Source organism: Dorea sp. OM07-5, from assembly GCF_003481355.1.
GTDB classification, from domain to species: domain Bacteria; phylum Bacillota; class Clostridia; order Lachnospirales; family Lachnospiraceae; genus Dorea_D; species Dorea_D hominis.
In genome coordinates this window covers 115344-173014 of sequence record NZ_QUKZ01000004.1, presented here as the reverse complement: position 1 = coordinate 173014, position 57671 = coordinate 115344, and the positions used below count along the sequence as shown (strand labels likewise).

49 protein-coding genes (2 of these 49 cut by a window edge) are annotated in these 57671 nt (G+C 39.4%); 4 read left to right on the top strand and 45 right to left on the bottom strand.

Annotated features, from left to right (window positions below):
- The 27 genes from DXC04_RS05495 to DXC04_RS05360 all read right to left on the bottom strand — a co-directional run.
- Positions 1-2132: the 5' portion of a CDP-glycerol glycerophosphotransferase family protein gene (locus tag DXC04_RS05495; RefSeq protein WP_243112111.1), read on the bottom strand. Its footprint begins 709 nt before the window's first position; the window shows 2132 of its 2841 coding nt (coding positions 1-2132); the start codon lies at positions 2130-2132; its stop codon lies beyond the left edge, outside the window.
- A 130-nt stretch (positions 2133-2262) separates the two neighbouring features.
- On the bottom strand, positions 2263-4287 hold the full coding sequence (locus tag DXC04_RS05490) for a L,D-transpeptidase family protein (RefSeq protein ID WP_243112110.1): 2025 nt from the start codon (positions 4285-4287) through the stop codon (positions 2263-2265).
- 157 nt (positions 4288-4444) lie between these two features.
- Complete coding sequence (locus DXC04_RS05485) at positions 4445-6112, bottom strand: CDP-glycerol glycerophosphotransferase family protein (protein ID WP_118660328.1); 1668 nt, start codon at positions 6110-6112, stop codon at positions 4445-4447.
- Positions 6105-8153: a polysaccharide pyruvyl transferase family protein gene (locus DXC04_RS05480; RefSeq protein ID WP_243112112.1), complete on the bottom strand. Its 2049-nt coding sequence runs from the start codon at positions 8151-8153 to the stop codon at positions 6105-6107. Before DXC04_RS05480 ends, DXC04_RS05485 begins: the two co-directional genes overlap by 8 nt.
- A gap of 76 nt (positions 8154-8229) precedes the next feature.
- Positions 8230-9051 (bottom strand): ABC transporter ATP-binding protein, encoded by an 822-nt coding sequence (locus DXC04_RS05475; protein WP_118660324.1) that lies wholly within the window; start codon positions 9049-9051, stop codon positions 8230-8232.
- Between the two features lie 21 nt (positions 9052-9072).
- The gene (locus tag DXC04_RS05470; protein WP_021861634.1) at positions 9073-9879 is read right to left on the bottom strand and encodes an ABC transporter permease; all 807 of its coding nucleotides are present in this window, start codon (positions 9877-9879) and stop codon (positions 9073-9075) included.
- A gap of 109 nt (positions 9880-9988) precedes the next feature.
- On the bottom strand, positions 9989-10750 hold the full coding sequence (gene ispD / locus DXC04_RS05465) for a 2-C-methyl-D-erythritol 4-phosphate cytidylyltransferase (protein ID WP_021861635.1): 762 nt from the start codon (positions 10748-10750) through the stop codon (positions 9989-9991).
- Positions 10751-10799: 49 nt separating this feature from the next.
- Positions 10800-11843, bottom strand: a complete 1044-nt coding sequence (locus tag DXC04_RS05460) for an NAD-dependent epimerase/dehydratase family protein (protein ID WP_118660322.1) — start codon at positions 11841-11843, stop codon at positions 10800-10802.
- Between the two features lie 14 nt (positions 11844-11857).
- Positions 11858-12985, bottom strand: a complete 1128-nt coding sequence (locus DXC04_RS05455; RefSeq protein WP_021861637.1) for a CDP-glycerol glycerophosphotransferase family protein — start codon at positions 12983-12985, stop codon at positions 11858-11860.
- Entirely contained in the window at positions 12969-14369 is a 1401-nt protein-coding gene (locus DXC04_RS05450; protein WP_021861638.1) for a sugar transferase, read from the bottom strand. Before DXC04_RS05450 ends, DXC04_RS05455 begins: the two co-directional genes overlap by 17 nt.
- A 154-nt stretch (positions 14370-14523) precedes the next feature.
- On the bottom strand, positions 14524-16734 hold the full coding sequence (locus DXC04_RS05445) for an SH3 domain-containing protein (protein ID WP_118660320.1): 2211 nt from the start codon (positions 16732-16734) through the stop codon (positions 14524-14526).
- Complete coding sequence (locus DXC04_RS05440; RefSeq protein WP_117538128.1) at positions 16731-18158, bottom strand: LCP family protein; 1428 nt, start codon at positions 18156-18158, stop codon at positions 16731-16733. Before DXC04_RS05440 ends, DXC04_RS05445 begins: the two co-directional genes overlap by 4 nt.
- 75 nt (positions 18159-18233) lie before the next feature.
- Positions 18234-18497: an HPr family phosphocarrier protein gene (locus tag DXC04_RS05435; protein WP_021861641.1), complete on the bottom strand. Its 264-nt coding sequence runs from the start codon at positions 18495-18497 to the stop codon at positions 18234-18236.
- Between the two features lie 15 nt (positions 18498-18512).
- Positions 18513-19802, bottom strand: a complete 1290-nt coding sequence (locus DXC04_RS05430) for a CdaR family protein (RefSeq protein WP_021861642.1) — start codon at positions 19800-19802, stop codon at positions 18513-18515.
- Positions 19780-20664 (bottom strand): diadenylate cyclase CdaA, encoded by an 885-nt coding sequence (gene cdaA / locus DXC04_RS05425; protein WP_021861643.1) that lies wholly within the window; start codon positions 20662-20664, stop codon positions 19780-19782. The genes DXC04_RS05430 and cdaA overlap by 23 nt, the downstream gene beginning before the upstream one ends.
- Positions 20665-20696: 32 nt before the next feature.
- Positions 20697-21836, bottom strand: coding sequence for a hypothetical protein (locus tag DXC04_RS05420; RefSeq protein ID WP_118660318.1), 1140 nt, complete (start codon positions 21834-21836; stop codon positions 20697-20699).
- 1 nt (position 21837) lies between these two features.
- On the bottom strand, positions 21838-22233 hold the full coding sequence (locus tag DXC04_RS05415; protein ID WP_118660316.1) for a hypothetical protein: 396 nt from the start codon (positions 22231-22233) through the stop codon (positions 21838-21840).
- 57 nt (positions 22234-22290) lie between these two features.
- Entirely contained in the window at positions 22291-23043 is a 753-nt protein-coding gene (locus DXC04_RS05410; RefSeq protein WP_226976496.1) for a ComF family protein, read from the bottom strand.
- A complete protein-coding gene (gene recD2, locus DXC04_RS05405) occupies positions 23036-25240 on the bottom strand; it encodes an SF1B family DNA helicase RecD2 (RefSeq protein WP_118660314.1) in 2205 nt (734 codons plus the stop codon). Before recD2 ends, DXC04_RS05410 begins: the two co-directional genes overlap by 8 nt.
- Positions 25241-25263: 23 nt before the next feature.
- Positions 25264-26253 carry a rod shape-determining protein gene (locus DXC04_RS05400; RefSeq protein WP_021861648.1) on the bottom strand — a complete coding sequence of 330 codons (990 nt, stop codon included), beginning with the start codon at positions 26251-26253 and terminating at the stop codon, positions 25264-25266.
- A gap of 129 nt (positions 26254-26382) precedes the next feature.
- Complete coding sequence (gene uvrA, locus DXC04_RS05395) at positions 26383-29223, bottom strand: excinuclease ABC subunit UvrA (protein ID WP_118660312.1); 2841 nt, start codon at positions 29221-29223, stop codon at positions 26383-26385.
- Between the two features lie 83 nt (positions 29224-29306).
- The gene (gene uvrB / locus DXC04_RS05390) at positions 29307-31289 is read right to left on the bottom strand and encodes an excinuclease ABC subunit UvrB (RefSeq protein WP_118660310.1); all 1983 of its coding nucleotides are present in this window, start codon (positions 31287-31289) and stop codon (positions 29307-29309) included.
- A 333-nt stretch (positions 31290-31622) separates the two neighbouring features.
- Positions 31623-32915, bottom strand: a complete 1293-nt coding sequence (locus tag DXC04_RS05380) for a tyrosine-type recombinase/integrase (protein ID WP_005337952.1) — start codon at positions 32913-32915, stop codon at positions 31623-31625.
- A gap of 2 nt (positions 32916-32917) precedes the next feature.
- On the bottom strand, positions 32918-34135 hold the full coding sequence (locus DXC04_RS05375; RefSeq protein ID WP_055181881.1) for a site-specific integrase: 1218 nt from the start codon (positions 34133-34135) through the stop codon (positions 32918-32920).
- Positions 34132-34359, bottom strand: coding sequence for a helix-turn-helix domain-containing protein (locus DXC04_RS05370; protein WP_005337954.1), 228 nt, complete (start codon positions 34357-34359; stop codon positions 34132-34134). Before DXC04_RS05370 ends, DXC04_RS05375 begins: the two co-directional genes overlap by 4 nt.
- Positions 34360-34509: 150 nt before the next feature.
- Complete coding sequence (locus tag DXC04_RS05365) at positions 34510-35031, bottom strand: type II toxin-antitoxin system PemK/MazF family toxin (RefSeq protein WP_009243963.1); 522 nt, start codon at positions 35029-35031, stop codon at positions 34510-34512.
- A gap of 593 nt (positions 35032-35624) precedes the next feature.
- Positions 35625-36095 (bottom strand): RNA polymerase sigma factor, encoded by a 471-nt coding sequence (locus tag DXC04_RS05360; protein ID WP_064786979.1) that lies wholly within the window; start codon positions 36093-36095, stop codon positions 35625-35627.
- Positions 36096-36580: 485 nt separating this feature from the next.
- Here DXC04_RS05360 and DXC04_RS05355 point away from each other — a divergent pair, with 485 nt between their 5' ends.
- Positions 36581-36943, top strand: a complete 363-nt coding sequence (locus DXC04_RS05355) for a helix-turn-helix domain-containing protein (RefSeq protein WP_006428642.1) — start codon at positions 36581-36583, stop codon at positions 36941-36943.
- A gap of 181 nt (positions 36944-37124) precedes the next feature.
- On the opposite strand, the gene DXC04_RS05350 is transcribed toward DXC04_RS05355, so the two are convergent.
- Together DXC04_RS05350 and DXC04_RS05345 are read right to left on the bottom strand one after the other, a co-directional pair.
- Positions 37125-37466, bottom strand: coding sequence for a hypothetical protein (locus DXC04_RS05350; RefSeq protein ID WP_006428643.1), 342 nt, complete (start codon positions 37464-37466; stop codon positions 37125-37127).
- Between the two features lie 58 nt (positions 37467-37524).
- On the bottom strand, positions 37525-37947 hold the full coding sequence (locus tag DXC04_RS05345) for a winged helix-turn-helix domain-containing protein (RefSeq protein WP_028087872.1): 423 nt from the start codon (positions 37945-37947) through the stop codon (positions 37525-37527).
- Positions 37948-38105: 158 nt separating this feature from the next.
- Here DXC04_RS05345 and DXC04_RS05340 point away from each other — a divergent pair, with 158 nt between their 5' ends.
- A complete protein-coding gene (locus DXC04_RS05340; RefSeq protein WP_117860781.1) occupies positions 38106-38474 on the top strand; it encodes a BlaI/MecI/CopY family transcriptional regulator in 369 nt (122 codons plus the stop codon).
- Between the two features lie 18 nt (positions 38475-38492).
- Positions 38493-40292: a BlaR1 family beta-lactam sensor/signal transducer gene (locus tag DXC04_RS05335; protein ID WP_118660308.1), complete on the top strand. Its 1800-nt coding sequence runs from the start codon at positions 38493-38495 to the stop codon at positions 40290-40292.
- Positions 40293-40356: 64 nt separating this feature from the next.
- Here the strand turns inward: DXC04_RS05335 and DXC04_RS05330 are convergent, their stop codons facing one another.
- The 7 genes from DXC04_RS05330 to DXC04_RS05300 form a co-directional block, all read right to left on the bottom strand.
- Positions 40357-41589, bottom strand: a complete 1233-nt coding sequence (locus tag DXC04_RS05330; protein WP_118660306.1) for a DUF6070 family protein — start codon at positions 41587-41589, stop codon at positions 40357-40359.
- Positions 41590-41597: 8 nt separating this feature from the next.
- Positions 41598-42821, bottom strand: a complete 1224-nt coding sequence (locus DXC04_RS05325) for a DUF6070 family protein (protein ID WP_118660390.1) — start codon at positions 42819-42821, stop codon at positions 41598-41600.
- Positions 42787-44898, bottom strand: coding sequence for a penicillin-binding transpeptidase domain-containing protein (locus tag DXC04_RS05320; RefSeq protein ID WP_118660304.1), 2112 nt, complete (start codon positions 44896-44898; stop codon positions 42787-42789). Before DXC04_RS05320 ends, DXC04_RS05325 begins: the two co-directional genes overlap by 35 nt.
- A gap of 129 nt (positions 44899-45027) precedes the next feature.
- On the bottom strand, positions 45028-46749 hold the full coding sequence (locus DXC04_RS05315; RefSeq protein WP_118660302.1) for a lysozyme family protein: 1722 nt from the start codon (positions 46747-46749) through the stop codon (positions 45028-45030).
- A 25-nt stretch (positions 46750-46774) separates the two neighbouring features.
- A complete protein-coding gene (locus DXC04_RS05310; protein WP_005337968.1) occupies positions 46775-47182 on the bottom strand; it encodes a DUF6075 family protein in 408 nt (135 codons plus the stop codon).
- Between the two features lie 81 nt (positions 47183-47263).
- Positions 47264-49603 carry a VirB4-like conjugal transfer ATPase, CD1110 family gene (locus tag DXC04_RS05305; protein ID WP_118660300.1) on the bottom strand — a complete coding sequence of 780 codons (2340 nt, stop codon included), beginning with the start codon at positions 49601-49603 and terminating at the stop codon, positions 47264-47266.
- Positions 49584-49976 carry a PrgI family protein gene (locus DXC04_RS05300; protein WP_055194706.1) on the bottom strand — a complete coding sequence of 131 codons (393 nt, stop codon included), beginning with the start codon at positions 49974-49976 and terminating at the stop codon, positions 49584-49586. Before DXC04_RS05300 ends, DXC04_RS05305 begins: the two co-directional genes overlap by 20 nt.
- Positions 49977-50057: 81 nt before the next feature.
- Here DXC04_RS05300 and DXC04_RS05295 point away from each other — a divergent pair, with 81 nt between their 5' ends.
- Positions 50058-50438: a hypothetical protein gene (locus DXC04_RS05295; protein WP_118660298.1), complete on the top strand. Its 381-nt coding sequence runs from the start codon at positions 50058-50060 to the stop codon at positions 50436-50438.
- A gap of 28 nt (positions 50439-50466) precedes the next feature.
- Here the strand turns inward: DXC04_RS05295 and DXC04_RS05290 are convergent, their stop codons facing one another.
- The 9 genes from DXC04_RS05290 to DXC04_RS05250 form a co-directional block, all read right to left on the bottom strand.
- Complete coding sequence (locus DXC04_RS05290; protein WP_055194710.1) at positions 50467-51303, bottom strand: hypothetical protein; 837 nt, start codon at positions 51301-51303, stop codon at positions 50467-50469.
- Positions 51304-51386: 83 nt separating this feature from the next.
- Positions 51387-51752, bottom strand: coding sequence for a hypothetical protein (locus DXC04_RS05285; protein WP_006426171.1), 366 nt, complete (start codon positions 51750-51752; stop codon positions 51387-51389).
- Positions 51753-51786: 34 nt separating this feature from the next.
- Positions 51787-53583, bottom strand: a complete 1797-nt coding sequence (locus tag DXC04_RS05280) for a VirD4-like conjugal transfer protein, CD1115 family (protein WP_118660296.1) — start codon at positions 53581-53583, stop codon at positions 51787-51789.
- Positions 53570-53773, bottom strand: a complete 204-nt coding sequence (locus DXC04_RS05275; protein WP_118660294.1) for a hypothetical protein — start codon at positions 53771-53773, stop codon at positions 53570-53572. Before DXC04_RS05275 ends, DXC04_RS05280 begins: the two co-directional genes overlap by 14 nt.
- Positions 53774-53799: 26 nt before the next feature.
- Positions 53800-54804 (bottom strand): hypothetical protein, encoded by a 1005-nt coding sequence (locus DXC04_RS05270; RefSeq protein WP_118660292.1) that lies wholly within the window; start codon positions 54802-54804, stop codon positions 53800-53802.
- A 5-nt stretch (positions 54805-54809) separates the two neighbouring features.
- Positions 54810-55691: a DUF3801 domain-containing protein gene (locus DXC04_RS05265; RefSeq protein ID WP_118660290.1), complete on the bottom strand. Its 882-nt coding sequence runs from the start codon at positions 55689-55691 to the stop codon at positions 54810-54812.
- A complete protein-coding gene (locus DXC04_RS05260; RefSeq protein ID WP_118660288.1) occupies positions 55666-57111 on the bottom strand; it encodes a relaxase/mobilization nuclease domain-containing protein in 1446 nt (481 codons plus the stop codon). The genes DXC04_RS05265 and DXC04_RS05260 overlap by 26 nt, the downstream gene beginning before the upstream one ends.
- Positions 57102-57440, bottom strand: a complete 339-nt coding sequence (locus DXC04_RS05255; RefSeq protein WP_118660286.1) for a plasmid mobilization protein — start codon at positions 57438-57440, stop codon at positions 57102-57104. The genes DXC04_RS05260 and DXC04_RS05255 overlap by 10 nt, the downstream gene beginning before the upstream one ends.
- A protein-coding gene (locus DXC04_RS05250; protein ID WP_118660284.1) for a DUF5688 family protein crosses the window boundary here: on the bottom strand, positions 57437-57671 show its 3' portion. Its footprint extends 752 nt past the window's final position; 235 of the gene's 987 nt are visible here — the last part of the coding sequence; the start codon falls outside the window, past its right edge; the stop codon is at positions 57437-57439. Before DXC04_RS05250 ends, DXC04_RS05255 begins: the two co-directional genes overlap by 4 nt.

The following is a 57671-nucleotide window of genomic DNA, read 5'->3' as shown; positions in this document are numbered from 1 at the left end:
TGTTTGGAGAGATTTTCATATTCATATTTCGATGCCAGAAAATATCCTGTCGTATTATCAATAATCCTTCTCTGTGCCATTGCACACTTCTGCACAGATAATCCGTGCTGCAGACACATAGATGAAAAATTGCAAAGTCCTCTGAAATATTTGGACTTTTCTTTACGGAATCCATTAAACGGGAACAAATGTGAATTTGTGATCAATACAAGATCTGCATTTAAAAATGCAAGCTGATGCATCAGCGAATTTGTTGCCAATGGCTTATATCCGTCTTTTTTCAATTTTTTATAATCCGGCGTTTTCTTATCAATTACATAATATCTTGTAACACCATCTTCTAATTTTGCCGAATAGCGGTACAGATATTCGCAACTGTCTCCTCCTTTGTATAATTTGTCTAACATCAACCAGATTTTTTTCTTTTTAAAATATGGTCTTGTAATCCAATATAACCACCGGAGCGCCAATGCATGGCGGCTGTATTTAGAATTGATCTTCAGTAGATTCAACTGGAACTGTATCTCTCTTTTCAAAACATTTACAATATTTGCTTTTTTAAATACAATCGAATTTTCCGCATGATGGCATAAATATTTATTAAAATGCCAGTAGGAATATCTTGGTATTTTACTTAATTTCGCCCAGTGATCCGAAAATGTAATTCTCAACTGATATTTGTCATTTTTATCTTTTGCATAAAACCGTACTGCCTGATTTTTCTTATTTGGATTCAACGGCAATTCCAGATGATAAGTAATTCTTCTGTAAGCCGGAACTCCAAAATATTTTGTAAGGGAATAAGAATCTGTATCCTCTACCTTTATCATCTTTCCGTTAAATTCAGCATAAAAATCAATTCCCCCTTGCGCAAATATACTGATCAGAGAACCATCCAGCCAGACTTTTCCATCTACATAATTCATCATTCCGATTGAAAAATAATGACTGTTTACAGAAGAAATACGATTTCCATTAAAGTACATCACAAGATCCTTTTCCTCTGTCTCCGGATCAATCTCCTGTCGATACTCATATTTCACATTATCAATTCCATATTTGATTCGAAGGAACATACATAAAATCTGCGGGTTTTTTGATAAATATTTATGCAGATCCTGATTCGTAAGATAATAATCATCAACAAATCCGAAAATTTCTTTTACTACCTCTAAGTATTTATCAAACTTCTTTCCAAGAAGCTGTTTTTTATTACGATTGTCAAGATTACATAAGAATCGATTCAGGATATAATATACCGCATAATTTTGTATAAACAGGCTATCTTCCGAATCCCTTAATAATGGCAATAAATATTTTTCTGCGGATTCTTCATACCACTGTGAATAATGCGCAGGAATGTGATATAATACCTGATTTTCCTTCGGATCAAAATAATAATACTCTGCCCTGTCTGTTACCAGATATTTTTTTTCATTATTCAAAATGCGCAGCAACACATCCGTGTCATATTCAAACATGATTTCAGTATTAAAGGTATATGTTTTTAAACATGCTGTCCGTATTACCGCACCTGGCAAAGCAGTTTGCAGTGCCCAGTAATTCTTTGTAATATCTACTCCATAAGTTCCTTTAATTACTTTTTTACTTAAAATATGTTTTTTAGGCTTTTCAGAAACCAGCAGATTATCACAATACTGTACAGGGAGCAGAACAGATACTTCTCCCGGATTCATAATTTCGTTCTGTAATACTACACCTTTCGTCTTATGTTCTTCCTCATGTTCATCCTCTGATTCAATTTGTGACTCTGATTCCGCTTCCGGTTCTTCTATCTGCTGTTCTTTTTCATCTTCCATTACACTGGCTGCATGTTTCAGAAACCCTTCACCCAGCCAGTCTCCTTCTTTCATGAAAATTGTATACTGTGACTCACTTTCTCTCACACATTCATTATAAGCATCCGCAACGGTGGCTGTCTGTTTGAATGTAATCTGTTTTTTATATTTCTTAATCTCTTTTAATGATTTTATCTGTTCCAGATTACCGGTTCCAACAATTATAATTCTGTCATTCTCTAATATCTGATTTTCACAGCTTTGTACCGTTTTCTTTAATTTATCTGCATTTTCAAGAAATGTGATAATTATTTCATATCTTATTTCGTTCATAAAGCATCTCCTGTTATTTCTATAATTATTTCTCATTAGAAATGATTCTGCACATACTTTTGTATTATAATATAAATGGCTACAAACTTTCAATAGTCTGTAGCCATTTTCATATTCTTCTTTGATTCTTTTAGTGGCATCCACGAGCTTTACATTTGCTTCTTGCTGTCGGATCTGTCGGATCCCATGTATGCCATGATGCAAGTTTTGCTGCTTTCGGTTTTCCAAACGGACCAACCGAAGAGCTGTTATAAATAATTACCTTTGTTCTCAACCGGCAGTTATCATAAATCCATTTTGCATCTCCCGCTCTTAATCTTACACATCCATGCGAACAGGTTGTTCCCAGTTTATTATAAGCATTCACACTTAATGTAGAATTGCTTCTTGTACTGTAGAACACAGAATGGAATAATACACCGCCATGAATTCTTGTACACCACTGTCCATAGCATGGTCCCATCAATGTCTGCCAGCGATATTTTGCCGGTGTATAGAATGTACCTACCGGTGTTGCCGCACCGCCTGAACATACAAATGATTTTACCGGAATAATATAGCCGTTATCTCCGTCTTTTGCATAAACAGTAACAACATTCATCTTTTTATTAACTTTAATCACATAAGAGGACTGTTTTCCGATAATCTTGCTGACATCTTTTACAAGTTTTCCCTGCGCATCATAATATAATTTTAATCCGTTTATATATTTCCATCCTGCCGTTCCTTTACGGAAACGATTAGAATATCCGCCATATAATTTCTTGCCATTTACTGTACGATATGCACGAATCTTATAGTAATAATACTGTCCTTTTTTCAGGCCCGAATTAGTCCATTTTACAGTACGTCCACTTTTAATATTCTTTACAAGTGTATATTTCCCTGATTTTGACGTAGATCTGTAAATCTCATATCCACTCGCGCCATATACTTTTACCCACTTTAAATTAACCTTTGTCTGAAAGCACTCAGAACTTGCCTTAATCGTTGTTGTTCCCGGAAGTGCACGACCGGATTTTGCTTTTGATAAATCACCGTAACATTTTGTCTTTCCTGAAAGACGATATGCACGCACCTTATAGTAATAAGTAGTTCCACATGTTGTTGTCTTATCTGTATATGAGGTTGCATTTGCTATAACTTTTAATGCCTTGTAAGTTCCATTTACAGATGTACTTCTATATACTTTATAGCCATTTGCACCATTGACTTTACTCCACTTTACAGTAACTGCATTGTAAGATGTCGTAGATGCAGATGCAGTACGCTTTACTGAAGAAGTTCCTACTTTTACTTTCTGCTTCGAAACTGGTGAATACTCTCCAAATACTGCTTTATCTCCAACTATACGATATGCACGCACTTTATAATAATACGTCTGATTAAAAGTAACCTTCGTATCATTATAATTTACTGTTGCTCCGGATTTAACTGTTTTTATTGCTTTATATCCACTGTCTTTTGATGTACTGCGGTAGATTTTGTATCCGGAAGCTCCTGTAACCTTTCCCCACGAAAGACTAACCTTATTGTATACAGAACTTGTCTTGATATCAGAAGTTCCAACTACAATCGAAAATGTTGCTTTGGCAGTATCTGTATAATTACCGATTCCGGTTACGGTTATCTCCGCAGTTCCGACATTCTTATTATTCGCATAAGACACTTTATAATCGGTATTTTCTTTTAACACTTTACCACCAAGTTCTACTGTAACTGCAGGCTTCACGGCTGTTCCTGTGTATGTAGCTGACTTGTTTGCCACTGTAACCGCTGCATCTTTCAAAGATGCCGGAGAAATTGTAAATTCTTTTGTTAATTCTCCGGTAACGCCTTCATTTTCTTTTCCCTTTACAGTAACTTTGGCAGTTCCTGCATTCACATTATCAGAATATGCAGTCTCATATTTGTTCTCATCAAGAACTGTTTCTTCTTTTGATTCATCTGTTCTCACAACTTTAATCGCCGGTTTGACTTCTTTACCAGTATATGTGATACTGGCGGAATCAGTAATCTGAATCTCATATCCATCAGATTTGATATCCATCAGTGCGCTACTTTCGCCATCTGCGGCGTGTACCTGTGTAGACACTATGAAAGTGAACGCCATAACAAACGCTAAAATACGTTTTAATTGTTTTTTCATCTGCATCTTTTCTTCTCCTTTTTAATAATTTATGCACATTACTATGATTATACCATAATCTCATCTGTATTCCACACCAACTTTATGAATTATATATTAAGATACATTAGAAAATCAAAAATGACAAAGGATTTTTGGTTTCAGTCCTCTGTCATTTCTTTTTCTACTTTTTTAATAAGATAGCATCAATTGCCTTATCTGCCGCATGGCCGTCATATTCATCATAGTTATCTTTTACAAACTGATGTACCTTTTCAATCTCATAATCCTTATTTCGAAGTGCACGCATCATTTCTTCAAATGTATCACACACTTTTCCAGGTGCGCATTCCTTTACACTTCTGTGCACACCGCGTGACAATTCATAAACTTCTCTGTCCGGTGTGTAAAACAAAATCGGGCGCTCCATTAAAGAATATTCAAAATAGTTTGAAGAATAATCTGTGATCAGAATCTCCGTCACATAATACAGATCGTTAATATTCGGATAAGATGCAAAATCTATGATTCGGTTCTGATATTCCTGCGGAATCTGAATCGGATCATCTACAAACGGGTGCATCTTTACTAAAAATACATATTCTTCTCCACAAAAATCATAAATCTCTTTCAAATCCAGCCAGTCATAATTATAATTTGCTGTTTTCTGTCCGTCGCCACGATATGTCGGTGCAAACAGAATAATTTTCTTACTCTGCAGATTTGGATATTCTTTATAAAATTCATTTTTGAAATTCTGGATTTTATTTTCATCTAAAAATCCGTCCAGCCTCGGCATTCCAACCGGGAGAAAACGATTTTCCGGAAGTCCAAATACCTCTGCATATACCTCAACCAGTTTTGGAGCACCTACCAGTACATAATCATATTGCTTATGGCAGGAACCTGCCGGAAACGGCGTACCGCTCTTTCCAAAACGGCTGTATCCGACTGATTTGAAACCTACTCCAGCATGCCATACCTGAATCAACTTCGTTTTCTTACATAATTTCAAAAAACCGAATACCGGTACATAATCATCAACAAAAATATAATCCTGTTTTGCGATCTTGAATATCAGCCCTGCCCAGCTAAGTATGCTCATATGGGATCCAACAGCTCTTCTGAATGAATACGAAATATGAAATTGCTTATCCAGTCCTCTTGCATGCAGCCTTTCATCTATTGACTTCAGGTTGCCCCACAAATAATCTTTCGTTTCACTCATCAACAGAATATTTTTTCCACGCTTTGGAAAGATATGCGACCATACAACGTAAAAAGCCCGCATTAGAACAATCGCAGTATACATATTCAAACGCTTGAATTTTCCCTTTAAAGTCATCGCTTCCTGCACATAACGGCGGGTTTTCCAATGCTTATTCTGTATCATAAAATAAGAATTTATCAAAAACCAGAAATTCTTTTCGTCCTCCAAAGAGCTGAACGAAATATTATATGCATACTTTCCTTTTCCATAACGGAATATTCTCGAATAATCGTCTAAAAGATACCCCGTTTTATGAGACGTAACACATACATAATCACTATCTGCTGTATGCGCCACGATTCTCCATTTTCCATTATTGAGAAATGCATTGTCGTTCATCGCGGAAATATTCAAGAAAAAATAATAACATCCATTCTCTTTCTTTTCATAGGAAACCGGGATTTTTTCCAGAACCTCCGCACAGACACTCTCTGTGCCTTCCTTTTCTTCATGTATAATTTTTCCAATTCTTTCCAGACTGAATGTAGCATTATCCTTACAATTTGTCTGCACTTCAAGTGACAGGAAAATTCTTTCCCATTTTAAATTACAAATTTCAAAAAATACATCTGGCTTATTCATTTTCTTTTCCTTTCGCAGGATGAACCAGCTTCTTAACTTTATGCCAGCATTTTGCTGAAACAGACGGTTGCCAGATAGATTCAAATACAACAACACTTACATTTCCTGCCGGAATGTACGGAATCTTTGACTCTTCTTTAAATATATAACGTTCACCTGTTTCCGGCGTTCCTGGCTCAATTAATTTTAAAGAACCATCCGCCATGTACCAATACCATTTATCATTATCCTTTATACGCATCTTTCTACCTAAACATTTATAATGTGGGATAGAATAATGTTCATTAAGGAGTTCTGATGTACCATCATTAATGCCTGCTTCTGACATTCGATATTCAACAGAAAGATCATTTCTGGCAAATACTGTTCCTTTTGACTCATCGAACTGATATTGTAATTTTCGGGATTTCCTGCCTCCGTTATAAACAACATCAAAAGAATTCATTCCTTCTTCCCAGATTGCCTCTGCTACAATTCCCTTTATTCCATTAAGTGGGATAAACGGAATCCGTTCACCTTCTCTGAAAATTTTTAATGGACTATATTTTTCATTATTTTCACTATATTCCGTTCTTTCAACATACGTATGATCTTCTAAGTACCAATACCAGCGTTTTCCTATTCGGAAACGAATCCTCCATCCTGCAGGAACGTGATTATGATATCCGAATCCATTGAAAAGTAATTTAAACATTCCATCATTCTCTGCATATCTTTCAGGAGTAAATTCTGTACTTCCCGAAGAAAATCTCCTGGTTTCTCCCGGTACCGAAGCAAATGTACCAACTTTTACTTCATCTTTTACGCCGCTGTTATAATGAATTGGATATGTTTGTCTGCGCTTCCACCATCCATAATCTTTTTTTTGCTTTTCTTTATTCTCCATCGCATGAATTGCATTTAAAATAAATTCAGATGATTCTTTTCTCTTTTCAGCCATAATTTTTTTTACTTTTTCGTAATCTGTCTTAGGCAGTGGATTATTAATCAAATCACTTTCCCTTTCAAATTTACGTTCTAACATGTCAAACATTTCTAATACATGCGTAACTTTATCTCCCATACGAAAGCCAACGAAAAGTTCTTTCTCAAACAAAATACTAAAACAACAGCAATGGAATGAATTTGTAAACACGGCATCTGCATAGCGGATGTACCCCAGCCATTCTTCAATTCCCATGTCATAATTATAAATAACTTCTACATCAGTATACTGCTGAAGACGTCCGCCTTTAATTGGACGATCTGTAATTTCGACAATCTTTAAATTATGTGCTCTGGCATATTTTACAGCCTGTTCAATCGTAGCCTCTGCTTTTTCCTGTACATAATATAAGAACAAATAATGTTCTTCTTCCGGTTTTTTCATAAAATCATAATAAAATTCTTTTTCATGTAACAGTACTGGATCCAGCACTTCCGTAACATCCTGGCTTATATTCTTTCTTAAATATTCTGCCAGAAATTTTTCACGGACGGAAACAGCATCAATGTCGTCAATATAATGAAGAAATGTCTTTTCATCCTCTTCATTTTCACTATGATATACACCTCTGCTCGCCGCATAGGAGATTTTCCATTTATTTTCCAAAGAAGAACACGCCAAAAAGAAACCGCGATCAAAACCAAAACCCGGCTCTTTCTTCCAGATAACATCTGTACAGCAGATATAACAATCAAATCCCGGATCTTCCACTTCTAACAAATCTGCATCATAAATTTTATCTGTTTTAATATAATTGGTATCAATAAAATTCTGAAATTTATCATATCTTCTTTCACGTTCATTATATAGCGCCTGATATTCGTCCCTTAATTCAGTAAAACGCTGCCAATTATCCGGATCCAATTCTTTTTTTCCGTTTTTTTCCATATTATCGCATATTTTTTTATAATACTCATATGGATGTCTGAGATTAAAATCATTAAAATATACAGGTGTATAACTGATAATTGTATTATCAATTTTATTTTTTAACAAAAACTGCTGAAAAGCAAAATTATGCAAAGGGCAAGCAAAATTTAATCCCTTCGAGAACATATTAATCGAAATAATACCTATCTTCATTTCTTCCTACTCCTACACTCCATTTTCCATGTAAATAACACAGATAAAATTACCCAAAAAGTCTGTCAAATAATCCTGGCTTTCTGTCTTTTATAATACGTTCCTTAAACTTTTCATCTCGCTCTGCTTTTTTTTGTGCCTTTGTAAGTGTATTATAAGTTTCAATGTATTCAGCATAATGTTCACACACTGTGTCAATGTCACCATATTCTCTCATTTTTCCACCTTCCAACCACATTGCTGAATCACAAAATTCCTGCACTTGTGGAAGTGAATGTGAAATAAATACAATTGTCTTTCCATCTTCTTTTAATTCCTGCATACGATCCAGACATTTTTTAGCAAAAGATTTATCACCAACAGACAATGCTTCGTCTATAATCATAATCTCTGGATTCAGACAAAGGTTAATTGAAAATCCAAGTCTGGATTTCATACCACTGGAATATTTCTTGACAGGCTGGTATAAGAAATCTCCAATCTCCGCGAATTCAATTACTCCATCTACAATTTCCTGCACTCTTTTTTTTGATAAACCAAGCAAAGCACCTTTCAGTTCTATATTTTCCAGACCTGTAAGCTGCTTATTAAGTCCTGTATTAATGGCGACCAGTGCCTGTTCACCATTGACAATGATCTCTCCTTCATCCGGAGATGCAATTCCGGATAAAACAAGTGCCATTGTAGATTTTCCGGAACCGTTCGTTCCCAGTATACCGAGAACCTGTCCTTTTTTTACCTGAAAAGACAAGTCCTTCAATGCATAGAAGAACTGTGTCTTTTCATCCTTTTTTACTTCTTTATCTTTTCGTTTTAATTTATATATTTTTGATACATTTTTAAATTCAATTGCAATATCCTGCTGTCTCATCACTTATATTCTCCTCGTAAATTAGATCAGATCAATAAAACGTGTTTTAAATTTATACATCATATAGCTTCCAAAAAAGAAGAGTACTAAAGTAATTCCCCAGAACCATCCCATAGACCAACTATATGCCATAATACCTTTGTGGTAGAAAAAGCAGTCTCTGAATCCCTGTACTACATAATAAATTGGATTACACGTCATCAGTTTCATCAAACGTCCATGTCCTAATTTGTCAATATCCCATAAAATAGGGGTTAAATACAAAAGCAGACGCATGCATGCAAGAATCAGTTTTCTCGTGTCACGTGCAAGCATATTTAATACAGATGTCGTCAATGAAAGCGATACTGCAAATATAATCGCACACAGCAGATAATAAATCAACCCGATCCAGTGCCAGGTTGGATAATAACCATATAATGCAAATACTACAATCAGTATAATCATCAGGCAAAAATGATCAAACAATTTCTGTAAAACAACTGTCATCGGCAGAACACTGACCGGAAACTTCATCTTCGTAATTACATCTATCTTTTTAAAGACTGCATTACATCCGTCCGTAATACATGGGCTGATGAAAAACCATACAACCATTCCGCCAAGCATCCAGAGCAAATAAGGAATATGCCCTACGCTTTTTCTATTAAATACATAACCAAATACAAACCAATAAGTCATTACCTGAATCGCCGGATTGGCAAAATTCCAGAACCATCCAAGCTTACTGTCACGCATATCTGCCAGCAGCTCATATTTTGCGATAGAAAAAATACGATACATATTCTGCGTATTCTCTCTTATCACGTATCTAACACTTGTAAACACCGTTTTTCCTCCTAGATATTTAGACCCTATTTTCGTTTTCATGTCACTGTGCTTTTTACGCACACCTCACCTATTATAATCAAATAGGTATCGTTTGTCAAAACTTTCTTTATTTCTTTAATCCGGATGGAACTTCTCTGTTGGCAAATCCGAAAATCTGTTCGGATTCTCTGTATTGAATCATTGCGCGGAATGTATACAGATCTTCCGGCGTTGTAACTTTAATATTACCTCTTGGGCCGGCTACAAGTGAAACCTTCTTTCCAAGCATTTTCATCATACTGCATGTATCTACGACGCCTTCATATCCCGGGTTATTCATACGCATCTGTGCATGTGCTTCCAGCACATCACCCAGATAAAAACACTGTGGTGCCTGGGCTGTATAGAATTTGGAACGCGGTGGAACTTCATCTACTGTTTTTCCATCCTCGCTGATGACCGGTGTCTCAAATAACGGTGTACATGTAATCGCATTTCCGTGTTCTTTTACGCATGCCAGGTCATCATCAATGACTTCCTTTGAAATACATGGACGTACACCATCATGGATGAGTACAATTGAATCCGGTGTATTGTTCTCTCTTGCTGCCTGTAATGCATTGTAGATGGAATCCTGTCCGGTTGCGCCGCCCGGAACGATTTTTTTCACTTTGTCGATCATATGGCGCTGTACCATCTTCTGTAATTTGCGAATATACTCTTCTTTACATGCCACGTAAATCTCGTCAATGTCCGGATGCTCTTCAAAAATATCCAGTGTATGGATAATGATTGGTTTTCCGTTTACTTCGATAAACTGTTTCGGAAGTCCGGAACCCATTCTGGCTCCCACTCCACCTGCGAATACAATTGCAATATTTTTACTCATGTCTTTTCTCCTTATTTTACCTGTTGTTTTTCTTTTTGTTCTATATTAGCTATTCAACGTTTTCCAGTTCCAGATATTCCAGAGTTCTCTTGAATCCATCTTTTACAGAATACTTTGGGTTCCATCCAAGTTTTCTGAGCTTCTCACTGCTTAAGATTCCCAGTGTATATGGCGCAGTTCCCTTTGTTCCGCCCTCCGGAATATCAAATACAAGTTTCAGTCCTCTCTCCGGATAAATGCTTACAAGAATCTCTGCCAGATCACGGATGGAAACTTTTCCTGCTTCATTACCAATATTATATACAATATCTTCCGAATCTAACAGAATCCGGTACATACCTGCGATAGCATCCGCAATATAAGTATAAGTTCTGACTGCTGTTCCTTCACTCTTCAATACAATGTTTTCATTATGATATACATTTTTCAGAAAATCTGCCTGTACACGTCCATCATAAATAGACATTCCCGGTCCGTATGTGTGTGCCAGTCTGGCAATCTTTGTATTCAAGCCATACTCTTCATGGAAGCATACGCACATCGTCTCTGCTGCTTTCTTTCCTTCGGAATAGCAGGATCTTGGATTCAACTGGTCTACAAATCCGTAAGTATTCTCATAGAAGAATTCCTGTCCTTCATCCGGCTGTCCGTAGATCTCTCTGGATGAAATAAAGAGATATCCTTCTGCATTTTTCTCTTTTGCAAGTTCCAGTGTTTTAAATGTTCCGATTGTATTTGCGGCAATTGTCTCCACCGGCTGGTTCTGCATAATAAGCGGACTTGCCGGACTTGCTGCATGGATAATATAATCAATATCTCCGACATCCGGGATATCTTTTGTCACATCAGCTACTACAACATTCACATCTTCACGGTTTCTGATCTCTTCCGGAAGTTTATTTACATTTCTCATAACAGCATCCACTTTAATACCATAATGCTTCTCATCGTTGAGCATCAGGAGTACATATAACATATAAGAACCTACCATACCGCTTGCACCGGTAATCATTACGGTTTTATTTTTCAGTTTCTCCCATGAAAGATCTTCTGCAATAATTGTCTTTAAATCGTCTTCTAAAACTCTGTTCATCTTCGTTCCTCCGTTTATTTAATAAATCGAAATATAAAATCTGCAATGTCTTTTGTTGCATGTTCTGTTGGTGTTACATATTTATCTGCAAACTGCTTTAAGGCTTTCTTATCATAAGAGTCTTCTTCGATCGCACGCACGATCTCAGCTGCATCTTCGGATATCACACCCGGCAGTTCGTTTTCATAGTCAATCGCAAGTCCTCTGCCATTTTTATAAAAATCCATGTCGAAATCATAGAAATACAGCGGAATGCCGAGTACTGCTGCTTCGTATATAATACAGGAATAATCACTGACTACATAATCTGCTACGGACAGCATCTCAAAACTTGAAAATCCGTCAGCGCTCATGGTCTCATTCTGAAGCTTCATCTTCGACAGCGGATGTAATTTCACAACCAGATTATATCTGTCTGTATCGACTGCATGAATCAATTTTTCAAGTGCCGGACCAAATGCTGTCTCATCTTTCCGAAATGTCGGAATGTATAAAATCACCGGCTTTTCTTTCAGTTTCGGATATTTTGCATATATCTTCTCTTTTGTCTTTTCCTGATAAGACCTGCTGTTTAGCAGATCCAGTCTTGGAAGCGGCATAGTGACGATTTTTTCAATCTCACAGCGGAATCCTTTTGCCAGATGATCCTTGTACGCATCTGCACTCGCAAATACATAATCATAATTCTGATGCATCTTCATTGCTTCGGCTATCTCGCGTCTGCTGCCTTCTGCTGTATCCAGTGCTGTATAGCCGAACTTTTTCATTGTTCCCATGGAATGCCACATCTGGATAACCGTCAGCGAATTTTTATGTTTTAGCAGGCTGACCGGAATACAGTAAGTATCCAGCACCGCTACCTGTGCGGTTGCAAGATGGTACATCTGCGTCAGCATATGGAAACCATAACGAATCTTTCCGAAAAGGCTGGAATCCACGCCCCCATCCAGTGTTTTACACAGCAACACAACCTTAACACTTTTGTTTTGTTTTAAGAGTTCATGTTCCACCATACGGAATTCGTCCGATGGCTCATTACTCTGCCGGCTGAGCATGACAATTTTTTTCTGTGTCGGCAATAATTTCATACCATTATATAAAAGCTGCAGCCCTGCCGTACCTATTTTAATTATTTTTACCATGTTTTTTTTCTTTCCATTTTTCAAATTTATACGGACAGTGTTTGTTGTTCTTATCAAACGCCTCTGTACTGTCTGATTTCAGTAATACAATTGCCGTCTGGAAAATAAGCTGGATATCTTTCAGTATACTGAACTGTTCAATATACATCATATCCATGATCAGCTTATCTTTCGGTGTCGTATTATACTTGCCTCGGATCTGCGCATACCCGGTCAAACCGGCTTTCATGCGGAGACGGTACTCAAATTCCGGAAGTTCTTCGGTATATTCCTTTACATTTTTGATCATCTCTGGTCTCGGACCAACAAATGTCATATCACCTTTTAATACATTTAAAAGCTGTGGAAGTTCATCAATTCTTGTTCTGCGAAGAAACTTGCCCGGCTTCGTGATACGGTCATCATCCTTTGTAACGGAATGGTTATCATTATTCGGCTTCATGGTGCGAAGCTTATACACTTCAAAACGCTTGCCGTGAATGGTCGCTCTCTCCTGTTTAAAAAGAACCGGCCCTCCATCATTAAGTTTCACTGCAAGACTTCCAAGGATCCAGAACGGGGAAGATAAAATTCCTAGCACAAGCGACAGAACAATATCCATGCTCCGTTTTACAATTCTCTGCTCCATAGTAAGTGCTTTTACATTCTTATTCAGCAGATATACATCATTCAACACATATTGTTCCGCATTCAGTTCCATAATATCTTCGATCTCCGGATTGAAATAAAGATTCACATTGTACTGATAGCACCAGCGCATAATATCTGTACGCGCTTCTACCGGTACATCATATACGAATACAGTCTGCGCTTCTTTGATATACTTTCGCTTATCCGGATTGCGATAATCCACAACAGACGAAATCTGATATTGCTTTTTGAATTTTTGCATAGAAAATACAAGCTCGTCCAGCCTGCGCTGTGAAGATGTGATCACGCAACACTGTTCCGGCTTGTGGATCAGGAAAAACAACCAGTTTCCCGCATATGAAAAAAAGATAATGAGAACAAGCTGTACACAAAGAGCGAGTCCTAAAAGTCCCAGACTGTTCAGACGGAATTGCCATACGCTCGGTACATTGGTTCTCATGATCATTAACTGCAGATAAGTAACAATATCTGTGCAGATCACGGCAAGTGTCAGTGAATAGATGATCGGCTTACTCTTTCTGCGCCCCACATCATATTTCCCGTATACAGACAGGAACAGCAATCCAACAATCGCGAATGTTGATACAGTAATTCCAAGTGTACGGGACAATCTGGTCAGTCCGATACTCTCTCTTCCCATGATACGGACAAACGCCATCATTAAAGATATATAGAAAATAAATTTTATAAATAACCACAATGTTGTCTCAAATTTATGCAAATGTTTTTTCATTCAGCCACCTCAAAATACGCATATATTTAATATACCTGTAACATTATATACGAATATGTACGATATTTCAAGGTTTATCGGCACGACAAACGGCACCGCGCTCTCCCATGGGATTACACGATGCCGTTTCATTCCTTTTTTTATGTAAATATTTTTATGCTTTTTTCAAATACTTTGACGCAATGTAATAGTTTTTGCTATTCATTTTAAAGCGATACCACTTATATCCATCTGCCTTTTTGGAATAGCCGTTTTCTACGTTGAGCTTCTGTCCTTTTTTCAAAGTTCCCTTCGTCGCATACTTCGTTCCGGCTCCTGTCCGGTAATTGACACTTGTTGTTGTCACATATTTTGTATATGTTTTCTTTGCCGCTGTTACCTTTTTCAGGTATTTTGAAGCAACATAATATTTTTTACCGTTCATCTTAAAGCGATACCACGTATAACCGTCCGCCTTTTTGGAATAGCCGTTTTCTACATTGATCTTTTGTCCTTTTTTCAGTGTTCCTTTCGTCGCATACTTTGTTCCGGCTCCTGTCCGGTAGTTAACGTTTGTTGTTGCTTGGTATGTTGAATATGTTTTTGCCTGTGCAGGCTTTGGATCTGGTTTTGGCGTTGGTTTGTCATTCGAAGAACCGCTCTTTTTCGTCACTTCAATTCCAATAGCATCAACTGCTTTTCCGGAACTTGTCACTGCATAGATCATACATTTTCCGGCTTTCTTTCCTGTGACTTTACCACTGTCATTCACAGTTGCCACTGCCGGATTACTTGTCTCATAATAAATCTTTCCTGCTTTTGAAGATTTTGCGCTAAGCTGTTTTGTATTGCCTGCCACAATCTTCGTGTTCGTATTCATCTGCAGATAACGGCTGGATACATAACCTGTCTTTCCGGCATACGTTACTTTCATCCAGTACGGATTTGCCTCCTGCGTGGAAACCGCCAAACTCTTGTCCGTATATTTTCCGCCACTGACTGTCACTTTCTTTCCTTTCGGTATCGTGCCAAGTGAAGGCGTACTGGACGAAACGCCTTTGCGTAGCGTGACATTCGTTGTAACAGTTCCACTCTTCACAGATTTAGAAATCGTCACGGTCGCTCCCTGTGACGGCATATTTTTATAAACCGGAATGTAAAATACATAAGCATCATTGACAATATTCATATTGTTATATGTATTATAAGTAGAATTTGCTTCCGCTGCCGCTCCCGTCAGATTCTGCATATACTGATGGCTGTAATATGGTTTTACAATTGTATTAAAGCGTTCATAATAAATCGTATTCTGTCCGCGCTTGATGAATTTTTCTGCGATCCATTGCGCCCCTCCGGTAATGGAACTGACCGGAGACATCCACGGTCTTGTATAGGAAGTGTTCTTCCCGCTCGATCCGCCCTTTGCAAAAATAAGACCATTGGCAACCGCTGAACCGGTAGCTCCTCCCGGCACTGCACCTATATTATAGTAATTATAATATCCACGGTAAGATTTCCTGCCATAGGAATATTTGCCGGAAATACTTCCATTTGTCAGCTTAGCGCCTGTCTCCTGCCGGATCTTGGATGTCAGGAACAGTGGACTGACGCCCGCATTTGCACCGGCAGCAAGAATCGTCTCGCCATACGTCCGTTTCAAATTAAATGTTTTTCCTTTTTTGTCCAGATAACTGATCTTCTTTTTATAAAGATCTGTCCCTTTTAAAATATTTTCCACACCAGTCAATGTATGATATTTGGAATTATAATTCAACGCTTCAAACATGAAAATATATCGATCCGTCAGAAAATTCCTTGGATCTGCATAATAAGTAACTGCCGGTCTGCTTGCCGATACCCAGTTTGGTCCATCCTTTCCTATGTAGGCTCCTGTAGAAGCATTATAATCTGTACTCTTTTTACTGAGCAGAAGGCTTCCTGCTGTCTTCGGCAGAAGACTGTTATTCGTGCTGCTCTTTCCACCAGAAATACTTTCCTTAGCCACGACTTCATTCCAGTCCTGCCCTGTATTTTTCGCAATAAACATCCAGTTTGGATGTGCTTTATGAAGTGTGGCAAGCAGCTTCTGATAATCAGCAGGAAATTTCTTCAGTTCACTGCTGTAAGTTCCTGTCACCGCTCTTGCTTTGTTCTCCTTGAGCCAGCCTGTATACTCCTGTACCAGCTCTTTTGTCTCTTCATCCTGCTTCGCAGGCTCTTCCGTTTTTTCTGATGTTTCCGTCTTTGCCGAATCCGGGCTCTGCATTTCCGCAGTTTCCGCCGTTTCTGTATTTTCTGCGGGCTCTGCCGCACAGACCGGCAAAGTACACAGCATCACACCTGTTAATGTCATTGCAAACATCTGCCTTATTTTCTTATTTTTCATTGCAAAGCCCTCCTCATTTTCTTTTTAATTTTTGACACAGAACTTTCATATGGAACAGTTACATATAACGCTTTTCCTTTATAAGAATAGCAATACTGTTTTCCGCTGGAATCTCCTTCCGCCGCCACAGACTGAACATCCCAGCCTTTCATTGTGCCAAGCTGCATGCGGATCAGCGACTTGATCTGATTCTCAGACATATTCGTATCTGCGCTTCCTGCCACGCTGTTGATTATACTGTTTGCATGTAAGACGATCTCCGGAGACATCGCTTCATGAATCAGTGCAGTCAGAAGCGCCTGCTGGTTTTTCCCCCTCTGATTATCTCCCGCTGCCAGGGCATGTCGTTCTCTTACAAACGCCAGCGCCTGCTTTCCATTAAAATGATTCGTTCCTTTTTTTACATCCACTACTGTTCCGGATTCTTTTCCTGTTGTAAATGCCAGTTTGGATTCTACATCTACTCCTCCCATAATATCCACGATATTTTCTACCGAAGAAAAGTTTACACGTACAAAAAACGGAATCTCTATATCATATAGATTTTCCAAAGTTGCAATCGATGTGTCGATTCCATATACTCCTGCATGCGTAAGCTTGTCCTTTTGTGTTCCGGACACCCCCGGAATCGTCACATAATAATCCCTCGGTGTTGTCGTAAGAAGAATCTTATGTGTCTGTGGATTCACAGTTGCAATCAGATTCACATCACTACGGCTCTTTTTATTAATATTACCATAAACATCAATACCGCTGATATAAACGTTGAACGGCTTTTGTATTACATCAATTGATTTTTCTTCCGTGTATTTACCGCTTTCTTCACCAATTGCGATCGTATCCAGCGCCGAATTAACTTTTAATCCATAAAAGCAGAGAATACACATCAACGCCGCCGTCACAAGAGAAATCCATTTTCCGGTTGATTTCTTTTTCCATCTGCCATTCACTCTGCGTTTCCCGTAACGCACAGCCCGCATCTGCATAATCTTAACGATACATGCAAATATCAGCAATATCGCTGCAAATCCCACCATATATGGCACCGGTAAAATTCCAAGAATAATCATGGAACCAAAAGCTGCAATGGAAGCAAGAACCTGCAGAATCCACAACAAATGAGAAACTGCACCAATCTTTACCGGTCTCCAGTCATCCCGGCGTTTTTTACGTTTTCTTCTCTTCTGATTACCGGATCTTGCTGTATACGGATCTGCATCACGGTATCTCCGTCCTGTTGTATACGGATCCGTATCGCAATATCTCTGTTTTCCAGACCGTCTGCTATATTCATCATACAGATCCTGACTGTAGAAATCATCATACAGATCTTCACTGTATCCTTTCCTGCTTCTCTTGTATTTTCGTTCCTGATTTGGCAAATGATCTAATTCATTATACAATTCATCTATATCCTTAGCCATTATTTATCTCCCTTCTGTATATCCGAGTTCCTTAACAAAAAACAGTTTTTCCTGTTGGAAAAACTGTTTTTACTTTTACTCTCCCAATCCGTCTTCTACAGCGCTGACCATCGCTTTCATTGCATCAGCTTCGTCTTCGCCGTCGCAGATTAAGACAATCTTATCCCCTTTTTTTATACATGCTCCAAGCACACTCAGCACACTTTTTGCATTTGCTACTGTCTCTTCATGTTGAAACAGCACTTTGCAGTTATAATAGCTCGCCGTATTACAGAATACCCCCGCAGGTCTCAGATGAAGCCCCGTCGGATTACTGATCGTTACTTCCTGCTTTAACATATTGTTGCCTTTCTCTTAATTGTTTTCTTTCGTTTTTTCTTCGTCCTTGACATTCGCCTTCGCTTTATTTTCAAGCACTACTTTAATGCTCATACTCTTCTCCAACGTACAATGTTCCGGAAGTGATACCTGAATTGGAACATTATAAGTTCCGGGTTCCGTATATTTTGCCAGATCAATACTTACACTTTCATCGATATTTATCTTATTGAGCGCATCTTCCGGTCCACGAATCTGAATATCCAGTGCATCTGCGGATTCATAATTGATAGACAAATCACTGTCAAGATTCAGAACCGATACAGAACCTACCGATATTTCGAAAGATTTTGTTCCGTCCTTTTCTATCAGGATCGTTACTGCCACAGAATTTGCATTCTCATCAGCCAGTACGATTCCATCCGGAAGATACTCCGAAACATCTATAACCTTTTCTGTCTTTTCTTTCAGATTTTCCATTGCCAGCGCTGACGCCGGAATCTGAATCTCTGATAGCTGCTGAAGCTTATCAACATCTCCTGACACACTGATCTCTTTCGGTTCGTATTTAATATTTGAAAATTCATAACCATTTGCTGCCTGGATCGCTGAAGTGTCAAAATTCAACGGTACGTTTTTTGTACGAAGCAGTTCAACGTGAATGTCTACACCTTCTGTACCAAGATTATTGCTCAAGAGATTCTGGTCAATCTCATTGTTATCTTCATCATATAGTTTCAGCTCAGATTCCAGCGTTGATGTCTTGGATAAACCAGACACACTGACTGTAGCTTCTACTTTACTGATCTTATCAATTACGGATTTCGGTCCACGGATCGATACTTTCTCCGGCATAGCCTCAATCTGTCCTAAAACATATCCATCACGTACCGTACCTGTTGTCTTTGGAACGATTGGGAATTTCTTTGTCTCCTCATCTTCCAGTTTCACCTGCATATTGCGTGGTGTCGCATATGCATCCGCTACTTTATAATTTTTCACCGTAACTTCAATCGGTATCTGTGTCTCCAATGTAAGTTCCTTCATATCAGCAACAGCAGTGATATCATTTGCACTTAATTTACTCAAAACAGAACGTTTTGCCTTTACCGTAACTGTAACATTCTGTGTATCATCCAGAATCTGATACGTCTTTGGAGAATCCTCTGAAGCAAGCACTTCTGTATTGATCACTGTTACAGGAATGTTACTGAAATTCTGATCCATGATCGGATCATCAATATTAACCACTATAAGCCACAACAAACCTGCAGCCAGAAAGGCTAATATCTTAAGACTAAAATTATTCGACAGTCTTGTTCTCATTCTTACGCCTTCCTTTCCGCAAAGAATACCATTTACCGGACTCCACCTTGCGGTTCTGGATCTGTTCCAGACTCGCTCTTAATTCCTCTCGTGTAATATCACGAAGAAGTTTTCCACTGTGCGCAACTGAAACAGCACCTGTTTCCTCAGAAACAACAATGATCACTGCATCACTGACTTCGCTCATCCCCACAGCTGCACGATGTCTTGTTCCCAGATCTTTGCTAAGTTCCATGTTGTCCGACAACGGCAGATAACAGGTTGCCGACACAATTCTGTCTCCACGCACAATAATCGCACCGTCATGAAGTGGTGTATTATGTTCAAAAATCTGTTCCAGAACCTGTTTGGAAATCAGGCAGTCCAAATGAATTCCTGTACTCTCGTACTCTGTCAGACGGATTGCCTGCTCTACTACGATCAGCGCACCTGTCTTCACACTTCCCATACTATAAGAAGCTTCTACAATACTTGTGATCGTATCCTCGCTGAACCGCACTCTGTCTCTTGTCGTATCAAACGGAACCATAGAAGAAAGTACACTTTTTTCTCCCAGCTTTTCCAAAGCTCTACGAAGTTCCGGCTGGAAAACGACAACTGCTGCCGTCGCCATAACCGTAACTGCGTTCTTGGCAAGGAACAAAATCGTATGCATCTGGAAAATTGCGGCAACAAGAATAAACACAGCCAGCACAAGGATTCCTTTCATCAGCATCCATGCCTTTGTATTCTTTACCCAGATCATCAACTGATAGATCAGAAATGTAAGAATCAATACTTCTACAATATCTGTAATCCTTATATTAGGAAAATACACCTCTGTTACATATTTCTGCAAAAAATGAGAAATACGCTGTTCCATTCTGTCACCTCCTTCTTTTTTTATCGCATTCTTTATTTCATATTAAGATCTTTTTTCAAACTCTGTGTCAAAAGCAGTTTATTTACTTCATCAATATCATGTTTCTTTGCAGAAGGACCTTTTTTAGCTGTCGGTCTCTTCCGTCCCTGATTGCTCTGTCTCTGATTCGGATGTACTTTTTCAGCTCTGTCATTCTTAGGCTGTCTGTTCTTGCGGATCTTATTTGTATCCATGATCTCCGTTCCATGTCTTTCATTGATCCGTTTTACGGTCTTCTCCGGTGTTGCCACTGAAAGCTTCGGAACTGCTTTTACATAATAATAGTATTCGTCATCTTCATATTGCAAATTCTCACTTTTTGCATAATCCACAGAAAAGAAAAACAATTCAAGAATCAGTCCAATGATCACCGCAAATATATTGCCAAAGATCAAACCTACATAAGAAGTATGAACTCCCAGTGCCACATCTCCGATTGCAATCACGATAATATTCGCTACTGCTCCGGCAGCAATTGCAATCTTCCATGCATGATCTGCCGCCTGACGGTGAATCGTATATACAAGGAACAAACAGATGATAAATGCTGCAATTGCAATCCACATTTCCTTATTCTGAAACACCTGCTTTACATAAGCAGTAATCTCTGTCATCATCTTTGCTTTCCCGGAACTTTCCATTCCCGGAGCTGCTTTCTTCACATATGCCATCATATAATATACAATCGTTCCACAAATTACAGCTACCAGACTGATCGGTGTTGCAACTAGACCTAATGCGATTGGAATAATGTATGGAATATTGAACGCAAATGCGATTGGTGTCAGCAATACTACAATTGCCATTTTCGGTGTCAGGCGTAAATAAAAAATATACATAACAAGAAAAATCAACGCTGTAACTGCCAGTGCCGAAACGGATGCTGCAAACATATGTACCAGAATCAGCGCTGTAGCAAGAAATACCGTGATGATCATCGGGAAGAATGTACAGATCACAGCAAGAGCCAGCGTTGCTACCGGTGATGCCGCCGCTTTCATAAAGCCGACATTACCATTGATCAGATAAAACGTCACCAGGGCGAGCACAAATTGTATTCCCTTATCGAATACTCTGGAATGTGCTGCATACAGTTCCCGCATTTTTTCTCGTATTACAAACAGATTATCCATATTATTGTTTCTCCTTTTCATACAGTTTAAGCAGTTTTATCAGATCATGATTATACATCTTCACTCTCTGTCTTGCATCCTTATGTTTCTGATTATACACATGGCTTGTCACACCGGCATATATCGCCAGTATCACAACATATCCTACTACTGCAACAAGCATCATAATGAGCATTAACAGCAATGACATATGACCTACGATCAGGTCAAATCCCGCCAACAGTATCAGCATCCACACACAGATATATCCAACCGTAACCCACAAAAATGAGCAGATTGAATGTAAGCCGACATAATCTTTTCTATAGTATTCACTGATCTTAAAATCTTCTTTTCCCTGTGTCTGTTCATATAAAGCAAGTTTTGTCATCAACTTCACTTTGCCTCTATCTAACATAATCCACCTCAAACTTCTATTTTCTACTTTTAAACATCATTTTAAGTATAACAAATATCAGTATCCTTGTCCAATACTTATAGTTAAAAAATAGACTTTTTCAGCGCCTGCTTTTTTCAGCAGAAATGATACTGCATCGATCGTATTTCCGGTTGTATAAATATCATCTACAACAACAATCGTACAGCCTTTCCGGAAGCGGTATTTTAGTCCAAATGCCTGTTTCAGGTTCTGCTTTCTTCCTCTGTGTCCCTGGTTTTTTTGTGGCTTTGTATTCTTTGTGCGGACTACAAGATTTGTTTCCACAGGCAGGTTCATAAGTCTGCCGATCTCTGCAGCAAGAAGTTCTGCCTGATTATAGCCTCTCTTCTTTTTTCTCTTTTTATGTAACGGAACCGGTATGAGTACATCCGGATTCCATCTTCGGATCTCTTTTTCAAATTGTCCGACCAGTACTTTTGCGTATTCTTTAGCGAATGCTCTTTGATTATGATATTTAAATTGATATATAGAATTGCTCACCGGTTCTTTATGCACCCACACTGCACTTCCGGCATCAAAATAGTGCTGTCCCTCTGCACAGTCATAGCAGTATTCTTTTTCAGATACATGCAGTGGCTTTCCGCACTGTACACATCTTGGTTCAGTCACAAAAAGTGGCTTAAGCTTCTTCTGGCATTCAGGGCAGATCCCCGTTCTGTATGCCCTCATGCAGAATGGACACCTCTCCGGCCATAAAAGTTTTAACAGCCACTTCCATATTTTTTCTTTATTATCTGCTTTACTATTGCTGTCTTTATTCTTAATCAATAAACTCCTGGATTCGTTCTGCCAGGCTCGTATTCCTGTTCTGTTCGTGTGTATTACGAATCATTTCCTGAAATACGGTTTCACTCCCCACAAGTGTCACACATTGTTTTGCCCGTGTCACTGCTGTATACAAAAGATTTCTCGTATAAAGTTGTCTTGGTCCCTGCAAAAGCGGAATGACAACCGCCGGATATTCACTTCCCTGCGCTTTATGAATCGTGATCGCATATGCAAGTTCCAGTTCATCTAACAGCTGATACGGATATTTGACTTTCCGCTGTTCATCAAACTCTACCGTCACAGTTTCTTCGTACGTATTAATCTCACGGATAATTCCGGTATCTCCATTAAAAACGCCCTGCCCTTTGTCTATGGTCATTCCATATTTTGTAGATACTTCCCATTCCAGTTGATAATTATTTTTAATCTGCATAACTTTATCACCTTCACGGAAAAGCCGTTCTCCATATTCTTTTTCCTTTTTATTCTTCTGTGACGGATTCAGATATTCCTGTAAAATCCGATTCAGCCGTTCCACTCCAAGAAGACCTTTGCGCATCGGTGTCAGGATCTGGATATCATATGGTTTTGCGTGTACATATTTGGGCATTTTCTGTTGGACAAGTGTAATTGCAATACTAATGATCACATTCGGATCCTGTCTTTTCAGGAAGAAAAAATCCATACTCTTATTATCCAGTACAATCGGTTCTCCCTGATTGATCTTATGCGCATTCACTACAATATCGCTTTCTCCCGCCTGTCTGAAAATCTTTGTCAGCATAACGACCGGAAAACATTTCGAAGCTATAATGTCTTTTAAGACACTTCCCGGACCTACACTTGGAAGCTGATTCCGGTCACCCACAAGGATCAGACGGGTTCCCGGAACAATCGCACCAAGCAGTGCATACATCAGTGGCAGATCCACCATCGACATCTCATCTATGATAATTGCATCTGTTTCCAGCGGATTCTCCGCATTTCTTCCAAATCCGGATGGGGTGTCTTCCTCCTCCGGATTTCCATTCACTTCCAGCAACCGATGAATCGTCTGTGCCTCATATCCGGTTGTCTCTGTCATTCTTTTTGCAGCACGTCCGGTAGGCGCAGCCAGCGCAATCTCCATTCCCTCACTTTCAAAAAAATGAATCATTGCATTGATGGTTGTTGTCTTTCCTGTACCCGGGCCTCCGGTCAGCACCATAATCCCGTTTCTCGCCGCCTCCATGACCGCTTTTTTCTGCATTTCATCCAACTGCATCCCTGTATTTTTTTCAATTTCATGAATGCGGTGGAGAAGGACTACATCTGCAATTTCATCCCTTGTATTCAGATCATGCAGCATCTTTGCTGTATTCAGTTCCATATAATAATAATGCAAAGCATAGATTCTGTCTTCTTTTACAACGATTTTCTTTTCCATAGAAAGATCCATCAGATATGGCTCCAGATCTGTAATTCGTACGCCAAGCAGTTCGCCCGCGCGATACAGCAGTTCCTTCTTATGCAGGTAAATATGTCCTTCCATGACACTTTCCTGCAAAGTATAAAAAATACCGCTGCGGATCCGGAAATCGGAATCTGTATGGATTCCAACTTTTGATGCGATCTCATCAGCAGTTTTAAAACCGACACCCGGCACATGATCTGCAATCTGATATGGATTATTTTCTATCACACGGTAAACATTCTGCCCGTAATGCTGGTAAATCTTTGCTGCAAGAGTCGTAGATATTCCATAATTCTGCAGGTAGATCATTGCCTCCCGCATTTCTTTTTTCTCTTCTACCTGAACAGCAATCTCTCTTGCCTTCCGCTCGCTGATTCCCTTGACTTCTGCCAGACGTTCCGGCTCTTCTTCAATGATCCGGAATGTCTCTTCCTTAAACTTCTTGACAATACGTCCCGCAAGTGCCGCTCCCACGCCTTTAATTGCGCCTGAGCCAAGATATCTCTCAATGGAAATCAGATCTTCTGGCGCACATACTCGTGAAGCCGATACCTGAAGCTGTGTTCCATACAGCTTATGTACCGTATATTCGCCTTCAAGCTCCAGAAGTTCGCCTTCTTCTATATAATGAAACTTTCCTACACAGGTCAGTTCACCATCTTCATTATTTAAATTAAAAACTGTATAACCATTTTCTTCATTCCGGTATACAATGTGTTCTACATAACCTTTTATCTCTTCCATATGTGCTTCTTCGTATTTGTATTTTAATATTCTTTCTGTCCACTCATAAATTCAACATACTGTCCGGTTCCAATAGCAACTACCTGCATCGGTTCATCAGCAGTCATTGTATTAATACCGGTACGCTCTTCAATCAGCTCTTCCAGCCCGCGGAGCATTGCTCCTCCACCGGTCAGAACAATGCCACGCTCCAAAATATCTGCTGACAGCTCCGGCGGTGTTCTCTCCAATACGTTCATAATTGATTCTACGATCTGTCCCGTTGTCTCCCTTAATGCCTGCTCCGTCTCCGACGAAGAAATTGTTACGACTTTTGGTAATCCGGTTACAAGATTACGTCCTTTCACTTCCATCACTTCGTCTTCCATCATCTGATAGGTCGTTCCGATCTTAATCTTAATATCTTCTGCTGTCCGTTCACCAATCAGAAGATTGTGTTTTTTCTTCATATAACGGACAATGGCTTCATCAAAATCATCTCCTGCAAGTTTCAGTGAGGCGCTCACAACTGTTCCACCCAGAGAGATCACAGCTACATCTGTTGTTCCTCCACCGATATCTACGAGTAATGTGCCACATGGCTTGGAAATGTCAATTCCGGCACCAATCGCTGCCGCAACCGGTTCCTCGATCAGTTTCACATCTCTCGCACCTGCCGCATAAGTAGCTTCTTCTACCGCCTTACGCTCCACTTCCGTCACACCGCTTGGTACACAGATACTGATACGTGGCTTTTTAAATGAACGCTTTCCCATTGCTTTCTGTACAAAATATTTGATCATCTTTTCCGTCACAGTATAATCTGAAATCACACCATGGCGCAACGGACGGATCGCTACAACGTTTCCCGGTGTTCTCCCGAGCATCAGTCTTGCTTCTTCTCCGATCGCTCTTATTATATTTGAATCTCTGTCAAAAGCCACAACAGATGGCTCTTTTAAGATAACTCCCTTTCCTTTTACATATACCAGAACACTGGCAGTGCCTAAATCAATCCCAATATCGACCGACATGTTCAATCCCCTTTCATTTCTGCATCTGGTTTTCATGCATGTATCATTATAATCAAATTCCTCTAAAATAGAAAGCCCTTTTTCCTTAATTATTTGTGAAGCAAACGTGTATCCTGTCGAATGGAACTATTATTTATCTAACACCTGTCGGATATATCTGCCTGTATAGGAAACCGGATTGTCAGCCACCTGTTCCGGTGTTCCCTGCGCAATAACAGTTCCTCCCTTATCTCCGCCTTCCGGACCCATATCAATGATATAATCCGCAGTCTTAATAACATCCAGATTATGTTCGATCACAAGAACGGTATTTCCATCTGCGGAAAGTCTGCGCAAAATTTCCGTAAGCTTGTGCACATCTGCAAAATGCAGTCCGGTTGTCGGTTCATCCAGAATATAGATGGTCTTTCCTGTACTTCTCTTACTCAGTTCTGTTGCAAGTTTGATTCTCTGCGCTTCTCCTCCCGAGAGCTGTGTCGAAGGCTGTCCCAAGCGGATATAAGAAAGTCCTACATCGTACAGAGTTTCCATTTTTCTGCGGATACTTGGTACATTTTCAAAAAAATGCAATGCTTCTTCCACTGTCATATTCAGCACATCATAAATACTCTTACCCTTGTATTTTACCTCCAGAGTTTCTCTGTTATACCTCTTTCCGTGACAAACTTCACAAGGCACATATACGTCTGGCAGGAAATGCATCTCTATTTTTAAAATACCGTCTCCACTGCAGGCTTCACATCGTCCGCCCTTCACATTGAAACTGAATCTTCCTTTTTTATAGCCTCTTGCTTTGGCATCCGCTGTTGACGCAAAAAGATCACGGATCAGATCAAAGACACCGGTATACGTGGCAGGATTTGACCTCGGTGTACGCCCAATTGGAGACTGGTCAATGGCAATTACTTTGTCAAGCTGTTCCAGTCCTTCAATATTCTTGTGCTTTCCCGGAATTGTTCTGGCACGGTTCAAATCCCTGGCAAGTCTTTTATATAAAATTTCATTTACAAGAGAACTTTTTCCCGAACCTGAGACACCGGTTACACAAGTCATAATGCCAAGCGGAATCTCCACATCGATCCCTTTTAAATTGTTCTCTTCTGCACCGGTAATTTTCAGCCAGCCTGATGGCTTCTCCCGCACTTCCGGCACCGGTATCTTCTTCTTGCCGCTTAAATATGCTCCTGTTATCGAATCCGGATTCGCCATGATTTCTTCAGCAGTTCCCTCTGCTACAACTTTTCCACCATGTTCTCCCGCTCCCGGTCCAATATCAACAATATAATCTGCTTCCCGCATTGTATCTTCATCATGCTCTACTACAAGAACTGAATTGCCCAGATCACGCAGATGTTTCAGCGTATTTAATAATTTATCATTATCTCTCTGATGAAGTCCGATGCTCGGCTCATCCAGAATATATGCCACACCTACCAAGCCGGAACCGATCTGTGTTGCAAGCCGGATTCTCTGCGCTTCCCCTCCGGATAACGAACCGGTTGCTCTTCCAAGTGTCAGATAATCCAGCCCAACATCCAGAAGAAACCGGATTCTTGCACGAATTTCCTTTAAAATCTGTCCCCCGATCAACATCTGCTGTTTGTCTAATTCCAATGTTTCCAGGAACTGATGCAGTTTTTCAATAGAGAGGTCTGTCAGTTCGGCAATATTGCATCCTCCGACAGTTACTGCCAGTGCTTCCGGTTTTAGCCTCTGCCCTTTGCAGGCACTGCACGGCGTAATCCTCATGAATTCTTCATATTCTGCTTTCATTGTCTGGGAACCCGTCTCTCGGTATCTGCGTTCCACGTTGCGGAGCAGCCCTTCGAAAGCGACATCATACACACCTTCTCCACGCTGACCTTTGTAATAGACTTTCACTTCTTTTCCATCCGTTCCATGAATCAGTATATCGTGGATTTTTTTCGGATATTCCTCAAAAGGTGTATCCAGTGAAAATTTGTACTCCTTGCTTAAAGCATCGAGAATCGCATAGGTAAAACTCTTCTTATCGGTACACGACTGCCATCCCAGTACCGTAATCGCACCTTCGGCGATGCTCAGTCTCTTATCCGGAATCATCAGATCTTCATCAAATTCCATCTTATAACCCAGTCCGAAACATTCCGGGCACGCACCAAACGGATTATTGAAAGAAAAGCTTCTTGGTTCGATCTCATCAATACTGATTCCGCAATCCGGACATGAAAAGCTCTGACTGAAATTCATCGTTTCTCCGTCAATAATATCTACCATCATCAGGCCCTCTGCCAGGTGTAACACATTCTCCACCGAATCTGTCAGTCGTTTTTCGATTCCAGGTTTTACAACGAGACGGTCTACGACAATTTCAATGTTATGTTTGATATTCTTATCTAATTTGATCTCTTCCGAGAGTTCATACAGATTCCCGTCAATCCGCACACGGACATATCCACTCTTCTTTGCACGGTCTAAAAGTTTCTCATGGCGTCCTTTTCTGCCACGGACTACAGGCGCAAGAAGCTGGATCTTCGTCCGTTCCGGAAGTGCCATAATCTGGTCTACCATCTGATCGACCGTCTGTCTTCTGATCTCTCTTCCACACTTTGGACAATGCGGGATTCCGATTCTTGCATATAATAATCGGAAATAATCATAAATCTCCGTTACCGTTCCAACCGTAGATCTCGGATTTCGGTTCGTAGATTTCTGGTCAATAGAAATTGCCGGTGAAAGTCCCTCAATGCTCTCTACGTCCGGTTTTTCCATCTGTCCCAAAAACTGTCTTGCATAAGAAGACAGCGATTCCATGTATCGTCTCTGTCCTTCCGCATAAATGGTATCGAACGCCAAAGAAGACTTTCCCGAACCACTAAGTCCTGTAAGGACAACCAGTTTATCTCTTGGAATATCCAAATCTACATTCTTCAAATTATGCTCATTGGCTCCCCGTATTCTTATATATCGATTGTTCTCTTTTCTATCCACCGTTTTTTATGCCCCTTTATTTTAATTGTTTCTGCAGCTGCTGCATTTTTTATTCTATCTGGCTTTTTATCTGCCATTTTTCTTTATTCTTCCTTCTGTAGCTTCTTTAATTCTATTAATTTATCACGCAACTCTGCTGCCGCTTCGAAATTCAGCTCTGCTGCCGCTTTCTTCATCTGCTTTGTCACATCTGCGATCAGCTTCTCCAGTTCCTTTGCACTCATAGACTCCGGATCTTTTTCCATCTTCATCTCAGATGCAGCAACTTTCTTTGAAATACTGATCAGATCACGGACGCTCTTCTGTATCGTCTTTGGTGTGATTCCATGTTCTTCATTATATTTCATCTGGATTTCACGTCTCCTTGACGTCTCATCCATCGCTTTCTGCATAGATTCCGTGATCGTATCCGCGTACATGATAACATGTCCTTCCACATTACGCGCAGCACGGCCGATCGTCTGTACCAGTGACGTCTCTGAACGTAAGAATCCTTCTTTATCCGCGTCAAGAATTGCCACAAGTGTAATCTCCGGAATATCCAGACCTTCACGCAAAAGATTGATTCCGACAAGCACATCGAAGACATCCAGTCGCATATCACGGACAATCTCTGTACGCTCCAGCGTATCAATATCCGAATGTAAATATCTTACACGGATGCCTACTTCCCGCATATAATCGGTCAGATCCTCTGCCATTCGTTTCGTAAGTGTTGTAATCAGTACTTTATTCTTTTTTGCGATCTCTTTATTCACTTCACCAATCAGATCATCAATCTGTCCTTCTACCGGACGCACTACAATCTCAGGATCCAGAAGCCCGGTCGGCCGGATTACCTGCTCTGCCCGGAGAAGTTCATGCTCTTCTTCGTAAGTGCCTGGCGTAGCCGAAACAAAAAGTACCTGGTCAATCTTATTTTCAAATTCATCAAAACTAAGTGGACGGTTATCCAGTGCCGATGGCAGGCGGAAACCATATTCCACCAGGGTACGTTTTCTCGACTGGTCTCCATGATACATTCCACCAATCTGCGGAACTGTCTTATGCGACTCATCAATCATCATTACAAAATCGTCCGGGAAATAATTCAGCAGCGTATTCGGCGGCTGTCCCGGAAGCAGTCCTGCCAGATGTCTGGAATAGTTTTCAATTCCGGAACAGAAGCCAGTCTCCCTCATCATCTCAATATCAAAATTTGTCCGTTCCGCAATACGTTGTGCTTCCAGAAGCTTTCCTTCGCCTTTGAAATATTTCACCTGGCCTTCCAATTCAAGCTCAATATCATGAATTGCTTTCTCCATACGTTCCTTTGGAACGACATAATGAGAAGCCGGAAATATTGCAATGTGATTCAATGTATTTTTAATCTCACCGGTAAGCATATCAATCTCTGAAATCCGATCGATCTCATCCCCGAAAAACTCAACTCTGATCGCAGTATCCCCACGGTCTGCCGGCACAATCTCTACTGTATCTCCCCGCACACGAAACGTTCCACGCTTGAAATCCATATCATTTCTGTCATATTGAATATCTATCAGCTGACGCAGTACTTCATCCCGGTCTTTCTCCATTCCCGGTCTTAATGATACCATCATCTGCTCAAAGTTCTCCGGTTCGCCCAAACCATAAATACAGGATACACTGGCAATTACGATTACATCTCTCCGTTCGATCAACGCCGCTGTTGCCGACAGTCTTAATTTATCAATCTCTTCATTTACAGAAGAATCCTTCGCAATGTAAGTGTCGGATGACGGAACGTAGGCTTCCGGCTGGTAATAATCATAGTAGGATACAAAATATTCCACTGCGTTCTCAGGGAACATCTCCTTGAACTCTCCGTACAACTGAGCTGCTAACGTCTTATTATGAGCAATGACAAGCGTCGGCTTCTGTAATTGCTGAATCACATTTGCCATCGTAAAAGTCTTTCCAGAACCCGTAACCCCTAGTAAAGTCTGGCATTGATTGCCTTCCTTGAACCCTTTCACAAGCTCTGCTATCGCCTGTGGCTGGTCTCCGGTTGGCTTATATGGGGCTTTTAATTTGAACTCATTCATGGTAAATCCCTCCATTTGTGACTTTTACTATGATCATTATCAGCCAAAAATTCGTATCCAGATTCGTAACGAAAAGCTTATTTTATGGTGAATAGATGTCTTTTTCACCTCGTTACGAATAAAAGTCACAAAACTGATTTTTGCGGATAAAACAACACTCGGAAATACCTGATGATACCAGGCTCCGATTCTGTCATATTTTTACTGTTTGTTCTTGTAACAGTCCCTATTATATCAGACATTTTTTTGAAAGTATATAGATGAAGGTAAGAAAAAGCACAAATGTTCGATTCTTATTTGTACTTTTCTCTCTTACTACTATTCTATTTTTTATCATGCTGCGTTGAAATATTCCTCCAGGATTAAGTCTATTTCAATCACTTCTGAATAATCATAATACTGATCTTTCCGCTCTTTTGGAATAACTTCTTCAATAAATGGTTCCAATACATCCAGACAGTCTTCTATGATTTCCTGCGTATCTCCATAGACATCTACTGATATGATTTCCTTGGCATGTCCCAATAAATGCGAAACACCTTTTGAATTAAAGCTATTCTTCAGCAAAATAGTTGCATAGGTATTTCTCAACTGGTGAAAATGAATATCAGGCAAATCCAAGGATTTCAACAAGTCTTTATAGTATTTCTGATGAAAGCCTTTACTCCTTGGATTCCCATATGTAGAACAACAAATATAATTCCAGTCCCGGAACTCTTTTGGTCTGCGTCTGCGGTTCTTCTCATAAGTTTTCCGTTCTTCTAGAATGGCTTCAAATACATAATCCGGTATTGGAAGTTCACGCACACCAGCAGGTGTTTTTGTTTTAATTTCCTGCTTTGTCAGCATCTTAGGTGCACAATCTTCTGCTTTACTGTTTGGCTTCTTTCCCAACTGACGCTCTACTCTCAACGTCCTGTGAATGTAATCGACATCACTGTATTTCAGACCATTTATTTCACTTCTTCTGAGTCCCATCAATACCGCAAATAAAATCTGCATATGAATCGGTGTCTCCTTGCTTGCCTCAATCAACCGAAGCACCTGCGGAAGTGTCAATGTTTTCTTCTCGTCAATTTTCAGGACACGATACTCTGTCTTTTTTATTTTCTTCGGTAAATTGATTCCCTTCGCAGGATTTGTTGCCAATACATTTTTGTTAAATGCATACTCCAATGATGTTTTCATGATCGTCCTGACATTTTTCGCAACCGATTCATACTTCTCTGCAACTGCATTATATAATTTTCTGATATACCCCTGATTCAGTGTAGACATATACATTTTTCCAAGCTGTGGAACAATATAATTCTTAATGGAACTTTTGTAAGTTGTATAAGTATCGTCTGTTATCCGGGGACGCATAATATCTTCCAGCCAGAAGATCATAAACTCCTCTACCCGGATTTTTCCATACACAATATAGGTTCCGGTATGTAGCTGTCCGATTACTTCATCACGAAATGCATTAGCTTCTCTTTTGGTTGTGAATCCCGCATGTTGCTGTGTCTTTGTACTTTCATCTGCAAACGTCAGCAACACGCGAAATCCATATCCTTTTTTGATTGTCGTCACCGAATAAACCTTATATTCTACATATTTCTTAAAATCAAAGGTCTTATGCATGGCTATCCCTCCGTTCCCGTTCGTTGTGGTACAAATGTATTATTTACAAATGCAATAATCTTATCCTGCTCGTCCATAATCTCACAATAATATTCGTAAGTCGTATGAACGGAACTATGACCTAACAGACCAGATATTTTAAACAATGGAACTCCAAGCTCAATTAAAATGGTCGCAAACATATGTCTGAGTCCATGTACGGTGATATTTGCCAATCCATTTCTGTTACAGATTTTCGTAAGTGCCTGATTCATTGCCGTTAATGATCGGGGTTCGCCATTTTCCTGACAACATACATAATCAAAATTCTTGTATTCTATGCCCGGATCAGTTTTTCGCAATTCAATCAACTGCTGTCTGCGTTTTACTTCCTGCATCACCACTTTTGGCACTCTCAATATCCGGTAGCTGTTCTCAGTCTTTGGATTCCTTTCAATAACAGCATATTCCGTAACCGTAAATTCTTTTTCTTTCAGTTTCAGGTTTCCAACAAGCTGTCTGCTAATTCTGACGGTCTGTTTTTCAAAATCAAAATCCTGAAATTTCAATCCAAGAATTTCTCCTTTTCGTAACCCACAAAACAGTCCCAGTAAAATTTCCAGATACCAAGGATTCTTGCTCGCAGCTTCAAGAAAAACTTTCAATTTTTCTTTGCTTAATACCCTTACCTTTGGTTTTGCTCTCGGATATGGCTTTGTCTCAGGCATTGGATTATAGCTTATGAACTTATCTCCTGCTGCATCTTTCATGGCGATGCTCAAAAGCTCCCGCCCTTTATTTCCCGCTGAAGGACAGATTTTTGCGACACGTTCCAGTAGAGCATCTAAATACTCTACTGAAATGTATTTTAATTTGATATCCGCTTCCATACTCGGAAGAATCAGATTATATAAGGTATATGCTCCAACCATTCTCGTGGTTGTCTCAATTCTCGGACTGAAAATATTTTCAAACCAGTATTCCAGATAATCCCCAAGCATCACATCTGTCTTTTGCATTTTTGCAATCTGGAGATTTCTCTGCTTCTTCTGGTATCTTTTTTCATATTCCCAGTAACTTTTCTCTGCTTCTTCCGGCGTTTCAAAGCCACCTTTTTTCCCATATTTTGTCGTCAGATCGTCCTGCAGCTCTTTGGTTCTGTGATACCATGATTTTCCTTCAAAAAAGACAACTCTCTTTTCCTTTGACATTGTCTCCTGCTGCGTTTCTTTCTGTTTCATTCTGCTCTCACTCTTTCTCTCTCCTCGTCTCCATTCAGCCACTTATCAAAAGAATTGCATGGGATACGATAAGATCTGCCAATCTTCAACACCCGGAATGGTTTTCTGTCATAATAAACATTTTCTATAAATTCATATGCCTTGGAGCGTCCCAGCCCAAGCAAATTTTGAACATCTTCTACTTTATATACTTTCTTTTCCATTTCATTCTCTATCATTGCCATGACGTTATCCTCCTCGTCCTAATCTTTGCGCTTTACTACCGGTAGTTTTTAGCTGTGTAACATCTAAAAACGGTACACCACTAAGATATCCATTTTCGTCTACATCGTCCAATGTGCGAATTTTCAAATCGCACACTTGACTTTTACGTGTTACTTGTTCTTTCTTCCTATATAATAGTCGTACCCATTCCGGACATTGCAGAACATACATAATTCCTTATATCGCTGCTCCGGATTCACCCGCCGGATATAACGTCCCGGCACCTCATAAAAATTGCCTGCACATACTCTGCACAAGCTCACGACTAACGGTTTTTCAATTATCTTCGGTATCCCGGTACTTCTTCGGATTGCTTTATTGATTTTCTCCATTTCAGTACGATCTAAGGTACACACATAATTTTCCAACCGTCTTTTATCTAAAGTTCTAAGCTGCTCCAACAGCACTACAGAATCCTTTTCCAAACCTTCCATTTCCGGGACTGCAATGTGTGTCGGCAGTTTCATTTTTTCTTTACTTGTAATTGCTGCCACGATCACTGTCGGACTGTATTGATTTCCTATATTATTCTGAATCACCAGCACCGGACGATAACCGCCCTGCTCACTTCCAAATACAGGATCAAGGTCGGCGTGATAAATATCCCCACGCCTGACGTTTCTATCTTCCATCTTTGCTATATCTCCTCTCGTCTTTCTAACTGTTGTTATCCCTAAATATGTAAAATACAAGCCTATTTGTCCCCGACGCCCCGACTTGTAATTGGGAAATCATCAGACGGCTGACTGCTAATCAGCTCCACAGGATTTTATCTAAAATAAATATATGGGATTGGGAGTTTTCCTCTCCAGGGATCTCCTGAAGCTGCCCTCACTTGTTGCGGCATCAAAGAAATATTTTGTATACACGACTTTATGACCGGACAGGAGTATCATTATGCCTGTTGTCTGTCATCGCCCTGCCAGAAGCAATCTGACAATTATAACCAGATATTTTTCGCTCAACAGTCCGGGTAATACAAACTGAAACCAAAAGGAAGTATACGGGTGGGATTTCGCTGTCTTTACCCAGCCTGTGTTATGGCGTATTTGTTAATGTGGCTTACGCTCATCACGATAACAACAGGAATGTGCCTGATGAATGTATATGAATTTGTCAAGGTTCTTCCCGCTCCCCAGTCTTTTCGTGACAAAAGAAGAAACAGGTGGATCAAAATATTTCTCTTTCCACCTGTTTCCTCACTTAAACGCTATTTTTCAACCCACTATCTCAAAATCTTTTTCAAATTTCTGATTGCTGCTTTTACAGACTTTGCTACCATCTGAAAAGAGCAGCCTTCTTCCTGTGCAATCTGCTCATAATTCTTATCTTCAAAATAATACTTCATCAATCGTCTTCTCTGAATTTCCGACAACTGCTGAATTGCACTATGTAAACGTTCCGCTTCCAGTTTATTCAGAACAGTATCCTCTACACCTTCCTCTTTCTGAAATACCCGTTCATATAAACTGGAATCCCAGATTTCTGACTGTTCCAAATGCCTGTCCACAACATTCATATGCGACACATCCTGCAATTCAAACGTATTAAAAGCTTCATATACATTCTTTCCTATTTCCAAATCCTTGTACTCTTTTTCACCATTACGAAATGAAACATAATATTTTCCGTCCTTCTCATAGATTTCATATGGGTTATATTTATCTTTTCTTCTTTTAGGCTGTCTGCCTTCCATGACCTTTCCTCCAATCTGAATTTTTTTGAATTCAGATCAGTAGGCGGGGCACGAATACGAACAATCGACCTTATTTTGAATTGCTCATTCTCAATATTTAGGTAACAAAAAACGCCCTGACAGATTTCACTCCTATGGACGCATTTAATTCGATATTTTATTACCCTGGATTCATTATTGGCTCTTACCCTAGTTTCAATTCCAACATTTACTAATGAAATTGTTGAGATTTTTTTAATTGAATACCTTCTGTTGAACAGAATTTTTTAGCTGAACTCTTGCTAAGAACCATATTTTCTCCGGTTAGATTCCGGAAAAGAAAATAAGCATACAAATACTGCTCTTTCGGAATCTGTTTTTTTTAACCGAAAGAGATTTGTATGCTTTCTCATTCATCGGGTAATACCCTGTGTTTTTTCTAATGTTACACCCTTTTCACTTTTCAAATTTAGGGTAATACACTAAGTTTATGGAGGTATACAAACATGGATATTCCAAAAACATTATTTGCCACTTTAGTAAAACAAGGGCGTATGGAAATGCATTTAACACAAGAAGCTCTTGCTGAAAAACTCGGAATATCGGCGGCTTATCTTGGAGACCTCGAACGCCATAAAGGCGGTCCCAGTCTGGAATTATTTTGTAAAACCATGCAGACTTTAAATATTTCTGCTGATGACTACGTTTATCCAAATCAGAATAAAAATAATTCTACATATGATCAGATTCTTCGGCTCTTAAATCAGTGCAATGATTATCAGTTACAGGTAATTCTTGCAACTACGACAGCTCTGCTAGATTCTAATCCTTTTATTTCTAACGTAGACACTACTAATGATACAAAATAAAACTTGTAAAATACCGATAAATAGCTGATAATTACCGATATTTAAAATTAGTGGAATAAATACTATTACCATATGTTAAAAACAGTTATGCTATATCATTACAACTTGATATAACATAACTGTTTCTTCTTTACGAACATCCTATTATCTATCAAATACTACATTTCCCTCCACGACACACTTAATTGCTTTTCATCTCGCTAATTATTTTTTCCATATCCGTCGATTTTTTCAAGAGTCCTAAACCAGCCAATAACTGAATACAATCTACATATCCTTGACAATATGCCCTTTGTTCTGACACAAACGCTTCTTCTTCCAAAATTTCTCCATATTGCTTCAACTTCTCCCTGTCCTCATAACTTATATGATCGAGAAGTTTATTCACCTTTTCTTTTTCCATTTTCTTCTTCAACTGAATATTTGCAAGTTCTTGGAAATAGATATAACTTTCTCTGTTTATATTCTCACAACGCAACTGGTTCAAAAAAGAGGATATTTCATTCCAAATATCATTTTCCATAAAAATTTCTCCTGCTTTTTTTGGTATCTTTACTTATTATGCCCAATTTTATATTCCATCATTTCATCAATTCACCATTAAATTTATATCCCATACCCCATACATTTAAAATGTATCTTGGTTTTGCAGAATCTGGCTCAATCTTTTTTCTGATTCTCCGAATTATGCCCATAACATTATCTTCTGCCCCATAATATGGTTCTTTCCACACCTGTGTATATATTTGTTCCTTTGAAAATATCCGTCCTGGATTTTTTGCCAGCAAATATAATATTTCAAATTCATAATTCGTCAATTGAACCAGCTCACCATTACTTTCTACAGAACGATATTCCGCATTTATTTTTAATGCTCCATAATCAAGTACCCTATTTTGTTTACCAGGCATCTCAGAGTATTTTTTAGCAGACAGAAAATGTAATAATTCATTTAATTTTTCTTCCTCATTTTCATCAAATGTTACAACAACTACCCTTCCCATTTTTATAAAAACCTTTCATATTCCAAATCTTACAAGTGTAATTTTTATATATTATTACATTTGTAAGATTTAAAGTCAAGTTTTTATTTCGTTGACAGAATAACCTTTTAAGATATATAATATTTTTATTACATTTGTAAGATTTGGAGGAATATCACATGAGCAATCTGCCTCAAATTTCAGAAGCTGAATTTGAAGTTATGAAAATCGTTTGGAAATACGCACCAATCAGCACCAATGAAATTACTGAAAAATTAACACAAATTTCCAGTTGGAGTCCTAAAACAATTCAGACATTGATTAAACGTCTCGTTTCTAAAAAAGCACTAACCTATGAAAAACAAAGCCGGTTTTTTGTCTATACTCCATTGGTCAAGGAAGACGAATATATTCGACAGGAAAGTAATTCTTTTTTAAAGCGATATTATAATGGTAATATCACTTCTATGCTTGCCTCTTACATTGAGGATGATAAATTGTCTGAAGAAGACATTGCCAGCTTACGGAATCTTCTTTCCAATCATTAACCATGGGAGGAGCATATTTTGATATATTTTAGTTTTCGATTTTTACTCTGTAATGCCATCATTTGTATTTTTTTAGGTAGTTTACTGGGATTAAAAAATTTATTGCAAAGGCAATTATCCGCACGTATGCAATATAATCTTTCGATTATATTTCTTGCCGTTCTAATTGTTCCCTTTTTACCGATAAACTCTGCCCCCTCTTCTATATCGTGGAGACATTTGCTGACAGCCAGTTCAAGTACCAATGGTGACATTCAAACCACTTTTCTTTCTGGTAATGGTTATAATTTGGATAAAATAAATGATTTTGCTGTCTCTGTCAGCACCCAAATACCAACTTTTATTCACACATTACTTGTATTTTTCTGGAGTATCGGTATATTCATAATGTTTTTTCTTCTCTACCGCTCAGTAAAACAAGTAAAAGCCTTACATAGTTCTGCTTTACCTCTTCAAAATGAAGAACTAAACGCTCTTTATATAGAATGTTTAAACGAAGTGAACAGCAAGCATACCATTCCGATTTATAGTACAGCATTTTTGAAATCTCCTGTTTTGGCTGGTTTCCTGCATCCTCGCATTTATCTTCCAATTCACCTGATTTCAGATTTTAATGCCGGAACTATAAGCGCAACGGATCTTCGATATATGCTTCTGCACGAACTACAACACTACAAGCATAAAGATATTCTAGTTGGATATCTGATAAACACAGCAAATGTTTTCTACTGGTTCAATCCCCTAATCTGGTATTTTCTAAAAAGAATACGACAGGAACGGGAACTTGCCTGCGACAGTGCTGTATTACAATTATTGAAAGAAACAGAATACAAGTCATATGGAAATACACTGATTAACTTTGCCGAAACAATAGCTCTGTCTCCATTCCCTCTTACTATGGGAATTAGTGGAAATATAAAACAGTTAAAAGGACGCATTTTAAATATTGCATCATTCCACCAACCTACTTTTAAACAAAAAATTCGTGGATATCTTATATGCATATTCGTCTCTACTATCATCATTGGATACATTCCCATACTTTCTGTTTATGCTTCTGATCAAACTGGGTATCATTTTGACACAACCGAAAAGAATATTACTCAGCTAAATCTTTCTTCCAATTTTGGGGACTACACTGGAAGTTTTGTTTTATATGATCAGTCTGCTGATAAATGGAATATTTATAATATGGAGCATGCTTCCACACGTGTATCACCGAATTCGACTTATAAAATATATGATGCATTACTTGGCTTGGAATCTGGAATTATTACACCAGAACATTCCACTTTCACATGGAATGGAGAACCATATCCTTTTAATTCATGGGAAGCCGATCAAGATTTAACCTCGGCTATACATAATTCCGTAAACTGGTATTTTCAGGCAATTGATTCACAGGCAGGTTTTGAAGCCGTAAGAACATTTTTACAGACAATAAACTATGGGAATCAGAATACTGGAACAAATCTAAATCTCTATTGGACAGATTTCTCTCTGAAGATATCACCCATAGAACAGGTGGAATTGTTACAGGATTTCTATCAAAATAATTTTCATTTTGACAGTAAAAATATCCAGGCAGTAAAAAAAGCTCTGCTGCTTTCCACTACTTCTTCCGGTTCTCTTTACGGGAAAACAGGAACTGGGCGTGTCAATGGTAAAGATGTCAATGGCTGGTTTATCGGATACATTGAAACAGCGAATAATACTTACTACTTCGCAACAAATATTCAATCCTCTTCTGGTGCAACTGGAAGTCAGGCTACCGAAATAACAGAATCTGTACTTTCTAATCTTGGTATTTGGAAATAAATAAAGAGAACTGATAGCATAATTTCCCGTTATCAGTTCTCTTTATTTCATTCTTCTCTACTGATCAATTCTGCAAATTACCTAACCGGTACTGATACCTCGGTATATTATCAATACCATTATCTAAAATCCTGTTTCCAACATACTGAATCGTTCCATCATCCTGAATTTTCATCGTAAGTTCGTGTGTAATAACAACATCATTACATACAACAGAATCACATACTGCATGAATTGTCAAAACAATGGTTCCATCTTCATTGTTCCTGACTTCTGTTACTTCCGGTAAAGACAAGCCAAAATGTGTTGGTGAATAATTACCACATCCCAATCGTTCCCAGATAAACATATTACTTTGTTCATCGTAGACCGCCCATTCTTTCAATTCTTCTTTTGTAACAGGAAGATATGTCATAATTACATTTTCGAACTCTTCTGCTGGAATTCCCACAACCTCTTTTTCTGCAGTAAATTTTTCTCCATATTTCATTTGATAAAAATATTCATAAAGTCCATTATAATCCAACCCCTGCATATCCTCCGCATTCCAGTTTGAACATAACAGATTGTTTCCCTGATAGCCGAACGTACTCACATATTTTTTTGAATATTCCCGACACTCCTCACTCAAAGGCTTTACCCGGATAATACAACTTCCATCTACAATCTCTGTCACTTCCGGTGGTTCAGGTACGCATAATTCATAACAGAAATTCCCATTTTCAGTATATGCCCATTCTTTTATTTTTGATAGCGATATGTATGTAAGTACAGGCTCTGTATCCTCACTCCAGATCATTTTTGCGGACATCACACTCATTTCTTTTCCATCATAACTATATTCTTTTCTGGTAATTCCACCATCTGTATCTGCTTCATATAAAATTACACTTCCTTTTTCTTCTTGTTCTGCAGATTTTAAAAATTGTTCCATCTTCTGATAATTATCCATAACAGAATAATGATCGGAACCAATGACCGGATTCCCATTTTGTTTGATAATTTCTTTCATCCGATTCATCATTTGCTCAGCAGTGTTCTGATCTGCTTCTTGTATTCCATTATATTCAGAATAAATATCTCGGACAATGCCCATAATTTCTTCACAATCGTTCACAACTTCCTTTTTCTTGTCTTCATCGATTGGTAGATTATATCCCTTATCCGGATTTTCCATGGTAGTGTTTTTCTGATTATTCTCATTTTTTACATCTGTGCTGTTTAACGATATCTTACTTTCACAGGAAGTCAGAATCATTCCTATACAAAGTACTAACAAAATACTTTTTCTTTTCATATTGCCCCCTAATTATTACTGTAATTCTCTTCCCACTCTTCTTCTGTTAACCTTGGCATATACCACCCTGCATTTGCATTTTGATCTGAACTGATTACCTTATTTGATAAATACTGGAAACTTCCGTCTTCCATAGGTTTTATCATCAATTCACTGGTGATTGCCTGATCTACCATTCTGATTTCCCATACTGCTTCTATCGTAAGTTTTAATGTTCCATCTTGTAATTTTTCATATGAGATAACTTCCGGATATGGCTCATATGGGAATTCACAATCATATAACCCTCGCGGTCTGTATCTAAAAGTTTTATTATTAGAGTTATAAAAAGTTCCCTTTTCAATCTCGGTATTACTAAATGGTAAATAGGTCTTTATAACCTCTTCAAACTCATCTTCTGGAACTTCATATTCTGCTCCACCATAATTTGCTTCATATGGAACTTGCTTTCCATATTTCATATAATACATTTTTTCATAAAGATCATAAAAATCAAGTTCCGTATAATTCTGGTTATCCCAATTTGTAATCAACAGATTATTAAGTGCATACCCCAACGGCATAACATATTTTCGATTCAATTCCCGGCATGTTTTATCTAATGGCTGCACTCTGAATCCAGTTTCACCCGGTGCTCCATCAAATCCCGGTGGGCGATATTCCTCCAGAAACAAATATCCTTTTTCTGTATATTTCCACTCATATGCTTCATATTCATCATAATAATTAGCCTGTGGACTATTATCTTTCCATTTAACCTGACATAATCGAACATTTATCTTTCCATTCATTGACTCTAAATGATATTGTATAATTTCCCCTTCATCAAATACAACAACAATATCAACTGCTGCCTGTTCTTCTTTCTCCGCTGCTTTGCAAAATTCTTCTACTTTTTCACGATTGACCATATCAATCTGATTATCACAATCTACTGCCGCATATCCTTTCTCTTCCAGACAATTGATAATTTTTCTTTTCGCCTTTAATGTATTTAACTCCGACTTCTCCTTCATATAAACAGACCGAAAAGTTTGCGCTGTTTTTTTTACTTCTGCATTCATTTCAGATTCTACGGTTTCTTTCTTTTCTTCTTTTTCCGTAATTCGATTTTGGCCGCATCCTGTAAAAACAATAAGAACTATCAATATCATCGCAATTTTCTTACATATGTAATAATTCCCTGTAAAAATTTTTTTATTTTTCAAAATATTCCTCCAATACGGTTGCATCCTTTTTAACAACATAACCACTTCCACCGATTCCTTTCACATTCTCAACCATACTGATAAGAAGAATTGGTTTGTCCACGCTTTTATCTGCCGTAAACACCGAAAACCACCCGATTTCTTTGCCAGAAGTATCTTCTTTCGTTGCCTTCAACTCGGCTGTCCCTGTTTTTCCAGCCAGCAAAATATCGTCACGATGTGCAGCATATCCGGTTCCTTCCGGATCATTTACAACACCTTCCACCCCTTGCATAATTTCTTCTACATTTTCTTTGCTAAACGCATTTTCTATCCATGTTTCACCAGATGCTTCTTCTTTGTATTTCAAATACGATTTTATCATATTCCCTTCATTTAAAAATGAAGTATAAATACTTGCCAGATGTAATGGATTTACAAGAATCTGCCCTTGCCCATAACCACTATCTGCCAATTGTATTTCTGTTTCTATTTTATCTGTATTGGAATATGTTGATTCCTGCATCGCAATCTCAAACGGCATATTCTGATTAAATCCTATTTCATTTAAAGTATTCATAAAATTCTCACTACCAATTTTAAGAGCTGCCTTTGCAAAATAAATATTATCAGAATAGATAATTGCATTTTTCATAATAACCGGTTCATATTCATGAAGTGTTGTCACTTGATAAGATCCCCAAGACGAATCTTTCTGCCATGCCAAACCTTCATTTCCAAAATCTTCTTTTGGATCTATGCTTCCCGTTTTCAACCCAATTCCTGCCACAACTGGTTTAAATGTTGAGCCAGGACACCATACTTGACGGAAACGATTATATAATGGTTTCTTTTCATCTTCGTTTAATGATGTCCATTTCTCTGATGATATGCCCCGTATAAATTCATTATTATCATAAGATGGGGTACTTACCAAAGCCAATACTTCTCCCGTATAAGGATTCATTGCGACAGAACACCCCGAATCTTCTTTAAACTGCTCGTATAATGATTTTTGCAAATCGGAATCTATCGTTAATCTTATATCCATACCATCTTCTTTAAAAATACTTGCAAGAACCTCTTTTACTTCCCCGTCACTATCCAAAATCTTTATATCACAACCATCTTTTCCTTTTAATTGCTTTTCGTATAACTTTTCCACCCCAGATCTTCCGATTACACTTTCAGCTGAATATCCTTCCCCTGGATGATTTTCCAAATCTTCTGCTGTTACAGACTGTACATAACCAATTAAATGAGCTGCTGCTTCCCCTAACTCATAGGTTCTAACTTCCACATCTGATAGCATAACCCCTGGAATTTCCAAAAGTTTATTCTGACAATCCTGTTCCTCAAGTGTCTTTTCTTCTGGCTGTATTTTCATTAAATCTATTTCTTCTACTTTCGGAATAGTTTCAATTGGTACAAAAGAATCTTCTTTTACCCACTTTGCTGTGAGTTTGTTATTTATTGTTTCTACATCTATCTCTAATAACTCCGCTATTTTTTCAATAGATACATTCCTTTCTTCCAGCTTTCCCGGTATAATGCCAACTGATGTTGCTACTCCTTTTCCTGCAAGCATTTTACCATCTCGGTCTAATATTTCTCCTCTCTCCGCTTTTGATGTAGTAACACTTATTTTATCATCACTCTCTAAATCTGGAAAAATCAGGCTATCCTGCCATACTAATTTATATCCCTGTTTCGTCTTCTTCAGTTCCGCCATATTGTCAAATTGTATTGTTCCGGCAATTGTATTACATGATGTTTCATACGAAAGCGTAACTGTATCTGCTTTTTTCTCTTTCACAGCTATATGACTGATTTTAATGTCACTGACCTCTATTCCTTCGTATATCTTAGAATTTCGTTGTATGTATTCTTCTTTTGTCAGATAAACTTTTTCATCTGAATCTATCATAGTATACATTACTTCATATTCCTTTTTTTCAATATGGTTCATATATTCCACAAGTGTGTCTTCTGGTGATTCCGTTATCGTCCTTTTTAATAAAACACCTCCTGAAACAGCAATTACTGTTATAGCTACTATCAGCCCAAAAATCTTACAAGCGTAAGATTTTTGGATATTTTGCTTTTTTCGTCTATTTTTCATAGATATTCCTTTCTTCTAATTTTTTTGTTTCTTAAATCTTACGCTTGTAATATTTAAAAGTCAAGTCTATTTTCAGGAATTGTATACTCCAGATTCACCATTAGACTATCACACTTTTTCTCCTGCCTTTTAATATGCCGGAACACCATATCCATAAATATTACTACTTCCGATACTGTAACTTCGTCTTGCCACTTTATCTCCACTGTTACCTTCTATGGTATTGACGGTTCCACCACTGACACTCTCTACAATTCCAACATGGTCAATCGTTCCATTATTCCCCCAGTCAAAGAAAATAATATCTCCTACCGCCGGGGTATAACTGGCGTCCCGGAACCTGCCTTTACTTTCAAACCATTTCACACCGTCCGAACAAAGAGAGAATTTTGGAATAGCTCCACTCTGGATATAACCACTCTGGTCTGCACACCATGACACAAAGCAGGCACACCACTCTACTCGGCTTCCAAATCCATACCAACTCCAGTAGGTTGTTCCGCCTTTTCCTTCCTGAGATGCTGCTACCTGAACGATTGCCTGATTACCGATGCCTGTCGGGATTCTTCCAAATGCATAATACTGAAGCACATGCGGTACATACTGCTTGTCCCCATAACTGCTCCACCCCATTCTCTGTGCCATCATATCAGAAAATTCTGCTGCATTTGCAAGGGTATATCCACCTCTGGCTTTCGCCCATTCCAGATATCCATTTCCATAGTTGTAACTTTGCAATGCCAGTTTAATATTTTCCATATCCAGAGGATTTTTTACCCCTGCACGTTCCAGACAGCTTTTTATCTCCTGCACTCCGCAAGAAATCGAATACTCTGGATCAGTGATTCCATTCGGCTGTTTGGGGTATTTTGTATTAAAGCTCCCTTCTGAACACTGCATCGGATCAAGTCCTCTCCCACCGGATTCCTGCATCATAATGGCTTTGATCAGTTCCACATACTCTCCAATGCCATATTGATTTGCATACTGTCGGATTAGTGGTTCGTATGCTTCTACTTCTGCACTGACGGAAGAAACCGTACTGGAATTATCCCCACCTGTCATGCATAGAAAACCACCAAATAAAATGACGATAATCAAAATCATAACTGCAATCCAACCACCTGCAGTCAATGCACTCAGTAATGCTTTTGTAGCTTCAATCAACGCTTTTATCGCATGTGTTACCGCTTTTGCTGTCTTTTTCACTGCAATCGTGGTATCCCGTGCTGTCTGTCTTGCTGTCTGCATTGCTTTTTCTGCCTTTTTCATGGAATAATGCATTGCCCGGACAGAAGCATTTGCTGTCTGCTCCGATGTTTTGATACTGGTCCTTGCTGTTTGTTCTGCAGTCTTGACCGCTTTCCCAGAAGTCTTGATGGTACCTTTTCCGGTATTCTTTACTACCTGTTCCGATGCTCTCCCGGTCTTGATGGTTCTTTTATCTCGCTCAATGGTCTTGATTTTTTTGACAGCAAGTTCTTTCCCCTGCTCCTGTGCCTTTTCTTCGCCTGAAGACGGTACTGGTCGTATTTGTTCTTTCGGCTGGTAAACTGTTTCTTCGCCTGTCGAAGAAACAGAAGCTTTCTCTTTCTTCCGTTCAATAATCTTTCCTGCCTGTCTGCGTACCTGATGCCCTGTTTTGTGAAAGATGCGGTCAGCATACTCGCTGGCCGCATCTTCTGCATACCCCACTGGATTATTCTCTCTGTCATTAGGTCTTTCTGTCGATTGCATGACATTTTCTTTTGTTCTGACATAGGACTGCTTAATATGGTCTGTCACTGTAACCGTCTTATCTAATACTTTAATATCCTTATGGACTTGGCGTGTTTTTATCTTACGATCCATCGCTTTTCTCCATTTGAATCTTTATCTAGCGTTCATGATTAGTTTCTTTTTTGCTCACCTGTGGCAGTTCCCGGCAGTATTCCGGATACTTCATGCGGATTGCTTCATAAAAATATGGTGCATAGCCACAATCGAACATCTCGTATGGGGTAGACAGACTTTCTTCTCCCTTCTCCACATATCCATTCCACAAGTTGAAAGCCAGTCTGGTCAATCGTGCCGAACCGCCTGTCTGCCACCCTTCATGCAGTGCTTCCGGTTTAATCAAACGCTCCTTAAAATCAAACATGCGGTCAACATGGTTTCTGGTATCTTCAGAAATTCCCACACAATAGAAAAATGAACTGTAATAACTGTCATGTTTTCCGCATTTTGCTAACATCTGATAAAAAAACTTTTCGTGTTCCTTTGATGAAAATCTGATTTCTGACATATTTCTCTCCTTTTCCGGCACTAAAAAACGCCACAAATTGTGACGTTTTCCAGTGCCATTCTCTTAAATTGATTATTGAAGTTACATTCTTCCTCGGTTGATACTGTCCTCTCCCGGCTTTGTGGTCATCAATTTATACAATCTTGTATTGGTTGGGAATCTATTGACGAACGGTACAAGCGAACTTCCATATTTCACCAGACCACAACCGGCATCTGCATTTGTGATATATCCCATTTGCTCTGTAGAAATATTCAAAAGTGTCGCCAACTTTGCTCTGTCCGGCTCTGCCTGATTAAGCATCACGATATACTCACTGTTGGAAATCATCGTACTTGCAAGAACAGAATCTAACAGATATTCCACGTTCTGTGTGATTGCTGTCGGGAATGCATTACGCTTACGAAATCTTCGCCATGCAGAGTTAAAAAATGCTCCGGAATACTCATTTTCAAATACTACATGAAACTCGTCTAAGAAAATATGGGTTCGCTTTCCCTGTTTCCAGTTCTCCGTTACCCGGTTCAACATTGCATCAGTGATTACCAGAAGTCCCATGGTCTTTAACTGTTTTCCTAAATCCAGAATGTCGTATACCATGATACGGTTATTCACATCAACATTACTTTCATGTGCAAATGCGTCCAGACTTCCATTGGTAAATAATTCTGATACCAGTGCCAAATCCTGTGCTTCCGGTTCTTCCTGTTCTAAAAATTTTTCACGCAGCACCCGCAAAGTCGGCACTGCTCCGCCATGCTGATATTCCTCATAAACTTCTCCCACACATCGGTCAATAATGGAACGTTCCTTTGCATTGATTCCTTTTTTATCCAACTGCTCAAACAAAGATAAGATAAACTGTGACTTCTCAATTACCGGATCAACGCCATCTCCATATCCGTCTACCATATCCATTGCATTGATGTGGTCCCTGCTTCCTGCAGCAATACGAACCACTTCTCCGCCCATTGCTTCAACCAACGATGCATACTCTCGCTCTGGATCACAAATCAGGATATCGTCCTGCGTTGCCAGTGCCAGGAATACAATCTGCATTTTTGCATTAAAGGATTTTCCACTTCCCGGCACACCCAAAAGGAATGAGTTCGGGTTCAAGAGTTTTTCTTTATTGCACATGATTAAGTTGTGAGAGATTGCATTTTCTCCACAATAGATGCCGCCTGCGTCCATAATCTCCTGCACCCGGAATGGCATCAACACTGCCACGCTCTCCGATGTCAGCGTGCGGACTGCCGGAATCTTTCGGTGTCCGATGGGAAGTGCTGTATTTAGTCCGTCCATTTGCTGAAATTTCAAAACTGAAAACTGGCATAACTTTTTCCGTCCAATGGTCAGAAGTGTTTCCGTATCTGCGTCAAGCTGCTTTTTCGATTCTGCAGTATGCACCATAGTCAGTACACCGAACATCATACGCTGGTCACGTGTAGTCAGATCGTCCATGAACTCTTTACTTTCTTTTCTCTGCTGTTCCAAGTCATAAGGAATCACTGCGGAAAAGTTATTGTTGGCATTCTGCCGTCTCTGCCAGTTTGTGATATTTGTCTCCACGCCAAGCAGACGTTTTTCCACTTCCTGTACTGCTTCATCAGTCGGGACAGGAATCACATCAATGCTCAACATCAGATTCCGGTTCATGTCGGTCAGTTCTGCTATCATATCGTCTTTAATATAAGAAGCATACTCCCGAAGAAAAAGTACCCTTCCATAACGATCTCCCATGCGGAAATAGTCTTTTTCAAACTCAAAAGTATCCGGGCAGATATAATCTTTGAAGCTGTGCCCTTTTCTCATACTCTCCTGAATATCAAAATGGAAACCCGATTCTTCTCCGGTACGGTAAAAATCATGCAGAATCCGTAACTTATCTTCTCCATTTACCTCTGCACATTTGGAACCCAGTCTTGCAAAATGGCTGTTCAGCTCTGTTGTCACTCGCGCAAAATAAGTTCTTGCTTCTTCGATCGTTTTCTTATAGCAGGATACTGTCACATATTTTTCCTGCACCATACTATTAGAACTGGTTGCCTTATCTAAAAGCATGTTGTTATACTCTTTCCGGTATAAATCCAGTCCGTCCTCCTGCATCGGAATCAGGATTGCTTTTTCAAAATCCACTTTATTCAAGCGACGATTATTGATCGTTATTTTTGTTGTTCCACCGCAATCGAACGAATTTAATAAATCCATATATTCCAGGAACATTGTTTCCTTATCAACTTTGCTCGCCACTGCATAGTTAATATCGGTAAATTTATAAGTACGTGCAAATTTATTTCTCCCGATTTTAAAAATCCCCTCTGACCAGATGGTCTCGATGGGAATTACCTGCTGTACGCTTCTTGGAATTACAAATTTTTCTTTATCCTGCTTGAAGATATTACTCAGCGTTTTTATCATTTTTCTTGCGTCCCTCCTTCTTCAGACTTTCTTTCTCATATTTTTTAATGACTGGTTCTACTGCATCAAAATAAAGATTTTCTGACCGGAACACCAGTTTTTTCGGCATCAGGATTTCTGATTTAATCCATGCCCAGATAAACTGCTCTGCTGTCATTCCATGGTATTTTACAAATCCAAACACCACACAAGGGGCAGCTTCCAATACACAAATCCAGCTCACTGTTTCCATACTCATGTATGGATGAAGCAAAAAATAAAGCCCGACGGCAATCCCGCAGGCTAATACTGAAAAGATAAACTGTCTCAGGGACAACCCGAAAAAGATTGCCTCTGTGTAATTCCTGATTTCCTTGTTAATTTTTACTTCCAAAACGATACACCTCCAAATCGCACATTTGTTATATTTTTCCTGTTCTGTTACACTTTGGGTAAATGAAAGGGGGACTGACCTATGCCAATCACTGTTATGATTTCACTTGTTGTTACCGTTGCTCTATTCCTGATTTCTCTGCTGTTTCGGATTGCTGCCAGATTAAATCTGACCTTACCGCTGTTATACTTCCTTGCTGTTTCCACGATTCTGAATCCATGGGCAGCAACTCATGAGAAACTTGCATTTGCAATCCTCTATCTGCTGACTGCCTTTTCTGTTCTCAGCTGGATTTTTGCTCTGCGACGCAAATGGCAGGAACATCAATACTACAAAGTTATGAAAGACGATATGTCCTTCCAGATTTCTCGTGCCAGACAAAGAGGGATTCCTTTAGATTCTGTTCATTTTGATTCTCAGGGGAATATGCGGTATAACAATAGCAACAACATTGTAGAATAAATTTTAAGGATGCTTTCGGGCGTCCTTTTTACAATCCCATCATTTCCCTCACTACCCTGTCTGACATCTTCACCGCACCGACCAGTACAAGCATATTGAAAATCAACTCTCCAATATAGCTCCACACCATAGTGACTGCTGCTGCATCTGGATTGACAACTGGCGGTGATGATGCAAACAATGAAAATATAATGCAGGCAAGTACCACGATTGCTCCCTCCAGACACACTGCTGCGTATGACTTCAAAAAACTTCTTCCGATATTCTGACTCGGCTCTCCTGCAAATGAAGATAATGGAATCGGTGCAATCGCTGTGTAAAGATACAATCGAAAAAATCTTCCATATACACTCATAATCATAATGAAGCTCAGAACTGTAATAAAAAGTCCACCGATCAACGTCACCGCCCATAGAGGAATACTTTCAAAAAATCCACAATCTTCTACCGCTTCTATGATTTCGTCCGGTAAAACGGTATCTTCCGTACTTCCAAATCCTGCGGTCTGCATAATCGTACTGGTCACTCCTTGTATGATATTGAATAATGCCATCATCAGCTCCAGTCCATACGTGACTACGCCTTTTGTAATCGCAAAACGGATAAAAATTTTCAATGCATGTTCCGGTCTTTTTACCTCTGTAAAACTTCCACAAGTTTTGACCACTCCGACTACAAAGAAAAGCACTAACAAAGCATAGCCGATTGCCTGCAATGCTCCATGGATCTGCACAATCACCTGCCAGATACCGCCACCCTTAAAGGTTTCCGGTGACTGTGTGAGTATCTGCCAGATTTCTGCAAGTTTGCTGTTCCAGGTATCCAAGGCATTTTGCAAGTTCTGTACTACCCAGTTATCTGACACCTTCTAAACACCTCCTGTCTTAGCCTGGGCGGTGCGATTCCTTTCGGGCCTGCACCGTCCCGTTTCCTTATTTCCTATTCTTCTTAACCTGTAATCAGATTCAGGATTTCTTTTGCAAATGTAATAATAACACCGCCTGCAAGTGTCAGGAATCCATTCGCTCTCTGGCTTGGATCATGAGATTTCAGTGATAAACCGACCTGCACAATTCCAAATCCCAACAAAATCATTCCGATGGCACGAATCAGTCCAAAGATAAACGTGGACAGATTATTGATAACGGTCAGTGGATCGTCTGCCGCAAATACGGTACTTGCTCCTGCTGTCATAATCAGTACCATTGCAATATACACTGCCATGGCACGTTTCATTTTTGCTGTCATTGGCAGCTTCTTCGTTGATTTTGTTGTTTCTTTCTTCTCCTGCTTCTTTCGCATATCTAACTTCATTTTTTTGATAGCCTCCTATATATTTTTCTTGGATTTACTGATATTTCTGAATGATTTCTTCCAGATCTTCATCGGATAATAATTCATAATCTTCCACTTCCAGAGAATCATCTGTGAACTCGCCTTCCAAGCTGTCTCCCAGTGAAATACTTGCCACTGCCCGGTCAACTGCTCCATGCAGATATGGTTTTCCGTTTCCGTCAGTTGTAAGTCCCACATTGGGGTGCTTTAAAATATCAAATTTCTCGTCTAAAATTGGTCTTTCTCCACGAATAAAAAGAATCGCATATCGGTTATCCAACATGCGAACTTCATCGGGTGTCATCAGCTCCCGCCCTGTATTCTGATAATTGGTGGAATAGTTCCCGGAATGTCCCGTTGACTTTCCATAGGTATTCGTGTCAATCGTTGCCTTTCCCAGAAGTTCGCTGACATATTTATGCGTCCCCTGCTCGTTGCCACCCAAATATAAAAATTCGTCACAGTTTCCCATAATGCTTTCCCACTGCTTTTCGAACAATGCCTTTAACTGTGCCAGATTCTGCAAAATAATACTGACTGACACTTCTCTGGAACGCATAACGGACAGAATCTTATCAAAGTCATCAGGCAGTGAAACATTTGCAAATTCGTCCATGAGGAAATGCACATGAACCGGAAGTCTTCCACCATATTTATGGTCTGCCAGATAGAACAACTGCTGAAATAACTGGGTATATAAAATTGACACCAGAAAGTTGTAACTGGTGTCGTTGTCCGGGATTAACGCAAATAAAGCCACTTTCCGCTCTCCCAGTGATGGCAGGTCTAAATCATCTGTTGCAGTCAGTGCTGCCAGACTGGATAAGTTGAATTTCTCAAGTCTTGCGGCTAATGTGATTTGAATGGATTTTAATGTCTTGGCACTACCAGAGTGATAATCTTTGTAATACTTTACTGCGATATGTTCCGGGTTCTTCATTTCCAACCGCTCAAACAATTCATCAAGCGGTGACTGGTACTGGTCATCGTCCTCTCTGACTTCTCCGGCACGAAGCATTTCCATTACCATCGGGAAATTCTGTTCTTCTTCCGGTGCTTCATATCTCAGAAAGAAAATCAGTGCCAGCAACAGCATAGAAGCTGCGGTATCCCAGAATGGATCGTTAGACTGACTGCCTTTTGGTGTAGTCGCTTTGAACAGGTTCGTTACCAATCTCTGCACATCGTTATCGTCCTTCAGATATACAAACGGATTATAGCAATGGCTCTTTTCCATATTGATCAGGTCAAGCACTCTTACTTCATAACCTTTTTCTTCCAGAAGATACCCGGTATCTCTCAGATTTTCCCCTTTGGGATCTAAAACTACAAATGACGTATTCGCCTGGAGCAAATTTACTTTCGCAAAAAACCTCGTCTTTCCGGAACCGGAACCACCGATCACAACCGTCAGCAAATTTCGCATATGCTTCCGCATATTGTAGCTGATTCGTACATGCATAGTCAGCAACTTATTTTTTGTAAATCGCTTCTCCCTGTATCTGCGATTGATTTTCTTCACATTCCCCCATTTGGCAGAGCCATGTTCTTCACCTCGTCGGTAATGTTTCTTGGTAGAAAGATAAATCCCAATTCCCATACCGTAAGACAGCAAAAAAATAAGGACAGTTTTTTCACTGTCCCCACATAACTGAACGGAAAACGGATGGTTCATCGCTTCCGGGACTCCATCCAGAATCCCCATAAGACCAGACGAAAGATAAGGTGCGACAAGTAACGCAAACCAGATAACCGGGATAATTCCAATCACTGCTAGTATCAAACCACTCTGCTCATCATCGTTCTTCATGGCTTCTGCGTCCTCTCTTGACCTTATCCGACGGTACTTCGATTTTCTCTATGACTTTCATTAAGACGTCATCGACAAGCTCCGTATCTTTTCCCTCTTTCAGCATCTGATTCCGCTTGTCCTTCAGGGAATGGAACACTACACCGCTCTCATATTTATCCAGTTCTAACGTAATCGTATCACTGCTCATTTTGCATTCTCCTTTCCCTAATTTTTCTAGCGTGCTTCTTTTCTATGTTGTCCTCTGGATTTCTGTTCTTTCTTTTCAGGCTCTGGATTTTCTTTCTTATCTTTCACATTTTCAGAACTGTCTTGCCCGGTTTTTTCAGTCTCTGACTGTCGGTAAGTTGCATTCCGATTCTGATCCAGTACCTTTGCCATTCTTGCAGAAATTGCATTCGCTGCATCTCTGACTCTGGAAAGTTCCACTCTCACTTCCTGAGTCTCCATTTTTTCAAAAAACTCTGGTGCATGTAAAAAATTATATCGACTGGTATCCATTCCATATTTTTTACACAACATATAAGACGCACACGATACATGAAATGCATCTTCATTTTTATCATAGTGTGGATTTCCATCCGCATATCCGGCAAATAACAATTCCGGCACAAGATTCTGAAAGATTTCCTGTGCACTCATCCCTTTTCTTACATAAATACAACCTTCTTCCGGTTTAAAAAATGCTCCTTTTTCATCCGGCATCTGTTCTGGTTCTGCTGCAACAATATTTACCGGAGGGGTACTGACTAACGCCCGGATTAAATCATGTTCTTCATATTCTGACTTTTGAATTGTAGTATCGGACATTGTTGTCTGAGAAATATCATATAGCTTTTTCGCATTATAATAATTTCCAACTGTACCATCTTCACGCTTATATGTTTTTCCCGGCTCTAAAATCAGAACTGGATTCTGTCGTTCCATACGTTTTAAATAAAATCCATGATCTCTCCAGTATCCATAGTCACCTAATTTCTGTGCATCTGGTCTTTGTGCCAGAATCAGAAGTGCATTATTGGTAGCATATCGATCAAAGGTACTCTGTACATCCAGATACTTCTGCAGCATTTTCCCATCCGTTGCCACTTGTGCGGTTACCTGCTCTGACAACTCATAGCAGCGATTCCTGTTATTTCTGCTTTCTGCAATAAATGCCTGTACCTTTTCATCCTGTGGTACAGCCGATGCATTTAATAAAGAATCAAAACTATTATCCATAAAATTTACCTCTCTTTCCCTTTCCTTGGTTTTCGTTTCTGTTGTGGCTGCTGGTGGCGAATCTGATTCCGGTCTTTATTTCCCTGATTTCTCACCGGATCATTTCTATTCTCACGCCGCTCCGCTTCTTTCTTCCTTGCATTCTGTATTTCCCGAAGTTCCTTTCTGACCGATGGTTTCTCTGGTTTTTCCGGGGTAAATAACTTAGAAGTACCCTCTGCGGTTTTCTCTTGCTTCTTTGAGGTAGGCTCGGACAGACGGGATTTGGTCGTCTTTGCCAAAGAGGGGTTTTGCTCCTTACCCTCTTTCTTCACCGACTCTCCAAACAACTCGTCCATAAGCTGATCCTCCTTGGATTTCTGCGGATAATCTTTTTCCGGCTCTGCCTGTCCCTGTTTTTCTTGCTGAACCTGTACTTTTTCCGGCTTCTTTTCCTGCTTCTCTGATTTTCCGGCTTTTGCTTTTTCTGCACGTGTCCGCTCAATTTCCGTCTTAATCTTCGCTGCTTCTGTTACAGATGCAAACTGGAATCTATCTACGATACGGTTGATTCTTGGTGCATCTTCTTCCTTTACAATCACATCTACCAATCCGTCACTGCTTCCTCTTGGATTTCGGACTGCACAGTACAACACGCCATATCGTTTTGCTTCCTGCACAAACTGCTTCAGATCACTTTCTTTCACTGAAAATACCGTCAGTGGTCTACCCGATTTGACCAGTGTTTCAAGTCTTACTCTGCCTTTTGTCTTTTTCTTCTCTTTTAAGACTGCATACAGCATCACTGCCAGATGCTTCGCTCCTGTACCACTGATCTTCAATGCTACTTCACCGACTTCCAACGACATTCGCACCACCTGGTCAGCGGCTTCGCCTGATGTGTTCATGGCTTTGTTCCTCCTTCTTCTCTTTTTCTTCTCGCACCATCTTAAATTTTTCTTCGATTACCTTGGAACGTGCGGCGATTCCATCACAAAGTGCTGCCTCCTTTCTGAGCGTTCCAATTTTCTCTGTTAGAACTTTTATCTGCTCCTTCATTTCCTGTATTTCTTCTTCCGGTCTGTCTGCCCGGATCTTATAACGCAGGTGTTTCCGCTCCTCCACACACTGCTCCATTTTCTTCTGTAAACTTTCTTTCAACGAAAAAAACTGCTCCGCAGTATCAATGTGATAATGGCAGAGCAGCTTCGTCTCTTTTGAAATGGTATTCAGTTTTAATAAATCCTCCCGGAACAATACATGCACCTGTTTGGCAGATATTGATGGGCGATTCTTCGGCAGGATTCCCAAAAGATAACAGTAATGCAGATACAGTCCCCGAAGTCCTCCGATCTTTCTTGTCTGCTTGAAGTTGCCGGATACCCGAATCCGGTAATGCCTCTGAACCGGAATTTTCTTCTCGACAGGTAATTCATTTTCTTCCAGAATCCGAACCCTAATTGCTTCCAGTGAATAATTCTCTCCAAAATTCCGCTTTAACTTCAGACCACGCTCCCGCCCTTCCGGACGAATGGTAATGTCTTTCCCGAACTTAAAAGAATATCCTTTTTCCCGCAAATAAAAAAAGAACTGTTTTTCAGTCCTCGCCTTTCGGATTGCCTCGTCAACATCTGCCTTTACCATGCTGTGATAACTCGGCTTCCCATCCTGTTCTGCCTGCCACTCGGCATAATGTTTTCCTTTTCCCTGTTCTGGCTGCCTCACAACCGATAACTGGTATTCTTTACATAAACGGTCTGACACCATCCGCATATCCCGGTAATCCTGATTTGTCCTGTGGTATCTTTTCCCATCAATGAATGAAACTGAGTTCACCACAAAATGGTTGTGCAGATGATTCGCCTTATCCAAATGAGTCGCAATCAATACCTGATACTGACTGCCCCACAATTTTTCTGCCAGCTTCTTTCCAATCTCATGTGCCATTGCCGGATTACATTCTCCCGGTGCAAAAGACTGGTATCCATGAAATGCTACAATCCCACCCTCCTTTCCAAAACGCTTTTTCACTGCAATCATTTCTTCTCTGGCAGTTGTCGGTGCACAATTAACTCCGGATACATACTGTTCCATCAGTTCTTCCGCTTCTCCGGCAAGTTCCATTTCCATAGATTCAGATTGTCCCCGTCTGGTCTTTTCTGCATTTACCGCATAGGTAATTACATCATTAAGCCCCTGTAATTGCCCGGTTTCATTTTCTGAAATCAGTTCTTGGTTCGTCTGTTCTTTGGTCTTATCTGGATTTTCCGCATAATTGATTACTTTTCCAATCCAACCTTTGATGCTCCAGATTGATGTCACTGCCATGATTCATTTTTCTCCGGAAGTATCACTGCTTCTGTAATCTTATGGACTGCTTCATCGAACTTCCTCACTTCCTGATCATAACGCTGCACATCTACTACATTTAACACATGTGCTTTCTGTGCAATCTGATTTAAGTTATTTCCAATCTTATGAAGTTCCCGCATCATCGAATAATAATCTGGTGGCGGTGCATCTTTTGGAACAACACCAGAAATCAACTGTCTCAGGTAAGCTTCCCGGTTCAGTCCGCTTTTCTTTACTTTCTTATCCAATGCCTCTGCTTCTTTTTTGTTCAACCGGAAAAGGATTGCTACATTACGTTTTCTCAACGCTCCATCTCCTTTACTTTCTGTATAGAATCTGGTTCCTGACGAATCTGGTGTTTTTCTTTATCGTAGCTGTAAACTCTGTCTGAGAGAACTTCCTGTCGTTCCACTTCATTTTTATTTACTTCCCGTACCATTTCACCAAGCATTTTCGGTTCCATCTCTCCATTATCCGGAACGATCAGAACTTCATGCACAGATGACGGTAAAACATAAAATCCTTCTGGAAAAAGT

What these genes read in the sequence shown, in the direction of transcription:
- DXC04_RS05490 (WP_243112110.1), bottom strand. Translation starts at nt 4,287, where the DNA reads ATGCAGATGAAAAAACAATTAAAACGTATTTTAGCGTTTGTTATGGCG.
- DXC04_RS05485 (WP_118660328.1), bottom strand. Translation starts at nt 6,112, where the DNA reads ATGAATAAGCCAGATGTATTTTTTGAAATTTGTAATTTAAAATGGGAA.
- DXC04_RS05480 (WP_243112112.1), bottom strand. Translation starts at nt 8,153, where the DNA reads ATGTTCTCGAAGGGATTAAATTTTGCTTGCCCTTTGCATAATTTTGCT.
- DXC04_RS05475 (WP_118660324.1), bottom strand. Translation starts at nt 9,051, where the DNA reads ATGAGACAGCAGGATATTGCAATTGAATTTAAAAATGTATCAAAAATA.
- ispD (WP_021861635.1), bottom strand. Translation starts at nt 10,750, where the DNA reads ATGAGTAAAAATATTGCAATTGTATTCGCAGGTGGAGTGGGAGCCAGA.
- DXC04_RS05460 (WP_118660322.1), bottom strand. Translation starts at nt 11,843, where the DNA reads ATGAACAGAGTTTTAGAAGACGATTTAAAGACAATTATTGCAGAAGAT.
- DXC04_RS05455 (WP_021861637.1), bottom strand. Translation starts at nt 12,985, where the DNA reads ATGGTAAAAATAATTAAAATAGGTACGGCAGGGCTGCAGCTTTTATAT.
- DXC04_RS05450 (WP_021861638.1), bottom strand. Translation starts at nt 14,369, where the DNA reads ATGAAAAAACATTTGCATAAATTTGAGACAACATTGTGGTTATTTATA.
- DXC04_RS05445 (WP_118660320.1), bottom strand. Translation starts at nt 16,734, where the DNA reads ATGAAAAATAAGAAAATAAGGCAGATGTTTGCAATGACATTAACAGGT.
- DXC04_RS05440 (WP_117538128.1), bottom strand. Translation starts at nt 18,158, where the DNA reads ATGGCTAAGGATATAGATGAATTGTATAATGAATTAGATCATTTGCCA.
- DXC04_RS05435 (WP_021861641.1), bottom strand. Translation starts at nt 18,497, where the DNA reads ATGTTAAAGCAGGAAGTAACGATCAGTAATCCGACGGGGCTTCATCTG.
- DXC04_RS05430 (WP_021861642.1), bottom strand. Translation starts at nt 19,802, where the DNA reads ATGAGAACAAGACTGTCGAATAATTTTAGTCTTAAGATATTAGCCTTT.
- cdaA (WP_021861643.1), bottom strand. Translation starts at nt 20,664, where the DNA reads ATGGAACAGCGTATTTCTCATTTTTTGCAGAAATATGTAACAGAGGTG.
- DXC04_RS05420 (WP_118660318.1), bottom strand. Translation starts at nt 21,836, where the DNA reads ATGGATAATCTGTTTGTAATACGAGAAAAAATGCGGGAACTGTATGCA.
- DXC04_RS05415 (WP_118660316.1), bottom strand. Translation starts at nt 22,233, where the DNA reads ATGTTAGATAGAGGCAAAGTGAAGTTGATGACAAAACTTGCTTTATAT.
- recD2 (WP_118660314.1), bottom strand. Translation starts at nt 25,240, where the DNA reads ATGGAAGAGATAAAAGGTTATGTAGAACACATTGTATACCGGAATGAA.
- DXC04_RS05400 (WP_021861648.1), bottom strand. Translation starts at nt 26,253, where the DNA reads ATGTCGGTCGATATTGGGATTGATTTAGGCACTGCCAGTGTTCTGGTA.
- uvrB (WP_118660310.1), bottom strand. Translation starts at nt 31,289, where the DNA reads ATGAATGAGTTCAAATTAAAAGCCCCATATAAGCCAACCGGAGACCAG.
- DXC04_RS05380 (WP_005337952.1), bottom strand. Translation starts at nt 32,915, where the DNA reads ATGCATAAGACCTTTGATTTTAAGAAATATGTAGAATATAAGGTTTAT.
- DXC04_RS05375 (WP_055181881.1), bottom strand. Translation starts at nt 34,135, where the DNA reads ATGAAACAGAAAGAAACGCAGCAGGAGACAATGTCAAAGGAAAAGAGA.
- DXC04_RS05370 (WP_005337954.1), bottom strand. Translation starts at nt 34,359, where the DNA reads ATGGCAATGATAGAGAATGAAATGGAAAAGAAAGTATATAAAGTAGAA.
- DXC04_RS05365 (WP_009243963.1), bottom strand. Translation starts at nt 35,031, where the DNA reads ATGGAAGATAGAAACGTCAGGCGTGGGGATATTTATCACGCCGACCTT.
- DXC04_RS05360 (WP_064786979.1), bottom strand. Translation starts at nt 36,095, where the DNA reads ATGGAAGGCAGACAGCCTAAAAGAAGAAAAGATAAATATAACCCATAT.
- DXC04_RS05355 (WP_006428642.1), top strand. Translation starts at nt 36,581, where the DNA reads ATGGATATTCCAAAAACATTATTTGCCACTTTAGTAAAACAAGGGCGT.
- DXC04_RS05350 (WP_006428643.1), bottom strand. Translation starts at nt 37,466, where the DNA reads ATGGAAAATGATATTTGGAATGAAATATCCTCTTTTTTGAACCAGTTG.
- DXC04_RS05345 (WP_028087872.1), bottom strand. Translation starts at nt 37,947, where the DNA reads ATGGGAAGGGTAGTTGTTGTAACATTTGATGAAAATGAGGAAGAAAAA.
- DXC04_RS05340 (WP_117860781.1), top strand. Translation starts at nt 38,106, where the DNA reads ATGAGCAATCTGCCTCAAATTTCAGAAGCTGAATTTGAAGTTATGAAA.
- DXC04_RS05330 (WP_118660306.1), bottom strand. Translation starts at nt 41,589, where the DNA reads ATGAAAAGAAAAAGTATTTTGTTAGTACTTTGTATAGGAATGATTCTG.
- DXC04_RS05325 (WP_118660390.1), bottom strand. Translation starts at nt 42,821, where the DNA reads ATGCAACCGTATTGGAGGAATATTTTGAAAAATAAAAAAATTTTTACA.
- DXC04_RS05320 (WP_118660304.1), bottom strand. Translation starts at nt 44,898, where the DNA reads ATGAAAAATAGACGAAAAAAGCAAAATATCCAAAAATCTTACGCTTGT.
- DXC04_RS05315 (WP_118660302.1), bottom strand. Translation starts at nt 46,749, where the DNA reads ATGGATCGTAAGATAAAAACACGCCAAGTCCATAAGGATATTAAAGTA.
- DXC04_RS05310 (WP_005337968.1), bottom strand. Translation starts at nt 47,182, where the DNA reads ATGTCAGAAATCAGATTTTCATCAAAGGAACACGAAAAGTTTTTTTAT.
- DXC04_RS05305 (WP_118660300.1), bottom strand. Translation starts at nt 49,603, where the DNA reads ATGATAAAAACGCTGAGTAATATCTTCAAGCAGGATAAAGAAAAATTT.
- DXC04_RS05295 (WP_118660298.1), top strand. Translation starts at nt 50,058, where the DNA reads ATGCCAATCACTGTTATGATTTCACTTGTTGTTACCGTTGCTCTATTC.
- DXC04_RS05285 (WP_006426171.1), bottom strand. Translation starts at nt 51,752, where the DNA reads ATGAAGTTAGATATGCGAAAGAAGCAGGAGAAGAAAGAAACAACAAAA.
- DXC04_RS05280 (WP_118660296.1), bottom strand. Translation starts at nt 53,583, where the DNA reads ATGAAGAACGATGATGAGCAGAGTGGTTTGATACTAGCAGTGATTGGA.
- DXC04_RS05275 (WP_118660294.1), bottom strand. Translation starts at nt 53,773, where the DNA reads ATGAGCAGTGATACGATTACGTTAGAACTGGATAAATATGAGAGCGGT.
- DXC04_RS05270 (WP_118660292.1), bottom strand. Translation starts at nt 54,804, where the DNA reads ATGGATAATAGTTTTGATTCTTTATTAAATGCATCGGCTGTACCACAG.
- DXC04_RS05265 (WP_118660290.1), bottom strand. Translation starts at nt 55,691, where the DNA reads ATGAACACATCAGGCGAAGCCGCTGACCAGGTGGTGCGAATGTCGTTG.
- DXC04_RS05260 (WP_118660288.1), bottom strand. Translation starts at nt 57,111, where the DNA reads ATGGCAGTGACATCAATCTGGAGCATCAAAGGTTGGATTGGAAAAGTA.